At 71.6% G+C, this 57671-nt stretch carries 50 protein-coding genes (2 of these 50 running past the window's edge); 32 read left to right on the top strand and 18 right to left on the bottom strand.

From position 1 onward, the window contains the following. Window positions 1-225, top strand: the final stretch of a protein-coding gene (locus BLW76_RS17825) for an SRPBCC family protein (RefSeq protein WP_091308635.1). It extends 414 nt beyond the left edge of the window; 225 of the gene's 639 nt are visible here — the last part of the coding sequence; its start codon lies beyond the left edge, outside the window; the stop codon is at window positions 223-225. Here the strand turns inward: BLW76_RS17825 and BLW76_RS17830 are convergent. Continuing rightward, on the bottom strand, window positions 222-563 hold the full coding sequence (locus BLW76_RS17830) for a PASTA domain-containing protein (protein WP_091308638.1): 342 nt from the start codon (window positions 561-563) through the stop codon (window positions 222-224). The two genes, BLW76_RS17825 and BLW76_RS17830, sit on opposite strands and share 4 nt — an antisense overlap. 74 nt (window positions 564-637) lie before the next feature. On the opposite strand from BLW76_RS17830, the gene BLW76_RS17835 reads away from it, so the two are divergent. From BLW76_RS17835 to BLW76_RS17855, 5 genes are all read left to right on the top strand, one after another. Next, entirely contained in the window at window positions 638-2200 is a 1563-nt protein-coding gene (locus BLW76_RS17835) for a deoxyguanosinetriphosphate triphosphohydrolase family protein (protein WP_091308641.1), read from the top strand. Between the two features lie 560 nt (window positions 2201-2760). After that, the gene (locus BLW76_RS17840; RefSeq protein WP_091308643.1) at window positions 2761-5634 is read left to right on the top strand and encodes a S8 family serine peptidase; all 2874 of its coding nucleotides are present in this window, start codon (window positions 2761-2763) and stop codon (window positions 5632-5634) included. Between the two features lie 104 nt (window positions 5635-5738). Further along, entirely contained in the window at window positions 5739-6398 is a 660-nt protein-coding gene (locus BLW76_RS17845; RefSeq protein ID WP_091308646.1) for an acVLRF1 family peptidyl-tRNA hydrolase, read from the top strand. 135 nt (window positions 6399-6533) lie between these two features. After that, window positions 6534-8162 carry an ABC-F family ATP-binding cassette domain-containing protein gene (locus BLW76_RS17850; RefSeq protein ID WP_091308648.1) on the top strand — a complete coding sequence of 543 codons (1629 nt, stop codon included), beginning with the start codon at window positions 6534-6536 and terminating at the stop codon, window positions 8160-8162. Between the two features lie 177 nt (window positions 8163-8339). After that, a complete protein-coding gene (locus BLW76_RS17855; RefSeq protein WP_003071237.1) occupies window positions 8340-8549 on the top strand; it encodes a helix-turn-helix domain-containing protein in 210 nt (69 codons plus the stop codon). Here BLW76_RS17855 and BLW76_RS17860 read toward each other — a convergent pair. Further along, window positions 8536-9888, bottom strand: a complete 1353-nt coding sequence (locus BLW76_RS17860; protein WP_091308650.1) for a glycosyltransferase 87 family protein — start codon at window positions 9886-9888, stop codon at window positions 8536-8538. The two genes, BLW76_RS17855 and BLW76_RS17860, sit on opposite strands and share 14 nt — an antisense overlap. A 32-nt stretch (window positions 9889-9920) precedes the next feature. Continuing rightward, window positions 9921-10775: an LLM class flavin-dependent oxidoreductase gene (locus tag BLW76_RS17865; RefSeq protein WP_091308653.1), complete on the bottom strand. Its 855-nt coding sequence runs from the start codon at window positions 10773-10775 to the stop codon at window positions 9921-9923. A gap of 72 nt (window positions 10776-10847) precedes the next feature. Between BLW76_RS17865 and BLW76_RS17870 the strand changes: the two genes are divergently transcribed. Further along, window positions 10848-11279: a MarR family winged helix-turn-helix transcriptional regulator gene (locus BLW76_RS17870; protein ID WP_091308655.1), complete on the top strand. Its 432-nt coding sequence runs from the start codon at window positions 10848-10850 to the stop codon at window positions 11277-11279. Window positions 11280-11377: 98 nt separating this feature from the next. After that, window positions 11378-13249, top strand: a complete 1872-nt coding sequence (locus tag BLW76_RS17875; protein WP_091308657.1) for an ABC transporter ATP-binding protein — start codon at window positions 11378-11380, stop codon at window positions 13247-13249. A gap of 105 nt (window positions 13250-13354) precedes the next feature. Here BLW76_RS17875 and BLW76_RS17880 read toward each other — a convergent pair whose 3' ends face one another. Together BLW76_RS17880 and BLW76_RS17885 are read right to left on the bottom strand one after the other, a co-directional pair. Beyond that, a complete protein-coding gene (locus BLW76_RS17880) occupies window positions 13355-14521 on the bottom strand; it encodes a serine hydrolase domain-containing protein (protein WP_091308660.1) in 1167 nt (388 codons plus the stop codon). A gap of 108 nt (window positions 14522-14629) precedes the next feature. Then, a complete protein-coding gene (locus tag BLW76_RS17885) occupies window positions 14630-15358 on the bottom strand; it encodes an SIS domain-containing protein (RefSeq protein ID WP_167384641.1) in 729 nt (242 codons plus the stop codon). Window positions 15359-15442: 84 nt separating this feature from the next. Here BLW76_RS17885 and BLW76_RS17890 point away from each other — a divergent pair, with 84 nt between their 5' ends. The 4 genes from BLW76_RS17890 to BLW76_RS17905 all read left to right on the top strand — a co-directional run bounded on the left by BLW76_RS17890 (window position 15443) and on the right by BLW76_RS17905 (window position 19364). Continuing rightward, on the top strand, window positions 15443-16135 hold the full coding sequence (locus BLW76_RS17890) for an alpha/beta hydrolase (RefSeq protein WP_091308665.1): 693 nt from the start codon (window positions 15443-15445) through the stop codon (window positions 16133-16135). A 95-nt stretch (window positions 16136-16230) separates the two neighbouring features. Further along, window positions 16231-17472 carry an SAM-dependent methyltransferase gene (locus BLW76_RS17895; protein ID WP_091308666.1) on the top strand — a complete coding sequence of 414 codons (1242 nt, stop codon included), beginning with the start codon at window positions 16231-16233 and terminating at the stop codon, window positions 17470-17472. 88 nt (window positions 17473-17560) lie between these two features. After that, entirely contained in the window at window positions 17561-18772 is a 1212-nt protein-coding gene (locus BLW76_RS17900) for an LCP family protein (protein WP_091308669.1), read from the top strand. A gap of 37 nt (window positions 18773-18809) precedes the next feature. Further along, window positions 18810-19364, top strand: coding sequence for a GNAT family N-acetyltransferase (locus BLW76_RS17905; protein ID WP_208613322.1), 555 nt, complete (start codon window positions 18810-18812; stop codon window positions 19362-19364). Here BLW76_RS17905 and BLW76_RS17910 read toward each other — a convergent pair. The 4 genes from BLW76_RS17910 to BLW76_RS17925 form a co-directional block, all read right to left on the bottom strand. Beyond that, complete coding sequence (locus BLW76_RS17910) at window positions 19330-19791, bottom strand: peroxiredoxin (protein ID WP_091308673.1); 462 nt, start codon at window positions 19789-19791, stop codon at window positions 19330-19332. The genes BLW76_RS17905 and BLW76_RS17910 overlap by 35 nt on opposite strands. Window positions 19792-19980: 189 nt before the next feature. Then, the gene (locus BLW76_RS17915) at window positions 19981-21798 is read right to left on the bottom strand and encodes an EAL domain-containing protein (RefSeq protein WP_091308675.1); all 1818 of its coding nucleotides are present in this window, start codon (window positions 21796-21798) and stop codon (window positions 19981-19983) included. A gap of 236 nt (window positions 21799-22034) precedes the next feature. Next, on the bottom strand, window positions 22035-23492 hold the full coding sequence (locus BLW76_RS17920; RefSeq protein ID WP_091308678.1) for a cytochrome P450: 1458 nt from the start codon (window positions 23490-23492) through the stop codon (window positions 22035-22037). 18 nt (window positions 23493-23510) lie between these two features. Next, the gene (locus tag BLW76_RS17925) at window positions 23511-24485 is read right to left on the bottom strand and encodes an AraC family transcriptional regulator (protein WP_091308681.1); all 975 of its coding nucleotides are present in this window, start codon (window positions 24483-24485) and stop codon (window positions 23511-23513) included. Window positions 24486-24567: 82 nt separating this feature from the next. On the opposite strand from BLW76_RS17925, the gene BLW76_RS17930 reads away from it, so the two are divergent. Then, window positions 24568-24972, top strand: a complete 405-nt coding sequence (locus BLW76_RS17930) for a pyridoxamine 5'-phosphate oxidase family protein (RefSeq protein ID WP_091308682.1) — start codon at window positions 24568-24570, stop codon at window positions 24970-24972. Beyond that, window positions 24972-25256, top strand: coding sequence for a hypothetical protein (locus BLW76_RS17935; protein ID WP_091308685.1), 285 nt, complete (start codon window positions 24972-24974; stop codon window positions 25254-25256). Before BLW76_RS17930 ends, BLW76_RS17935 begins: the two co-directional genes overlap by 1 nt. Before the next feature lie 49 nt (window positions 25257-25305). Here BLW76_RS17935 and BLW76_RS17940 read toward each other — a convergent pair whose 3' ends face one another. From BLW76_RS17940 to BLW76_RS17955, 4 genes are all read right to left on the bottom strand, one after another. After that, window positions 25306-26379 (bottom strand): ribonucleotide-diphosphate reductase subunit beta, encoded by a 1074-nt coding sequence (locus tag BLW76_RS17940; protein WP_086847910.1) that lies wholly within the window; start codon window positions 26377-26379, stop codon window positions 25306-25308. Between the two features lie 13 nt (window positions 26380-26392). Further along, window positions 26393-29290 (bottom strand): ribonucleoside-diphosphate reductase subunit alpha, encoded by a 2898-nt coding sequence (locus BLW76_RS17945; protein WP_091308687.1) that lies wholly within the window; start codon window positions 29288-29290, stop codon window positions 26393-26395. A 225-nt stretch (window positions 29291-29515) separates the two neighbouring features. Next, window positions 29516-30088 carry an acetoacetate decarboxylase family protein gene (locus tag BLW76_RS17950; RefSeq protein ID WP_091308689.1) on the bottom strand — a complete coding sequence of 191 codons (573 nt, stop codon included), beginning with the start codon at window positions 30086-30088 and terminating at the stop codon, window positions 29516-29518. Continuing rightward, on the bottom strand, window positions 30085-30924 hold the full coding sequence (locus BLW76_RS17955; RefSeq protein ID WP_091308691.1) for an enoyl-CoA hydratase-related protein: 840 nt from the start codon (window positions 30922-30924) through the stop codon (window positions 30085-30087). Before BLW76_RS17955 ends, BLW76_RS17950 begins: the two co-directional genes overlap by 4 nt. A 380-nt stretch (window positions 30925-31304) precedes the next feature. Between BLW76_RS17955 and BLW76_RS17960 the strand changes: the two genes are divergently transcribed. The 12 genes from BLW76_RS17960 to BLW76_RS18015 all read left to right on the top strand — a co-directional run bounded on the left by BLW76_RS17960 (window position 31305) and on the right by BLW76_RS18015 (window position 45205). After that, complete coding sequence (locus BLW76_RS17960) at window positions 31305-32096, top strand: TIGR03084 family metal-binding protein (RefSeq protein WP_091308693.1); 792 nt, start codon at window positions 31305-31307, stop codon at window positions 32094-32096. Beyond that, window positions 32093-33781, top strand: coding sequence for an acyclic terpene utilization AtuA family protein (locus tag BLW76_RS17965; protein ID WP_091308696.1), 1689 nt, complete (start codon window positions 32093-32095; stop codon window positions 33779-33781). Before BLW76_RS17960 ends, BLW76_RS17965 begins: the two co-directional genes overlap by 4 nt. Further along, complete coding sequence (locus BLW76_RS17970; protein WP_091308699.1) at window positions 33778-34926, top strand: acyl-CoA dehydrogenase family protein; 1149 nt, start codon at window positions 33778-33780, stop codon at window positions 34924-34926. The genes BLW76_RS17965 and BLW76_RS17970 overlap by 4 nt, the downstream gene beginning before the upstream one ends. Next, the gene (locus BLW76_RS17975) at window positions 34923-36521 is read left to right on the top strand and encodes an acyl-CoA carboxylase subunit beta (protein WP_208613323.1); all 1599 of its coding nucleotides are present in this window, start codon (window positions 34923-34925) and stop codon (window positions 36519-36521) included. The genes BLW76_RS17970 and BLW76_RS17975 overlap by 4 nt, the downstream gene beginning before the upstream one ends. Before the next feature lie 7 nt (window positions 36522-36528). Continuing rightward, the gene (locus BLW76_RS17980; RefSeq protein ID WP_091308703.1) at window positions 36529-38505 is read left to right on the top strand and encodes an acetyl/propionyl/methylcrotonyl-CoA carboxylase subunit alpha; all 1977 of its coding nucleotides are present in this window, start codon (window positions 36529-36531) and stop codon (window positions 38503-38505) included. Next, window positions 38502-39668: an acyl-CoA dehydrogenase family protein gene (locus tag BLW76_RS17985; protein WP_091308706.1), complete on the top strand. Its 1167-nt coding sequence runs from the start codon at window positions 38502-38504 to the stop codon at window positions 39666-39668. The genes BLW76_RS17980 and BLW76_RS17985 overlap by 4 nt, the downstream gene beginning before the upstream one ends. A 145-nt stretch (window positions 39669-39813) precedes the next feature. Next, a protein-coding gene (locus BLW76_RS17990) for an IS5 family transposase (protein WP_425266054.1) occupies window positions 39814-40694 on the top strand; the annotation gives its coding sequence in 2 pieces (ribosomal slippage) (window positions 39814-40207 and window positions 40207-40694; 882 coding nt in all). Window positions 40695-40726: 32 nt separating this feature from the next. After that, on the top strand, window positions 40727-41560 hold the full coding sequence (locus tag BLW76_RS17995) for an SDR family oxidoreductase (protein WP_091308709.1): 834 nt from the start codon (window positions 40727-40729) through the stop codon (window positions 41558-41560). Beyond that, complete coding sequence (locus BLW76_RS18000; protein ID WP_091308712.1) at window positions 41557-42153, top strand: TetR/AcrR family transcriptional regulator; 597 nt, start codon at window positions 41557-41559, stop codon at window positions 42151-42153. The genes BLW76_RS17995 and BLW76_RS18000 overlap by 4 nt, the downstream gene beginning before the upstream one ends. Before the next feature lie 120 nt (window positions 42154-42273). Then, window positions 42274-42531, top strand: coding sequence for a hypothetical protein (locus BLW76_RS18005; protein ID WP_091308716.1), 258 nt, complete (start codon window positions 42274-42276; stop codon window positions 42529-42531). Between the two features lie 85 nt (window positions 42532-42616). After that, window positions 42617-44392: a murein biosynthesis integral membrane protein MurJ gene (gene murJ, locus BLW76_RS18010; protein WP_091308718.1), complete on the top strand. Its 1776-nt coding sequence runs from the start codon at window positions 42617-42619 to the stop codon at window positions 44390-44392. A 333-nt stretch (window positions 44393-44725) separates the two neighbouring features. Continuing rightward, a complete protein-coding gene (locus BLW76_RS18015) occupies window positions 44726-45205 on the top strand; it encodes a hypothetical protein (RefSeq protein ID WP_091308721.1) in 480 nt (159 codons plus the stop codon). Between the two features lie 73 nt (window positions 45206-45278). On the opposite strand, the gene BLW76_RS18020 is transcribed toward BLW76_RS18015, so the two are convergent. After that, complete coding sequence (locus tag BLW76_RS18020) at window positions 45279-46238, bottom strand: chitinase (RefSeq protein WP_208613324.1); 960 nt, start codon at window positions 46236-46238, stop codon at window positions 45279-45281. A gap of 208 nt (window positions 46239-46446) precedes the next feature. Between BLW76_RS18020 and BLW76_RS18025 the strand changes: the two genes are divergently transcribed. Continuing rightward, window positions 46447-47745, top strand: coding sequence for a GGDEF domain-containing protein (locus BLW76_RS18025; protein ID WP_091308725.1), 1299 nt, complete (start codon window positions 46447-46449; stop codon window positions 47743-47745). On the opposite strand, the gene BLW76_RS18030 is transcribed toward BLW76_RS18025, so the two are convergent. Further along, the gene (locus tag BLW76_RS18030; protein WP_091308726.1) at window positions 47732-48694 is read right to left on the bottom strand and encodes an isopenicillin N synthase family dioxygenase; all 963 of its coding nucleotides are present in this window, start codon (window positions 48692-48694) and stop codon (window positions 47732-47734) included. The two genes, BLW76_RS18025 and BLW76_RS18030, sit on opposite strands and share 14 nt — an antisense overlap. 26 nt (window positions 48695-48720) lie before the next feature. Further along, window positions 48721-49191, bottom strand: coding sequence for a nucleoside deaminase (locus BLW76_RS18035; RefSeq protein WP_091308729.1), 471 nt, complete (start codon window positions 49189-49191; stop codon window positions 48721-48723). Between the two features lie 111 nt (window positions 49192-49302). Between BLW76_RS18035 and BLW76_RS18045 the strand changes: the two genes are divergently transcribed. Further along, window positions 49303-50271 carry a helix-turn-helix transcriptional regulator gene (locus BLW76_RS18045; RefSeq protein WP_167384642.1) on the top strand — a complete coding sequence of 323 codons (969 nt, stop codon included), beginning with the start codon at window positions 49303-49305 and terminating at the stop codon, window positions 50269-50271. A gap of 101 nt (window positions 50272-50372) precedes the next feature. On the opposite strand, the gene BLW76_RS18050 is transcribed toward BLW76_RS18045, so the two are convergent. Both BLW76_RS18050 and BLW76_RS18055 read right to left on the bottom strand, forming a co-directional pair. Beyond that, a complete protein-coding gene (locus tag BLW76_RS18050) occupies window positions 50373-51464 on the bottom strand; it encodes a winged helix DNA-binding domain-containing protein (protein ID WP_091308734.1) in 1092 nt (363 codons plus the stop codon). A 25-nt stretch (window positions 51465-51489) separates the two neighbouring features. Then, a complete protein-coding gene (locus BLW76_RS18055) occupies window positions 51490-52107 on the bottom strand; it encodes a TetR/AcrR family transcriptional regulator (RefSeq protein ID WP_091308736.1) in 618 nt (205 codons plus the stop codon). Between the two features lie 135 nt (window positions 52108-52242). Between BLW76_RS18055 and BLW76_RS18060 the strand changes: the two genes are divergently transcribed. The 4 genes from BLW76_RS18060 to BLW76_RS18075 form a co-directional block, all read left to right on the top strand. Beyond that, window positions 52243-52860 (top strand): RNA polymerase sigma factor, encoded by a 618-nt coding sequence (locus tag BLW76_RS18060; protein WP_091308739.1) that lies wholly within the window; start codon window positions 52243-52245, stop codon window positions 52858-52860. Then, window positions 52857-53975 carry a CU044_5270 family protein gene (locus BLW76_RS48535; RefSeq protein ID WP_091308742.1) on the top strand — a complete coding sequence of 373 codons (1119 nt, stop codon included), beginning with the start codon at window positions 52857-52859 and terminating at the stop codon, window positions 53973-53975. The genes BLW76_RS18060 and BLW76_RS48535 overlap by 4 nt, the downstream gene beginning before the upstream one ends. After that, window positions 53972-57253: a S8 family serine peptidase gene (locus tag BLW76_RS18070; protein ID WP_091308744.1), complete on the top strand. Its 3282-nt coding sequence runs from the start codon at window positions 53972-53974 to the stop codon at window positions 57251-57253. Before BLW76_RS48535 ends, BLW76_RS18070 begins: the two co-directional genes overlap by 4 nt. 123 nt (window positions 57254-57376) lie before the next feature. After that, on the top strand, window positions 57377-57671 hold the 5' portion of the coding sequence (locus BLW76_RS18075) for a PadR family transcriptional regulator (RefSeq protein ID WP_091308745.1). 227 nt of this gene lie beyond the right edge of the window; 295 of the gene's 522 nt are visible here — the first part of the coding sequence; the start codon lies at window positions 57377-57379; its stop codon lies beyond the right edge, outside the window.

The following is a 57671-nucleotide window of genomic DNA, read 5'->3' on the forward strand; positions in this document are numbered from 1 at the left end:
ATGGCGCTGACGGCACTGGTCCGGCACCTGGCGGCGGACCCGTCGTACGTCGTCGACCCGGCCGAGGCGATGGCCTGGATGGCGTCCCCGGAGGGCGTCTCGTTCGTCACGGCGGCGGGGGAGGCCTGGTACGCGGCGCACGTCGACGGCGGGGAGGACGAAGCCGTGGCCCGCGCCCAGGCCGACCGCTGCCTGGCCGCCTACACCGCCCAGCCGGAGGCCTAACGGTCGTCGTACTTGACCGCCGTCAGGGTGATCACCGCGTCGGCCGGGACCTCGGTGCCGGGCGGCGGGTCCTGGGCCGTCTGGCGCCAGTTGCGGTCGATCACCAGGGCCCGGCCCTGGCCGGTGCCGTCGACCTCGCGCAGGTTGTAGAGCCCGGCGCGCTGCATCGCGTTCTGGGCGTCCTGGTGGTTCATGCCCGAGACGTCCGGGACCTTGATCAGCTTCGCCGGAGCCGAGGTCGCCGTCGCCGTCGACGTCGACGTCGACGTGCCGGGCTCGCCCGGCGGGGCTCCGCACGAGGCCGTGGCGAGGGCGAGTGCGGCCAGGGTCGTGACCATCCGTCGGGGCATACCTCCGGAGTACCCACGCGCCTGCCCGCCGTTCAGGTGAACCTGCGGATAAGGTCGGGCGCATGGATCAGGAGACCGACCCGCGGGCCGCGCGGCGCGATCCGGTGGCGAACGTCGGCGGGTTCACCGACCTGGCGACCAGCCCGTTCCGGATCGACCGCGACCGGATCGCCGCGTCGCCGTTCTTCGCCCGCCTCGGCGGCGTGACGCAGGTCGTCAGCGCCGGCGGGGCCGGGCTGCTGCACAACCGGCTCACCCACAGCCTCAAGGTGGCGCAGGTCGCGCGCGCCGTCGCCGAGCGCATCGCCACCGGGCCCGACGCCGCGCTGGCCGACAAGCTGGGCGGCTGCGACCCCGACGTCGCCGAGGCCGCGGCGCTCGCCCACGACCTCGGGCACCCGCCGTTCGGGCACCTCGGCGAGCAGACGCTCGACCGCATCGCCCGCCACCGCTTCGGCCTCGCCGACGGCTTCGAGGGCAACGCGCAGACGTTCCGCATCATCACGACGACCGACGTGCGCGGGCCGTCGGCCATCGGGCTCGACCTGACGACGGCGGTGCGCGCCGCCGTCCTCAAGTACCCGTGGCTGCGGCTGCACCACCCCGCGCCGCACCCGTCGGCGATGGCCGTGCCGCCACGCGGCGCCGGCGAGCCGGGCGACCTCCCGGGCACCGGCGCGGCCAAGTTCTCCGCCTACGCCACCGAACTCGACGACTTCGAGCAGGCGCGCGCGGCGTTCGCCGGCCGCGTCGAAGGCTGGCAGCAGACCGTCGAAGCGTCCGTGATGGACACCGCCGACGACATCGCCTACGCCATCCACGACCTGCAGGACTTCCACCGCATCGGCGTGCTGCAGCACGCGCCGGTCGCGGCGGAGCTGGGGGAGTGGCTGGAGCACGCGGTGGAGCTGGCGTCGCTGGACGACGAGACGCTGCACGCGGAACTGCGCCGCCCGGGCCGGTCACTGGAGCGCCTCCGCCGCCGCATGCACGCGAAGGACGCCTGGATCGTCGACGACGACGCGTTCGCCGCGGCGGTCGCGCGGGTGCGCGCGGAGCTGGTCGACGGGCTTCTGGCGGGCGAGTTCGACGGTTCGATCGAGGCAGAGCAGGCGACGGCGGCGTTCTCCGCGAACTGGACGTCCCGCCTGGTCGACGGCGTGTTCGTGCTGCCGTCCCCGTCCACCCGCACCGGCCACGTCTCGCTGCGGCCCGCGCAGTGGCACGAGGTCCAGGTGCTCAAGTTCGTGCACCGCCGGTTCGTGCTGCTGCGCCCGGACCTGGCGTTGCACCAGCGCGGCCAGGCGGGCTTGGTGACGAGCCTGGTCGACGCCCTCGACGCATGGCTGCTCGACCGCGACGAGGTCTCCCGCCTGCCCCGGCGGTTGCACGACCTGGTCGAGCTGGCCCGCGCGGAGTACGCGGGCCTGGCCCGCACGTCACCGGAGCTGCTGGTGGGGGCAACGGGCGAGCCGGTGACGGGCGCGGACGCGGTGCGCGGGCTCGCCCGCGGGCGAGCGGTGGTCGACTTCGTGGCGTCGCTGACGGATAAGCAGGCGGTGACCCTACTGGACGCGCTGTCCGGGCGGGCGTCGCAGCCGTGGTCGGATTCGTTCGTGCTCTGAGTGGCCGGGGCGGGCCGGGCCGGTCGCCGGGGCAGGCGCCGGTCGCCGGGAGTGGCTGGGACTGGATTCGTTGGCCGCGCCTCGCCGCCTACCGCACCTTGCCCCGCCTCCCGCAACACCGCCGATCTCGCGTGATCGCAGGCGGGACTCGCGTGATCCGGGCCGTGACTCGCGTGATCCGGGCCGGGACTCGCGCCGCCCATGCTCCCGCGGCGCGTAACGAACTTTCCCCGTCGCCCCGCCGGTTGCACGGTCCGGTGAGTTGCATGTGGACATCCCAGTCCGTGAGCGCCCTTGCGCTCGAGGGTGGAGCGATCATTTGTCCGCTCCGTGTCCGGTGACCGGTTCACCGCTGCGCTGAACGGCCTACAACATCCGGCCCGTTCGGGAAATTATCTGTCCTTTGTCACTCGAACGGCTGATGTTTACCGAGAACTCGCGGTACTTAGCTGGATCCAGCCGGTGATCACCGGCGTCGGTCAGCGTGAGTCGGGGCACGCGCCTTGGAGATTCGGAGGGCGCCCGTGCGTCGTACCCGTTCCACGAGATCGAGATCCACTGTGTTCACCGCCTCGGCCGCGGCGCTGCTCGCCGCGCTCGGGCTGGTTTCCCCGCCTGTCGCGGGGGCCGCACCCGCGTCCGCGCCGGACGCGTTCAGCGAAACCGCTCAGCAGCAGATCGCCGCCCTGCAGGCGGTCAAGGCGGGCCGCACCGCCACCGAGTCCAAAGTGGACAGCAAGCTGCTCGTCGCCACCAAGGGCGTCGCGAAGCAGCTGAACAGTTTGCAGTCTGGGGCCACCGTTTCCGCGGCCGGGACCGTCCTGGTCGACATCCGCGCGAGCAAGGTCTCGCCCGACCTCCTCACCGGGCTCACCAAGGCCGGGGCCGGCATCCGCGCGGTGTCCGACCGCTACGGCAGCGTCCGCGCCGAAGTGCCGCTCGACAAGGTCGGCGAGATCGCCGCGCGCGGTGACGTCAAGCGCGTCGAACAGGCCGACCAGGCGATGACCGCCCGGGAACTGGCCACGCCGGCGACGGCGCCGGAAAAGACCGAAACCAAGCAGCAGAAGGCCGACCGCATCGCCGGTGAGCTGCAGAAGGCCGTGGCCGCCAAGACCCAGCGCAGCGCCGCCGCGGCCGCTCCGCTGGTCAGCGAAGGCGACCGCGCCCACAACGCCGACCTCGCACGCCAGCAGTTCGGCGTCACCGGCGTCGGCGTCAAGGCCTGCGCACTGTCCGACGGCGTCGACTCCCTCGCCGCTTCGCAGGCCAGGGGCGAACTGCCGGCCGTCGACGTCATCGCCGGCCAGGAGGGCGACGGCGACGAGGGCACCGCAATGCTCGAGATCATCCACGACCTCGCGCCCCGCGCCGCGCTCGGCTTCGCCTCGGCGTTCAACTCCGACGCCAGCTTCGCGGACAACATCCGCAAGCTGCGCTTCGAGTCGCACTGCGACGTCATCGTCGACGACGTCATCTACTTCAAGGAATCGCCGTTCCAGGACTGGATCATCGCCCAGGCCGTGAACGACGTGACCGCCGACGGCGCGCTGTACTTCTCGTCCGCGGGCAACGAAGGCAACGTCGCCAGCGGCACCGCCGCGCACTGGGAAGGCGACTTCGTCGACTCGGGCAAGTCGGTCGGCAAGTTCGCCGGCACCGCGCACAACTTCGCCGGCGCGGCGGGCAACCAGATCTACGAGCCGATCTCGAACGCGTCCTCGGCCAGTGTCCCGGTGACGCTGCACTGGTCGGACCCGCTCGGCGCGTCCGCGAACGACTACGACCTCTACCTGCTCAACTCCGCGGGCGCGGTCGTCAGCTTCAGCCAGGACGTCCAGACCGGCACCCAGGACCCGTACGAGCGCGTCACGACGCCGGCCTTCGGCGGCACCGGGCTGCGGCTGGCCGTCGTGAAGTTCTCGGGCCAGAACCGCTACCTGTCGCTTTCCGCGCTGCGCGGCCGGTTCTCCGACTCGGCCGACGGGCTCAAGGCCTACAACACCCCGGGCGTGACGGTCGGCCACTCGGCCGCGCGGGACGCCTTCAGCGTCGCGGCCGCCCCGGCGGCCAAGGCGTTCGGCCGAGCCCTCGAACCGGGCGACCCGGCCAACCCGGCGGGCCCGTACCCGGGCGCGTTCAGCGGTGCCACCAAGGCCGAGCGGTTCACCTCCGACGGTCCGCGCCGCGTGTTCTACGAGGCGAACGGCACGCCGATCACCCCGGGCAACGTGTCCTCGACCGGTGGTGAGGTCCGGAACAAGCCGGAGATCACCGCGGCCGACGGCGTCACCACCAGCGTCACCGGGTTCAACCCGTTCTTCGGCACCTCGGCCGCCGCACCGCACGCGGCCGCCATCGCCGCGCTCGTGCTGTCCGGCAACCCCGGCCTGCCGCCCGCGGAGGTCCGCGAAGCGCTGATCAACACCGCGATCGACATCGAAACCCCGGGCCGCGACAACTTCACCGGGGCCGGCGTCATCCTCGCGGACAAGGTGCTCGCCTACACCGGCGCCAGCCCGCAGCCCCTCGCGGTGGCCAAGCAGCCGACGGTCACCCCGGCCGACGGCGGCTCGGCGCTCGACCCGGGCGACACCGCCAAGGTGACGCTGCCGGTGACCAACGACGGCGACGGCACCGCGGTGTCCACCAGCGTCGTGCTCACCAGCCCGACCCCGGGCGTCACGGTGGCGCCGCGGTCCAAGTCCTACGGCACCATCAGCCCGGGACAGACCGGCGTCAACGACTTCACCATCACCGTCCCGGCGAGCCAGCAGCTCGGCGCGCCGGTGGTGCTGAACGCCCGGGTCAGCTTCGCCGGCTCGCACTCGCCGACGACGTCGACGTTCTCGCTCCCGGTCGGCACCCCGTCGCCGGTCGCGCAGGACTTCGCCTACACCGGCGCGCCGGTGGCGATCCCGGACAACAGCCCGGTCGGCGCGTCGGTGACCATCCCGGTCACCGGGGTCGGCCGCGCGTCCAAGGTGACGTTCTCCGTGGACGGCACGACCTGCAGCACCGACCCGAACTCGACGACGGTGGGTCTGAACCACTCGTACGTCGGTGACCTGGTCGGCACGCTGACGGCGCCGTCCGGGGCGAAGGCCACGGTGTTCCAGCGCAACGGCAGCTCGGGCAAGAACCTGTGCCAGGTCGTCTTCGCCGACAGCGCGGCGGCCGCGTTCAGCACGGTGACCTCGGCCAACGCGCCGTTCACCGGCACCTGGCGGCCGACGCAGGCCCTGACCGGCAACCTCGCCGGCGCGGCGGTCGACGGCACGTGGACGTTCGCGGTGGTCGACGCGGCCGGCGGCGACGCCGGGTCGATCCGCTCGGTCGCCCTGCACATCAACGGGTTCGTGCAGCCCGCGGCGGCCGGCGCGCCGTCGCACGTGCGGGGCTACACGAACAACGGGCCGGTGCATCCGCTGTAGTCCCCAAACACCCCAATGTGGCGTTCGGTGCGTCAGACGCACCGAACGCCACATTGGGTGCGCTGGACGCAACCAACGCCACATTGGGGCGCTACCTTCTGCCCATGGCGAAGGCACGGCAGGTCTCCGGTGGCGGGCGTGCCGTGGAGGTGCCGCCCGAGCGCCTGGACGGCTTCTTCGTGCGCTTCGCGGAGCGGCACGGCGGCATCACCGCCACCGAAGCCGGGCCGGACGAGGTCCGGGTGATCGCGGCCGACGGCAGCTCCGCGACCGCCACCGTGCCGTTCGGGCCGCTCAGAGAACCGTCTGTGGCCGGGCTCGTCGCCCATGGGCTGGTGCCGCGGCGCATCGCGCTCCTGCTCGTCCGCCTCGGCGGGCACAGCGTCGGCATCGCGCGGGACGGCCGGATCGAGGTCTCGCGCACCGACCGGCACCTCGTGCAGGGCCGCTCGGCCGCGGGCGGCTGGTCGCAGCAGCGCTTCGCCCGGCGTCGCGCGGGGCAGGCCCGGCACGCGCTCCAGGACGCGGCCAAGGACGCCTTCGAAGTGCTCGTCCCGCGGTTGTCCGAAATGGACGCCGTGGACGCCGTGGTCCTCGGCGGCGACCGCCGCGCCCTCGACGAGCTGCGCGGAGACCGTCGATTGGCGCCGCTGTTCGCCCGCGCGGAACCCCGCGTACTGGACGTCGGCCAACCGAGCCGGGCCGTGCTCGAGGAGGCGGCCGTCCGGGCACTGTCCGTGCAGGTCACGCTGCGCGACGGGTGAGTCCGCACACGTCCGGAAAATCCGCTGGACCGCGGCCCGTACACTGAGCTTCGTGGATATCCAGCTGGAGTGACGCCGCGGCCTCGAGCCGCCTGCCGCTGTCCTCCGTACGCCCCCTTTCCACGGGAGTTTCCCTTGATCACGGCCACCGGCCTTGAGCTGCGCGCTGGTTCGCGCATCCTGCTCAACGGCGTCACCCTCCGCATCCAGCCCGGCGACCGCATCGGTCTCGTCGGCCGCAACGGCGCGGGCAAGACCACCTCGCTGAAGGTCCTCGCCGGTGAGGGCGAGCCGCACGCCGGCGACGTCCGCCGCACCGGTGAGCTCGGCTACCTGCCGCAGGACCCGCGCGAAGGCGACCTGTCGGTCACGGCGAAGGACCGCGTGCTCTCCGCCCGTGGTCTGGACAAGCTGATGCGCGACATGGAGAAGGCGCAGGCCTCGATGGCCGAGCTCGTCGACGACGCCGCGCGCGACAAGGCCATCAACCGCTACGCCCGGCTCGAAGAGCGCTTCGCCTCCCTCGGCGGGTACGCCGCGGAGAGCGAAGCCGCGCGGATCTGCTCCAACCTGGGCCTCGCCGACCGCGTCCTCGCGCAGACGCTGCAGACGCTTTCCGGTGGCCAGCGCCGCCGCGTCGAGCTGGCCCGGATCCTGTTCGCCGCGGCCGAAGCGGGCGCCGGCGGCAAGTCCGAGACGATCCTGCTGCTCGACGAGCCGACCAACCACCTGGACGCCGACTCCATCAACTGGCTGCGCGGCTTCCTCAAGCAGCACGACGGCGGCCTGGTCGTGATCAGCCACGACGTCGAGCTGCTGGCCGACGTCGTCAACAAGGTGTGGTTCCTCGACGCCACCCGCGGCGAGCTCGACCTGTACAACATGGGCTGGCAGCGCTATCTCGACGCGCGCGCCACCGACGAGAAGCGCCGCCGCCGCGAGCGCGCCAACGCCGAGAAGAAGGCGTCGGCGCTGCAGCAGCAGGCCGCGAAGCTCGGCGCGAAGGCGACGAAGGCCGTGGCGGCCAAGAACATGGCCCGCCGCGCCGAGCAGATGCTGTCCTCGCTCGAGGACACCCGCCAGGCCGACAAGGTCGCCCGGATCAAGTTCCCGGAGCCCGCGCCCTGCGGCCGCACCCCGCTCACCGCGGAGGGCCTCTCGAAGTCGTACGGCTCGCTGGAAATCTTCACCGGCGTCGATCTCGCCATCGACCGCGGTTCGAAGGTTGTCGTACTCGGGCTGAACGGTGCCGGAAAGACGACTTTGCTCCGGCTGCTCGGCGGAATGGAAACTCCGGACACCGGATCCGTCGTTCCGGGTCACGGATTGCGTTTGGGATATTACGCACAGGAACACGAAACTCTTGATCATGACGCGTCGGTGTGGGAAAACATCCGACATCTCGCTCCGGACACGGGAGCGCAGGAGTTGCGCAACCTGCTGGGCTCGTTCCTCTTCACCGGCGAACAACTCGACCAGCCGGCAGGCACGCTTTCCGGTGGTGAGAAGACCCGCCTCGCGCTGGCGGGCCTGGTCTCCAGTGCTGCCAACGTGTTGCTGCTCGACGAGCCGACGAACAACCTGGACCCGGCCAGCCGGGCCCAGGTCCTGGACGCCTTGCGCAGCTTCGCCGGTGCCGTCGTCCTGGTGACGCACGACCCGGGCGCGGTCGAGGCGCTGGAGCCCGAGCGGGTCATCCTGCTGCCCGACGGAACCGAGGACCACTGGTCGGCGGACTACCTCGAACTTGTCCAGCTTGCGTGACGGTGCGTCCATTCGGGTGCAAGATCACTCGCCGTAGAGCACTGGAATGGCCCAATGTGATCGCAATTTCGGCTGTTTCGCGTCTGTCGTCTGGCATTCCGGCGCTCAGTGTTCGATCATTGCCCCGGCAGGGGCCGATATGTGGCCCAGAACACTCTCGGCGGGAAGGCGATCGACGTGGCTGATCTCAAGAAAGGCGCGCGGATCACCGGCAACACGCGCGACAAGCTGGCCGCTGACCTGAAGAAGAAATACGAGAAGGGCTCGAGCATCCGGGCACTGGCGGAGTCGACGGGGCGGTCCTACGGGTTCGTCCACCGGGTGCTGTCGGAGTCCGGCGTCCAGCTGCGGGGGCGCGGCGGGGCCACCAGGGTCAAGAAGAAGTAGTCGCGGGACGCTGCGCGGGGGGCGCAGCGGGAACTTCGGCCACGCGGAACGCCAGGTGGGCCCCGAGCAGGACCAGCGGGTACACCAGGTAGCCGTACCGGGTGGCCGGGGTGAGCAGGATCAACGCGCCGAGTCCGACGGCGATGCGCAGCAGTGCGGCGGAGCCGTTCGCGGGGGGCCGGCGCACCAGCCAGCCGATCATCGCCACGGCCGCGGCGCCGACGAGCACGAACGCCGCCACCTGGCCGACCGGGCCGGTCTCGGCGATCAGGTGGCCCGGCAGCGGACTGGCCGCGGGCGAGCGCACGACGCCCATACCGAGCGGGAACCGGAACACGTGCTCGACGAAGGCCGCCGGATCCACCAGGTACACCGGCAGGTGCAGGGCGGCCGTCGTCGCCACCAGCGCCGCCGCGAACCGGCCCAGTGCCGCCCAGTCGAGGCCGTTCCCGCGGCGGACCAGCACGAGCACCGCCAGGACGGCGGCCGCGGGCGCGACGATGAGCTTCGCGCTGACCACCAGCGCCAGCGCCAGCCCCGACCAGGCGATCCGCCCGGTGGCCGCGAGCGCGCAGCTGAGCACCAGCAGGCCCACGATGGCCAGGTCCGGCCCGGCCACGGCCCAGGTGAGCGCGGTGAGCGGGCAGGCCAGCGCGAGCTGCGCGGCGCCGACCGGCACCTTCGGCCACTTCAGCAGCTTCAGCGTGCCCAGCACGCACGCGCAGGCGGCCAGGGCGAACATCCACCGCGCGTCGGTGAGCGCGTTCGCCGGCGGGGTGCCGCCGAACAGCGCCCGCGGCAGCCCGAAGACCGCCATCACCGGGCCGTACGGGGTGTAGTCGTTCACCTCGGGGGCCCGGCCGAGCGCGGTGACGTCGACGTACGGGGTTCCGTGGTGCAGCAGCAGATCCGCGGACCGCTCGATCACCCAGACCTCGGGCTGCGCGGCCCACGAGCCCGGCGTGATCAGCCAGTCCCGGCCGGTCAGGCGGCGAATCACGAGAAGCGCCAACGGGAGGATCATTCCCAACAGGGCGACCGCGGCGATGCCGCACCAGCGTGAGCCCGGCAGGCCGCGCGGCGGCCGCCCGCGGCGGGCGGACAGCAGGAGGTAACCGCTGTGCAGCGCACCGAAGCCGTAGGCCGCCGTCGCGAAGTTGCCCCAGACGCGGTAGCCGTAGAACTCCGACACCAGCGCCGTCGGCAGCGCGAAAGCCAGGCAGACCAGGTAGAAGCCCAGGTCCCAGCGCAGGGGGGCGGCCTCTGCGGTGCGCGCCGGTGCCGTGAAGAGCCGGGCCGCGCGCCGCCATGCGGGCGCCTGGCCCACCTCCGTTTCCACGTCGCCAGGCTACCGAGAGGCGTTTGCCGGGTTCAGCCGACGTCGCGCAGGCGGGGCAGCAGCTTCGCGGCCGCTTCGGAGGCCGCGACGACGTCGTCGCGGCTCGCGGGCATCAGGACCAGCTCGGTGAAGCCCGCTTCGACGTAGCTCTCCGCGAGACGGAGGGCGCTGTCCGCATCGGACGGCAGCCGGAACTGCACGGCCCGCCGTACGGCGGCCGGATCCCGGCCCACGGCGGCGCAATGCGCGTCGAGCACCCGGGAAAGCCGGTGCAGCTCGGCGATTTCCGCGCCCGGGAGGGCGGCGTTCAGCCAGACGTCGGCGTGCTCGGCGACCACGCGCAGGCCGCGCTTTTCGCCGCTGCTGCCCAGCCACAGCGGGGGTTTCGGCCGTTGCACCGGCTTCGGGTCGCTGATCGCGCCGGTCAGGGTGTAGTGGCGGCCCGCGTAGGTGACTTCGTCCCGCGTCCACAGCAGACGGAGGATTTCGCAGGTTTCGGCCAGTCTTTCCACGCGTTCCTTCGCGGACGGCGTCGGCGTGCCCATCATCGCGTCGGTCATCGCATCGCCGCCCGCGCCGAGGCCGACGTCGAGCCGGCCGCCGGAGAGGTGGTCGACGGTCGCGGCGATCTTGGCGAACGTGCCCGGGTGCCGGTGGGTGTTGCCGGAGACCAGGCAGCCGATGCGCACCCGCCGCGTCGCTTCGGCCATCGCGGCCAGGAGGCTCCAGCCGTCGAAGACGTCGCCGGTGCGCTCGGGGCCCATCGGGGCGAGGTGGTCGAACACCCAGCAGCCGTCGAAGCCGGCGTCGTCGGCGATCACCCAGATCTCGCGGAGCGCGGTGATGCCGATGTGCTGCTGGGGTGGTTTGAGCCCGACGGTGGTCATGGGGACTCCTGATCGTCAGCTATAAAAATCATCAGTGAAACTGACGATCAGCGTAGGGGGTAGAGTTCTCCCATGTCCAGCGCGCCCCTCGCCGTCACCCAGCGGCTCGGTTACCTGCTCAAGCACGCCCAGCTGCGGCTGGCGGAGCTGGCCGAGCCGCTGTATGCGCCCCTCGGCGTCACGGGGCGGCAGCTCGCGCTGCTCACGCTCTTCGCCGACGGCCCGGCGCAGTCGCAGCAGGACGGCGCGGCACGGCTCGGCGTCGACCGGACGACGATGGTCGCGCTGGTCGACGAGCTCGAGGCCAAGGGCCTGGTCCGGCGCGAGGTGGCGCCGGGCGACCGCCGCAAGCGCCTCGTGGTGCTGACGGCCGAGGGGGAGCGGGTCCGCGAGGCGGGGGCGGAGGTCACGCGGCAGGCCGAGGCGCTGCTGCTGGAACCGCTTACCGCCGAGGACGCCGAACGGCTGCGCACCGCCCTGCACCGGGTTGTTCGCGCCGAGTGAACGACATCGGGAAGGAAACGGACAGCAGGGGCGTTGTCCAGGTCATATCCGGCGAAAACCTCGGCTTATCTAGAGGTTTCTGATCCTGGGGGTTTCCCGTGGACAACATGTGGGGGCTGTGGAGCTCGGCGATGCGTGCCGACGACGCCCCGAAGGCGCTGACGCGCGGCACGCTCAAACGCGTCGCGCGTTTCGCCCGGCCGCACTGGCGGCGCCTGCTGGCCTTCCTCATCCTGACGGTCGTCTCGGCCGTCCTCGCCGTGTCGACGCCGGTGCTGGCGGGCAAGGTGGTCGACGCGATCGTCGGCGGCCACGACGTCTCGCTGGTCGTCTGGCTCGCCGTCGTCATCGCCGCGCTGGCGATCGCCGACGCCGGCTTCGGCCTGATCGAGCGGTGGCAGTCCGCGCGCATCGGCGAAGGCATCATCTACGACCTGCGGCGCGCGGTCTTCGAGCACGTCCAGCGCATGCCGATCGCCTTCTTCACGCGCACCCGCACGGGCGCGCTCGTCTCGCGGCTCAACAACGACGTCATCGGCGCGCAGCGGACGTTCACCGCGACGTTGTCCGGGCTCGTCACCAACGTCATCCAGCTGGCGCTGTCGCTGGCCGTCATGCTGACGCTGTCCTGGCAGGTCACGCTGCTCGCGCTGGTGCTGCTGCCGATCTTCGTCATCCCCGCGCGCCGGCTCGGCCGCCGGATGGCCGGGCTGCAGCGGGAAGCCGCGAACCTCAACGCCGGGATGACCACGCAGATGACCGAGCGGTTCTCCGCGCCGGGCGCGACGCTGGTGAAGCTCTTCGGCCGTCCGGTGCAGGAGGCGGACGACTTCGGCGTGCGCGCCGGGCGCGTGCGGGACATCGGCGTCCGGACCGCGATGCTGACCCGCTGGTTCATGACCAGCCTGACCCTGGTTTCGGCGCTGGCGCAGGCGCTCGTCTACGGCCTCGGCGGGTACCTGGCCCTGACCGGCGCCTTGGCGCCGGGCACGGTGGTCGCGCTGGCACTGCTGCTGACCCGGCTCTACGCGCCGCTGACCGCGCTGGCCAACGTCCGCGTCGACGTCATGACGGCGCTGGTGTCGTTCGAGCGGGTCTTCGAGGTGCTGGACCTGGAGCCGATGATCAAGGAGAAGCCCTCCGCGCGTGCTCTTTCTTCGTCCGGCGGGGTTTCGGTGGAGTTCTCCGACGTCCGGTTCGGGTACCCGGCCGCGGATCGGTATTCGCTGGCGTCGCTGGAAGACGTCGCGACTTTGGACCACCGCGGTGGGGAAGAGGTGCTGCACGGGATCTCGTTCCGCGCCGAGCCGGGGCAGATGGTCGCGCTGGTCGGGTCTTCGGGGGCGGGGAAGTCGACGATCGCGTCGCTGCTGCCGCGGCTCTACGACGTCGACGCGGGTGCGGTCCGGTTGTCCGATGTGGACGTCCGGGACCTGACTTTCGCTTCGCTGCGGGAAACCGTCGGCGTCGTGACCCAGGACGGGCACCTCTTCCACGACACGATCCGCGCGAACCTGGCGTACGCACGCCCCGGCGTCACCGACGACGAGATCTGGGAAGCCCTGGAGCGGGCCCGGCTCGGCGAGCTGGTGCATTCGCTGCCCGACGGCCTCGACACGACGGTCGGCGAGCGCGGCTACCGCCTCTCCGGCGGCGAGCGTCAGCGGCTGACGATCGCGCGTCTCCTGCTGGCCCAGCCCAAGGTCGTCATCCTCGACGAGGCGACCGCCCACCTGGACTCGGAGTCCGAGGCCGCCGTCGGCGAGGCCCTGACCCACGCGTTGGCCGGCCGCACGGCCCTGGTCATCGCCCACCGCCTGTCGACGGTCCGCGCGGCCGACCAGATCCTGGTCCTGGAACACGGCGAGATCGTCGAGCGCGGAACCCACGAGGAACTCCTCGCCGCCGGCGGCCGCTACGCAACCCTCCACGCAACCCAGTTCGCCGACGAGGAACCCGCCGTGGCGTGATCGAAGAGTCATCACGCGTGATTGGAGGGTCAACTCACGTGATTGAAGGGTCGACACGGTGCCAGTGCCGTGTCGACCCTCCAATCACGCGTGTCGACCTTTGAATCACGCGTGTCGACCCTCCAAGCACGTGTAGAGGGCCTGGACCAGGGCCATTTTGCGGGGGTCGTCGCGGATCAGGGGGCCCAGCTGGTTGAGGGTGTAGCCGAAGGCGATGCCGTTTTCGGGGTCGGCGGCGCCGGTGGAGCCGCCGAGGCCGTCGTGGCCGAAGGCCGTGGGGTTGGGGCCGAAGCCGCGGGCGTCGCTGCCGAGGTAGAAGCCGAGGCCCCACTCGTTGGGGAGGCCGAGGACCGCGTCGATCTCCTTGCCCTGGCTCTCGCGAGCCCGGGCCAGGGCCGTGGGGGACAGGAGGGTGCCGTCGGCGATCGCCGCGTAGATCGTCGCGATGGCGCGGGCCGTGCCGTGGCCGTTCAACGCCGGCATGACCGCCTGGCGCCACGCCGGATCATTGGCGTCGTGGCCCTGGACTCGGGGGTTCATCAACGCCGCCAGCGCGACCGGGCCGGCCGCCGCGAACGCCGTGGCCAGCGCGTTTGCCATCTCCTCCGTCACGACCGGGTCCACCAGGGTCGCGCAGCGGTCGAGGTCGGCCGGAGACGCGAGGCCGATCGAGAAGTCCGCGTCCAGCGGCCCGGCGACCTGCTCGGCGAAGAACTCCCGGATGCCCTGCCCGGCGACCCGCTGCACGACCTCGCCGACGAGCCAGCCGTAGGCCAGCGCGTGGTAGCCGCCCGCCGCGCCGGGCTCGGCCAGCGGTTCCTGCGCCGCGTACAGCGACGTCATCAGGTCCCAGTCGTACAGCTCCTCGACCCGCACCGGCCGGTCCAGGCCGATCCCGGGCACGCCGGAGCGGTGCGACAGCAGCCACCGCACCGGAATCCCCGACTTCCCGGCCGCGGCGAACTCCGGCCAGTACTTCGCGACCGGCGCGTCGACGTCGAGCTCGCCCGCGTCCGCCAGCCGGTGCGCGCAGAGCGCGGTCATGCCCTTGGTCGTCGACCAGACGTTGGCCAGGGTGTCCGGCTGCCACGGCCGCGTGCGGTCGGGACCGGACCAGCCGCCCCACAGGTCCACCACCACTGCACCGTGGCGGACGGCGGTGAACGCGGCGCCCAGCTCACCGCGGGAGCGGAAGTTCTCCTCGAAGGCCTCGCGCACCGGTTCGAAGCCGGGCGCGCACCGGCCGTGCACGGTCGCCGTGGCAGTGTCCATCGGACCTCCTCCGGGAGCGACCGGTCCACACCGACCAGTCGGTATGTCGACGCTAGAACCGCCGGGCACGTGACGTCAAGACGTGCCCGGGCGGTGCTTGTTCACCAACTAGCGCAGGCGCGGGACAATTTCGCCGTACTTCGCCAGCAGCCCGGCGTTCGCCTCGTCGCCACCCTCCACATTGGAGCTTCGCCACAGCGGGACGTCGAGGCCTTCGGCCGTCCCGCGGTCGTAGACCTGGGTCAGCACCAGGTTCCACAGGAACGCACCGACCACAGTGGACAGCGGCGCGGTGCGCGGGGCGCCCGGCGGGTAGCTCGCGTCGCCCGGGACGACCAGCGAGTCCAGCACGACGGTGCCCTCCTCGACCAGCGTGCTCGACGACCGCCGCGGCGCCGCCGCCACGCACGCCCGCGACGTCACCGCGATGACGGCCGCCCCCCGCTTGCGCGCCTCGAGGCACAGCTCGACGGGGTAGGGGTTGACGCCGGACGTCGAGAACACCACCAGCACGTCGTCCGGCCCCGGCGGGCGCTCGGCCAGCACCTCCGCGGCCAGGCCGCTGCGCCGCTCGGTCCGCGTGCTCGACACCGCGCCGTGCAGGGGGAGCAGGTCCGGGTGGTAGAGCGGGTAGACGCAGGCCAGCCCGCCGGCCCGGTAGAACGTCTCGGCGACCGCGGCCAGCGAGTGCCCGGCCCCCGCGGTGTAGACCAGTGCGTCGGCCCGGATCACCCCCAGCACCAGGTCCGCCGCGGCCCGCACCGCTTCGGCGTTGGCCTGCTCGACGTCCGCCAGTTGCTCGGCGACGCTGCCTGCGATGTCCGTGGCGCTCACCACACCCACCCTTCCGTTGGGGACCGGGCGCCGAATCTATCGCGAATATGGTGGTAGGCGGGGGAACGGCAGGCGAGGAGGACGCGGGTGGGCGAAGCAGATCCGGCGGTGTCCGTGTGGCCGGCCCGCGGGCGGACACGGGCGGTCGTGCTCGTGCTCCACGGCGGTGCCGAACACAGCACGGGCAGTGTCCAGCCCTGGAAACTGGCCTACCTGCGGATGGTGCCGATCGCGCGCGCCCTGCACCGGGCCGGGCGCAAGGACGGCGTCGAGGTGCGGCTGCTGCGCAACCGGCGTTACGGCTGGAACGCCCCCGCCGAAGACCCGGTCGACGACGCCCGCTGGGCCCTCGAACGCCTCCGCGCCGACCACCCCGGCCTGCCGGTCGTGCTCGTCGGTCACTCGATGGGGGCACGGGTGGCGCTGCGCGTGGCCGACGACCCGGCCGTGCGCGGGGTCTGCGCGCTGGCGCCGTGGACGCCGCGGGGCGAGCCGGTCGACGCCGTCGCCGGGCGGTCGGTGCTGATCGTGCACGGGACCCGCGACCGGATGACCAGCCCGGCGGAGTCCCACGCCTTCGCCGAACGGGCCGCGAAAGTGGCCGCGCGCCTCGCCCGTTTCGAGATGGCGAACGAAGGGCACGCGATGGTGCGCCGCGCCCGGGTCTGGACCCGGCTGACGGTGGCGTTCACCCTGGATCTGCTGACCGGGGACGACGGCCGGACGCTGCGCGGGGCGTGGGCCGCGCCGGCGCCGCAACGGCTGCGGATCCCGGTGTGAAAGTGCCCCGAACAGGGCATTCGGCGAAACGTGCCGCGGGGGTGCGGCGACTACGATCGATCACCGGTGAACCTGGCCGGCCGGAGGGAGAACCCGTGACCACCACGAGCGCTGCCCGGGACGTCCCGGACGAAGACCGCTGGCCGGGCCTGGCCACCCCGCCGCACTCCGCGCTGCGTGCGCGGATCGCCGCCGCGCTGTTCCGCCACGCGGTCCGCCCGCTCGACGTGCGGGCGGTGTTCCCGGACGGCACCGTGCTCGGCGCCGGCGGCCCGGAATCGCCCGAAATGCGGATCCTGCGGCCCGAGGCGTTCTTCCACCGCCTCGGCGTCGACGCCAAGATCGGCTTCGGCGAGTCCTACATGGCCGGTGACTGGACCGCGTCCGACCTGGCCGACGTGCTGACGCCGTTCGCCGAGCGGATGGCCACGCTCGTCCCGCCGGTGCTGCAGAAGTTCCGCCGGATCGCCGAGCGCACGCAGCCGCCGTCGGAGGAGAACACCCTCGAGGGCGCGCGGGCCAACATCCACCGGCACTACGACCTGTCCAACGACCTGTTCGGCGCCTTCCTCGACGAGTCGATGACGTACTCCTCGGCGCTGTTCGGGCTCGACGACGACCTGACGGCCGCGCAGCACCGCAAGATCGACAGCGTGCTCGACTACGCGGGCGTCCGCGAAGGCAGCGAGGTGCTCGAAATCGGCACCGGATGGGGTGAACTCGCCATCCGCGCCGCGGCCCGCGGCGCGCACGTGACGTCACTGACCATTTCGGAGCAGCAGCGCGCGCTGGCCACCGAACGCATCGCCGCGGCCGGGTTCGCCGATCGCGTCGAAGTGAAGCTGTGCGACTACCGCGAGTCGAGCGGCAAGTACGACGCCGTGGTCAGCGTCGAGATGATCGAGGCCGTCGGCGCGTCCTACTGGCCCGAGTTCTACCGGGTGATCGGCGAGCGGCTGCGCCCGGGCGGGCGGTTCGGCCTGCAGGCCATCACCATGGACCACGACCGGATGCTGGCGGCGTCGCGGGCCTACGGCTGGGTGCACAAGTACATCTTCCCGGGCGGGCTCATCCCGTCGGTGCGCTCGATCGAGGAGGGCGTCAAGGCGAACACCCGGCTCAAGCTGGCCGGGATGCGCGAGTTCGGCCAGGACTACGCGCGCACGCTACGGTGGTGGCGCGAACGGTTCCTGCACCGCTGGGCCGACATCGCCGGGTTCGGGTTCGACGACGTCTTCCGCCGGATGTGGGAGTTCTACCTGGCCTATTCCGAGGCCGGGTTCCGGTCCGGGTACCTCAAGGTCCACCAGTTCGGCTACGAGGCAACCGGCCGGTAACCGCAACCCGACCCCGGTACCGGACGTCCTCCTTCCGAGGACGTGCGGTGTACTGACGACGACAGTTTGTCCGGATCGGGATTGGGTGATGGTGATGACGTACCGTGGCGACGACGGCGGGCGCCGGATGCCACCGCCCCGGCCGCCGGCCGGCCGCCCCCGTGACCACCAGCGCGCGCAGATGATGCCGCTGCCCGGGCGGGGCCGCAGCCCGTACGACGAGCGCACCCGCCCGATGGGCACCCGCGAGCCGGAGTACGCGCCGCCCCCGCCGCCGCGCCAGGACCCGCCGCGCCGCCCGGTGGACGACGAGTACCCGCCGTCCCGCCCGCCACGCCGTCGCCGCCGGTGGAGCTTCGGCAAGGTGCTGGGCGCCCTGGTGCTGGTGTTCGTCGTGTTCCTCGCCGGCATCTGGGTCTACCTCGAGTTCTCGATCAAGCGGGTCGACGCGCTGGCCGACTACTCCGGGCGCCCGGTGGCCGCGTCCGGTACCAACTGGCTGATCGTCGGCTCGGACAGCCGCGAAGGCCTGACCGCGGAGGACGAGGAGCGGCTCGCCACCGGCGACGTCGCCGCGGCGGGTGGCGGGCAGCGCACCGACACGATCATGGTCGCGCACATCCCGGACAACAGCACCAAGCCGACGCTGCTGTCGTTGCCGCGCGACTCGCAGGTGTCGATTCCCGGGCACGGCAAGAACAAGATCAACGCGGCGTTCTCGATCGGCGGGCCGAAGCTGCTGGCCCAGACCGTCGAAGGCGCGACCGGGCTGCACATCGACCACTACGCGGAGATCGGCTTCGGCGGGTTCGCCAAGATCGTCGACGCGATCGGCGGCGTCGACATGTGCATCGACAAGGACATGAACGACACCATGACCGGCATCAGCATCAAGGCCGGCTGCCAGTCGCTCGACGGGCGCTCGGCGCTCGGCTTCGTCCGCATGCGCCACAGCGCGGCGACCCCGCGTTCGGACCTCGACCGCGTCGCCAACCAGCGCAAGTTCATCGGCGCGCTGGTCAGCCAGATCGCCAGCCCCGGCACCCTGCTCAACCCGTTCGACTTCTTCCCGCTGCTGTCCTCGGCGCCGGACGCGCTGACCATGGACTCGGGCGACCACGTGCACAACCTCGCCGGCCTGGCGATGGCGATGCGCGGCATCTCCTCCGGCGGCGTGGTGACGACGACGGTGCCGGTGACCAGCGGCTCGGCGGAGAACTGGGACAAGGCCAAGTCGAAGCAGCTGTTCGACGCGCTGAAGAACGACACCGAGGTCCCGGACAGCGTGATCGTGAATTGATTCGCGCCTGACGTCTCGGCCGGGGACCATGAACCGCATGGAAACCCCGGCCGAGACCTACCGCGACGGTGACCTGACGCTGACCCGCTGGCACCCCGGCGACCGCACGGTGCTGACGGCCGCCGTCAGCGGGTCGCTGGCGCACCTGGGCGAGTTCCTGAACTGGGCCACCGGCGGGTACACCGACGACGACTCGGCCGAGTTCCTCCGGCGCACGTCGAACAGCTGGGAGAACGGCGAAGCGTACGAATACGCTGTGCGGCTGGACTCCGAAGTGGCCGGCGGCATCGGCGTGATGCAGCGCGACGGCGGCGTCGAGATCGGCTACTGGCTCGCGCTCGGGTTCGTCGGCCGCGGCCTGATGACCCGGTCGGTCACCCTGCTGACCGAGGAGGCGTTCCGCCTCGGCGCCGGGTACGTCGAGATCAAGCACGACGAGCGCAACGTCCGAAGTGGAGCGGTCCCGGCGCGCCTCGGCTTCACCAAGGTGGGCACGGAACCGGCGGAGAAGCCGCTGGCGCCCGCGTGCACCGGCACCAACCACGTGTGGCGGCTCGTCAGGAGACCTTGTTCCGCTCCCGCAGCACCTTGAGCGCCTCGTCGGCGTGGACGGTGAAGTTCAGCTCGCTCTTGATCTTCGCGAGCACCTTCCGGTCCTCGCCGATCACGAAGGTGGCCCGCTTGGTGTGCAGCGGGATGAGCTTCCGCCACACGCCGAACTGCTTCGCGACCGCACCCTCCACATCGGACAGCAGCGGGTAGTCGAAGCCGTTGGCATCGGAGAAGGCACGCTGCTTGGTGACGGCGTCGGGGCTGATCCCGACGCGGTGCGCGCCGACCGCCGCGAACTCGGCTGCCAGGTCGCGGAAGTGGCAGCTTTCGGCGGTGCAGCCCCCGGTCATCGCGGCGGGGTAGAAGAACAGGACCACGGGCCCGGTGGCGAGGAAGTCCGAGAGCGTCCGCTCCCGGCCCTCGTCATCGGGCAGCGTGAAGTCGGGGGCGAGGTCTCCGGCGTCCATGGACGTCCTTTCGCGTCGGCGGGCAGAACCCAGTCTGCCGGGTGTTCGGAACCGACGGGACACCGGCTTGGTCGGTGATCGCCGTTGCCCGGCTGCCGGCGCCCCAATGTGGCGTTGGTTGCGTCCAACGCACCGAACGCCACATTGGGTGCGTCTGACGCACCGAACGCCACATTGGGGCGTTTGGGCTCAGCGCCGCGGGTGCCGGGCGATCATCTCGTCGACCTCGTCACCCGTGGCCGAGTCCGCGACGAACGGGCCACGGGCCGCGATCACCCCGAGCTGGCGCAGCCGGGCCGCCTGCTCGTGCGTCCGGACGCCCTCCGCCCCGACCCGCAGGTGCAGCTCGCGGGCCCGGGTGATCAGCTGCGTCAGGTGCCGCAGGTCGGATTCCGCCGGCTCGTCGGTGTCCAGCGCGTCGACCACCGGGCCCGACAGGATCACGTGCCGCACCGGGAGGCGGTGCTGGGGGATCAGCTCCAGGTCGGCCGAGCCCGAGATCGTCAGCACCAGCTGGGTGCCCAGGTCGGCCAGGACCGCGAGCGAGTCGAGGACCTCGCCGCGCGGGTCGAGCATCGAATCGCGGTCGGTGCACAGGCGCAGGGCCCGCGCCGGGAGCTCGTGCTTGTCCAGCTGCTCCTTCACCAGCAGCACCAGGTCCGGGTCGATCGCCAGCCGGGCCGGCAGCCGCACGCAGACGTCCGGGGCGGCCTCGCCCAGCTGCGTGCGCCAGCGAGCCGTTGCCGCCAGGGATTCGGCCAGCAGCCAGCGCCCGAGCGGGACCGTCATGCCCGTGGTCTGGGCCAGCGGGTAGAACTCCTCGGAGCCGAGCTCGCCCTTCTCCGGGTGGTTCCAGCGCAGCCCGGCGTTGACGGCGGCGAGCTCGTCGGTCCGGGCCAGCTTCACCGTGGGCTGGTAGACCAGCGAGAACTCGCCGTTCTCCAGCGCGCCGGCGATCACCGCGCCGAGCTGGTAGCGGCCGCGGTCGCGGGCGTCGAGTTCCGGGTCGAACAGCATCCACTGCGCCTTGCCGGCCTCCTTGGCCCGGTGCAGCGCGATCTCCGCCGCCCGCAGCAGTTCCGCGGCGCCGCCCTCGACGGCCGCGCGCACGACGATGCCCGCGCTCGCGCTGACGCCGATGCCGTGCCCGCCCAGGTAGATCGGCTCGTTGAGGTCTTCCAGGGCGCGCTCGACCAGCCGGACGACCTCGGTCGCCGCCAGCTCGCCGCGCAGCAGCACCGCGAAGCCGTCGCCGGACAGCCGGGCGACGAACCCGTCGTGGTGGCCGGTGAACACCGCCGACAGCTTGTTCGCGACCCCGCGCAGCACCTGGTCGCCGACCCCGGCGCCGAGGCCGTCGTTGATCACCTTGAAACCGTCGACGTCGAGGTAGATCAGCGCGATGTCGTCGCGCGCGCCGGCGCCGAGCGCGGCCTCCAGCTTGGTGGTGAACGACGACGCGTTGGGCAGCCCGGTCAGCGGGTCGTGCACGTTCTGGTGCAGCAGCTGTTCCTGCAGCAGGTGCAGCTCGTTGGCGTCGGACACCATCAGCACCGGGTAGATCGAACCGGGCCGGTCGCCGGGCAGCCGGGCGAGGGTGACGTCGGTCCAGAGCTGCCCGTCCTCGATGTGGTCGAGCAGCATCCGCTCCTGGTAGCGGTCGCGGCCCGCGCGCACCTGCTCCAGGCCGGCGGCGAGCCGGGAGACGTCGTGGTCGGTGGAGCCGAGTTCGCTGATGTGCCTGCCGCGCAAGCGTTCCGGCGAGCAGCCGAGCAGCTGGCCGAGGGCGAGGTTGGCCTCCACGATGGCGCCGTCCGGGTCGGCCAGCGCGATTCCCATCGGCGACGCGGCGTACAGCGCGGTGAACCGCAGCAGGGCGCCGTCGTGCTGGGAGCCGGCTTGGTCGACCGCGTCGTGGGCGACCTCCAGCAGGAGCGCTTCGAGCTCTTCCGGGGGAAGCGTTACTCCTTTGGTGTCGGCCAACGTCGCCGCCCACCGCCGCGCCACGTCCAGTAGCCCCGACGCGGCACCGGGTTCAGGCACACTCCACCTCTTCACGCACAGGTATGGCCAGGTCGGACACGGTGTCGAGGATCATGAAGCCACACCAGGCAGCCTTCGCCCACGATCGATGCCACGCCATCATGTGCGTGACAGGGTGTCTACCGGCTGAACGAGTGAACAGATCTCCACAAACGGTAACTTTTCGTTACCTAGTGTATGCGGTGGTGGACAGGTATGGGTCAGCGCGGGGTCAGGCGGACCGGCAGGCCGTCCGCGGGCACCGGCAGCGAGACGTAGTCCCAGCGCGCGGTGTAACTGTCCGGAACCGTCCAGCGGTACGCCCGCAGCAGTTCGTGCATCAGCAACTTCACCTCGAGACCGCCGAAGTGCAGCCCGATGCACTTGTGCGCGCCGCCGCCGAACGGCATCCACGCCATCCGGTGCGACTTGTCCTCGCGCCGCGGCTCGGCGAAGCGCTCCGGGTCGAACGCGAAGGGGTTCCTCCAGCACTCGGGCGTGAAGTGGTTGATCGTCGGCGAGACGCCGACCAGGGTGCCCGCCGGGATGTAGTGGCCGAGCACCTCGGTGTCCTTGACGGTCTGCCGGGTCAGCGACGGCACCGGCGCGACCAGCCGCAGCGCCTCTTTCATGACCAGGTCGAGGGTTTCGAGCTTTTCGACGGCGGCGATGTCGAGCACGTCGTCGCCGAGGGCGAGGGACTCGGCGCGGGCGCGTTCCTGCCACTCCGGGTGCTTCGCCAGGTAGTACGCCATGGCGCTGCTGGTGATGGTCGTCGTGTCGTGCGCGGCCATCATCAGGAAGATCATGTGGTTGACGATGTCGGTGTCGGAGAACCGGTCGCCGTCCTCGGTGGTGGCCTGGCACAGCGCGGCGAAGAGGTCTTCGCCGCCGGAACGCCGTTTGGCGGGCAGGGTTTCGCCGAAGTAGCGCTCGAGGACGCGGCGCCCGTGCAGCCCGGCCGACCAGCGTCCGCCCGGTACCGGGAAGCGCACGAAGGCGGTGCCGGCGCGCACGCAGCTGACGAACGCGCGGTTGATCCGGGCGGCGTCGTCCCCGCTGGGCATGCCCATGAACACGCGGGTGGCGACGTCGAGGGTGAGCTGCTTGAGCGCCCAGTACAGCCGCGGCCGCTCGCCGCCGCCCCACCCGGCGACGCCCTCGCGCAGCGCCGGGCCCATCTCGCCGACGTAGCCGGCCAGCCGCGGGCGCGTGAAGGCCTCCTGCATGATCCGGCGGTGCAGGTGGTGCTCGCCGAAGTCCATCAGCATCAGGCCGCGCTCGAAGAACTTCTCGATGAAGAACTTCCAGCCCTCCTGGGAGAACGCCTTGTCCTTGTTGACGAGCGCGATCTGCGTGGCCTCGGGCCCGGACAGCGCGACGATCCGGCGGCCGAACCCGCCGGTCCACGACACCGGGCCGTAGAGCTCGTGGCGGCGGAGCCCGAACGCGGGCCCGAACCGCATCATCTCGAGCATGTGCCCGACCACGGGCGGGCCTTCGTCGCCCAGCACGGGCTTGAGGCCGCTGCCCGCGGGCGGCGGCGCCAGCTCCTTGACCGGCCACCGCGAGTGCAGCCAGCGTTCGTCGACCCCCCGGGGAAGCGGAAACGCGGTCAACGGCGGCACGCGTTCGCGCAGTGCTTCGGCGGCTCGGCTCACGGTGCCCGGCATGACCATCTCCTGCGTCGAGATCGGCTACCCCTCCACGATGCACCCTTGTTGACGACCTGACAACACCTCGGCGCCCCTCTCTTCGGGTGGACTGCCGTGTTTCCGGTACTCGCTCGGCGTGACGCCCCGGATCCGCTTGAAGGCGGCGCTGAACCCGAAGGCGTCGGCGTACCCGACCAGGCGGGCGACTTCCGAGACGGTGACGGCGGGCCGCTCGGCCAGCAGGTCGGCCGCGAGCGCCATGCGGCGGCGGGTGAGGTAGGTCAGCGGCGGTTCGCCCACCAGGTCGGTGAACCGCTTGGCCAGCGTCGAGCGCGAGACCCCGGCCCGCTCGGCCAGCGCGGCGACCGTCCACGGCGTCGCGGGGTCGTCGTGCAGCAGCCGCAGCGCGGGGCCCGCCACCGGGTCGCGCTGGGCCGTCCACCACGCCGGGGGCTCGCCGCCGGGCCGGTCGAACCACGCGCGCAGGGTGCAGACGAGCATCCAGTCGAGCAGCCGGTCGAGCACGACCTGCTGCCCGGGCGTGTCGGCGGCGACCTCGGCGGCGAGGTGGTCGAGCACGGCGTCCCCGCTGCCGCCGCCGGCGACCCGCAGCACGACGGGCAGGGCGTCCAGCAGCGGACGGCTGACCTCGCCGCCGGCCGGGTAGGCGCCGACGATCAGCGTGGTCGGGCCCGCGCCGTCGTCCCGCCAGCCGCGCCGGTGCCGCGTCCCGCCCAGTTCGGGCGCGGCGCAGTACTCACCGCAGGCGACCGGCTCGGCGCCGGTGCCGAGTTCGTCGACGAAGCGGAAGGAGCGGGGCCCGCGCACGACGACGGTGTCGTAGGCGATCAGCGGCTCGGGTTCGCCGAGTTCGGGGACGATCCAGCCGCCACCGGAGAGGACGGTGCACAGGGTCAGCGGCGCGCCGTCGACGAAGTGCAGGGAGAACGGCGGGGTGAGGGCCGAGCTGCCGAAGAGGGAGCCGTGGGCCCGCACGCCGCGGAAGAGGTCGTCCACGCTCCCGACGTTAGACGATCGGACAGGGATTCCGGCGTTTCACCCATGGGATCGTCCGCACCGAGCCGGTTGAATCGGGGACATGACCGCACTGACTTCCGATGACCTCGAGTTCCTCCGCCGTCCCCTGCACGGGTTCTTGACGGTGGCCGGCGGCCAGCCCCGCCCCGTGTGGTTCGAGGCGGCCGATGACGGCACGATCCAGCTGTTCTCGGAACCGGACGCGCCCAAGGTGCGCCGCGTGCGCCGCGACCCCCGCGCGTCGATGGTGGTCGCGGCCCCGGTGGGGGAGCGGGAGCGCTGGGTGTCGGTCGAGGGCCGGATGGCGGTGGAACCCGACGGCGCGCAGGAGCTGGCCCAGCGCCTCTCGGCCCGGTACTGGGACCTCGACGACCCGGCCCGCGCGGCCGATGCGAAGGCGATCCGGGACATGGACCAGATCAGGCTCGTGCTCCACCCGGAAACCGTGCGCCGCTACGCGTTCTGATGGCCGAGCTCCCGCTCCGGGACCGGGCGGGGAACATGCTGCTCGCGGTGCGGCAGGTCGCCGAAAGCGAACTGCCGCCCGTGTCCGCCTCGTTGGTCGTGGCCCTGGCCTTCGCCGCGGTGGCCGAGTTCGACCTGGCCGAGCCCCGGCGGCGGGAGTTCCTCGCCGTCTACCGGGTCGAGCTCGCCGCGGCGCGGCTCGTCCTGAGCGTGGAGGGACTCGGCTTCCGGTGGTGGCCGCCCCGCGAGCCCGTCGCGGAGCTGGCTGCGCGAGCGACGACGTGAAACGGCCCCGCCCTGGATCGCCAGGGCGGGGCCGGACTTCACCGGGAACTCAGTCCCAGTCGAGGGCGCCGCCCGACTGGTACTCGATCACGCGGGTCTCGAAGAAGTTCTTCTCCTTCTTCAGGTCCATCGCCTCGGACATCCACGGGAACGGGTTCTCGGTCTCGCCGAAGATCGGCTGGAGGCCGATCTGCTGCGCGCGGCGGTCGGTGATGAAGTGCATGTACTGCTCGCACAGCTGCGCCGACAGGCCGAGCATGCCGCGCGGCATCGTGTCGCGCGCGTACTTGACCTCCAGCTCGCACGCCTCCTGCAGCATCCCGCGCACCTCGGCCTGGAACTCCTCGGTCCACAGGTGCGGGTTCTCGATCTTGATCTGGTTGATGCAGTCGATGCCGAAGTTCAGGTGGATCGACTCGTCGCGCAGGATGTACTGGTACTGCTCGGCGATGCCGACCATCTTGTTCCGGCGGCCCAGCGACAGGATCTGCGCGAAGCCGGTGTAGAACCACATGCCCTCGAAGATCACGTAGAACGCCACGAGGTCACGCAGGAACGCCTGGTCGGCCTCCGGCGTGCCGGTCTCGAAGTCCGGGTTCTCCAGGTTCTGCGTGTACTTCAGCGCCCACGCGTCCTTGTCCGAAATGGACGGAACCTCGCGGTACATGTTGAACAGCTCGCCCTCGACCAGGCCGAGGCTCTCGCAGATGTACTGGAAGGTGTGCGTGTGCACGGCCTCCTCGAACGCCTGGCGCAGCAGGTACTGGCGGCACTCGGGGTTGGTGATCTGCCGGTACACCGCGAGCACGATGTTGTTGGCCACCAACGACTCCGCGGTCGCGAAGAAGCCCAGGTTGCGCTTGAGCATCTGCCGCTCGTCCTCGGTGAGGCCGTCCGGCGACTTCCACAGCGCGATGTCGGCCTGCATGGCGACCTCGGTCGGCATCCAGTGGTTGTTGCAGCCGGCCAGGTACTTCTCCCACGCCCACTTGTACTTCATGGGCAGCAGCTGGTTGACGTCGGCGCGCGCGTTGATCATGCGCTTGTCGTCGACGTTGATCCGGGCGGCGCCGACCTCGATCTCCCCGAGGCCGGTCGCGTCCGTCGTCTCCACGTTGGTCATGTTCCAGGGTTCCTTACTGGCAGGCTTCGCAGTCGGGGTCGTCGATGCGGCAGGCGGCGCCTTCGGTGGCCACGAAGTCGACGTCCGGCTCGGGTTTGGGGGCCGGAGCGGGCGTCGGCGCGGGCGCCGGGGCCGGAGCCGGGGCGGCCGCGGCGGGAGCAGGCGTGGCCGAGACGGCGTTCAGCTTGCCGTCGGTGCCGCGCAGGGTGCTCTTCTCCACGTGCGTCGCGGACTGCGCGCGCAGGTAGTACGTGGTCTTGAGGCCCTTGTGCCACGCGTAGCGGTACAGCTGGTCGAGCTTGCGGCCGCTCGGCGCCGCGATGTAGAGGTTCAGCGACTGCGCTTGGTCGATCCACTTCTGGCGCCGCGAACCCGCGTCCACCAGCCACTTCGACTCGATCTCGAACGCCGTCGCGTACAGCGCCTTCAGGTCGTCCGGGACACGGTCGATCTGGCCGAGGCTGCCGTCGAAGTACTTGAGGTCGCTGACCATGACCTCGTCCCACAGCCCGCGCGCCTTGAGCGAACGGACCAGGTGCGGGTTCACCACGGTGAAGTCGCCGGACATGTTCGACTTGACGTACAGGTTCTGGAACAGCGGCTCGATCGACTGGCCGACGCCGCAGATGTTGGAGATCGTCGCGGTCGGCGCGATCGCCATCACGTTGGAGTTGCGCATGCCGACGGTCTTGACCCGCTCGCGCAGCGGCGCCCAGTCCAGCGTGGTCGAAAGGTCGACGTCGAGGTTGTCACCCTGGCGCGCGTCGATGAGCAGCTGCATCGAGTCGATCGGCAGGATGCCCTTGCTCCACAGCGAACCCTCGAACGACTGGTACTGGCCGCGCTCCTCGGCGAGGTCGGTCGACGCCGAGATCGCGTAGTAGGAGATGTGCTCCATGCTCGTGTCGGCGAACTGCACGGCGGCTTCCGACGACAGCGGCAGGCCGAGCTCGAACAGCGCGTCCTGGAAGCCCATCAGCCCCAGCCCGACCGGCCGGTGGCGCAGGTTGGAGCGGCGCGCCTCCGGGATCGTGTAGAAGTTGATGTCGATCACGTTGTCCAGCATGCGGACGGCGGTGCGCACGGTCTTCTCGAGGCGCTTCGTGTCCAGGCCCTCGGGGGTGACGTGCTTGAGCAGGTTGACCGAGCCGAGGTTGCAGACCGCGACCTCTTCGCTGTTGGTGTTCAGCGTGATCTCGGTGCACAGGTTCGACGAGTGCACGACGCCGACGTGCTGCTGCGGCGAGCGCAGGTTGCACGGGTCCTTGAAGGTGATCCACGGGTGGCCGGTCTCGAACAGCATGGTCAGCATGCGGCGCCACAGGTCGACCGCGCGGACGCGGCGGAACACCTTGATCTCGCCGCGCTCGGCCTTCGCCTCGTACTCGCGGTAGCGGGCGGCGAACTCGTTGCCGTACAGGTCGTGCAGGTCCGGCGTCTCGTTCGGCGAGAACAGCGTCCACTGCGCGTCGGCCTCGACGCGGCGGAGGAACTCGTCCGGCACCCAGTTCGCGGTGTTCATGTCGTGGGTGCGGCGGCGGTCGTCACCGGTGTTCTTGCGCAGGTCGAGGAACTCCTCGATGTCGACGTGCCACGTCTCGAGGTACGCGCACGCCGCGCCCTTGCGCTTGCCGCCCTGGTTGACGGCGACGGCGGTGTCGTTGGCGATCTTGAGGAACGGCACGACGCCCTGCGACTGGCCGTTGGTGCCCTTGATGTGCGCGCCGAGGCCGCGGACCGGGGTCCAGTCGTTGCCGAGGCCGCCCGAGTACTTCGCCAGCAGCGCGTTGTTCTTGTAGGCCTGGAAGATGGAGTCCAGGTCGTCGTCCACCGTGGTCAGGAAGCAGGAGGACAGCTGCGGGCGCGTGGTGCCCGAGTTGAACAGCGTCGGCGTCGAGGCCATGAAGTGGAAGCTCGACAGCAGCTCATAAAACTCAATGGCACGAGATTCCCTATTGTCCTCGCGGATGGCGAGACCCATCGCGACACGCATGAAGAACGCCTGCGGCAGCTCGAAGCGGGTGCCGTCGTGGTGCTGGAAGTACCGGTCGTACAGCGTCTGCAGGCCGAGGAAGCCGAAGTCGAGGTCGCGCTCGGGGCGGATCGCGGCGGTGATCTTGTCCAGGTCGAAGCGCTGCAGCTCGCCGTCGACCAGCTCCAGCTCGATCGCGCGGCGCAGGTAGGCGCGGAAGTACGCGGGGTACTCGGCCGCCATCTCGTCCTGGCTGGCCTGACGCGGCTTCTGCGCGAGGTAGCTCAGCGCCTCGCCGCGCAGCTTGTCCAGCAGCAGCCGGGCGGAGACGTAGGAGTAGTTCGGCTCCTGCTCGACCAGCACGCGGGCGGCCATGATCTGGGCCAGGGCGAGCTCGTCGGCGCTGATGCCGTCGTAGAGGTTGCGCTTGGTCTCGGCCAAGACCGGCTCGGCGGTGACGTCGTCCAGGCCGGCGACGGCCTCGCCCACGACGTGGGAAACGCGGGCCCAGTCGAGCGGGCGCAGGACGCCGTCGGTGCCCTTGACGTTCAGCGCGACCTCGGCCGCGGCCGGCTTGGCGGCCTCGCGGGCCTTCGCGCGCTCCTCGCGGTAGAGGACGTAGGCGCGGGCGACCTTGTGGTGCTCGCCGCGCATGAGGGCGAGCTCGACCAGGTCCTGGATCTGCTCGATGTGCAGGGCGGTCTCGGGGCCGGCGTGGCGCAGCAGGGACGCCTCGACCTGCTCGGTCAGCTCGGCGACGACGTGGTGCACGCGGGAGGACGCGGCGGCGTCGCCGCCCTCGACCGCGAGGAACGCCTTGGTCAGCGCGACCGAGATCTTCCCGGCGTCGAACGGCGACACGCTGCCGTCCCGCCGGATGACCCGGATCGCGGTGGGTGAGTCGGCAGCGGAGGGCCGCTGACCGGTTTCGACTGACATGCGTGTCTCCAAGTTTTCGGGCGCGTTCGATCGCCACACGGCCGCATGAGGCCGTGCGCTGCGGTTTCTCCGATGCTGCCCGGCGACCCTCCGCAGCGGTCTCCCCGTCGCTGGGGGCTGCCGGTGTTGAGAGACTACATGTTGGGGTCGGGGTGCGCGCGGGACCCCAGATGGCGTGTCGTGAGTTCACTCTGGCGAGGTGACGTGATCACCCAGAGGTGCTGCTCAGGCCCCGAACCGCAGCTCGGCGCCGGGCAGGGCGAGGCTCAGGAACGGCCGCCGGCCGGCCAGGTAGCCGAGCGGGCCGTGGGCGTTGACCGACCAGTCGGCCGTCGCGAGCCGGGGCCGGATCTTCGCGCCGACGGGCGTCCGGACGTGGCCTTGACGGACGTCGAACCGGGTGGGGAGCGCCAGTGGCGAGCCCGGCCGCGGGGTGAAGGCCGCGGTGGCGATCCAGTCGTCCCCGGTGGCCGCGGTGTAGGTGCGGTCGGTGAACTGCAGGGCGGCGAGGTCCTTCGGGATGGCCCACAGCTCGCGCCCGCCTCTGAGGGAGACCTCGGAGTCGACCCAGATCTGGGTGATCGTGCAGGTGGTCCGCTTCCCGCGCACCGGGACGGCGGCGAGCAGCTCGTGGTAGCTGAGCTGCCCGGGCTCGCGGTAGGCGATCCAGGCGGTGAAGACGGTGGTGTACCCGGCGACGGACAGCGCGCCCGGGTGCACGTCCCGCGCGGGGACCCGCCAGAGCGACAGGTGCGCGTCGGCGACCAGGTGCCAGGGCTGCGGGGGATAGGCGGTCATTTCTCCAGCCAGGGCAGGTAGCCGGGCAGGTCCTTCTCGACGCGCATGCCGAACGACGGCGGCCGCTTCTGCAGGAACGACATGACCCCTTCGACGGCGTCCGGGTTCGCGCCGAGCCCGCCGATCAGCTTCGAGTCCAGTTCGTGCACGGGGAACGGCGACTCGGCGCTCGCCATCCGGTAGAGCAGCTGCCGCGTGACGGCGACCGACACCGGCGCGGTCGTCTCGACGATCTCCCGCGCGAGCTTCCGTGCTTCGCCCACCACGGTTCCGGTGGGAAAAACCTTGTGCACCAGGCCTTTTTCGCGTGCTTCGGCGACATCGAAGACACGCCCGCTGATCATCCAGTCGAGCGCGGTGCCCATCCCGACGAGCCGCGGCAGGAACCAGGCGGACGCGCCTTCGGGGTAGATCCCGCGGCGGGTGAAGACCAGGCCGAACCGCGAGTCTTCGGAGGCGAGCCGGTAGTCACAGGAGAGCGTGATGGTGAGCCCACCGCCGACCGCGGCGCCGTGAAGGGCGGCGATGACGGGCTTGTTCATGGTGAAGATCCGCTTCGAGCACCGCCCGGCGGGCTCCTGCCAGGCCGCGTCCGGGCCGGTCGCCGGATCGAAGTCGAAGCCGCCCTGCGACAGGTCGGCGCCGACGCAGAAGTCCTTGCCGGCCCCGGTCAGGATGACGACGCGGACATCCTCGTCCCGGTCGGCGCGGTCCATCGCGGCCCCGAGCTCGTCGGCCATCCGGATCGTGTAGCCGTTGCGCGCCTCGGGACGGTTCAGGGTCACGGTGGCAACCCGGTCCTCGACGGCGTAGGTGATCTCGGCGTAGTCGGCCATGCGACGAAGCTATTGCAGGCAGGCGCTACTGGCAAGATGTCAATAGTGTGGCCGCGGGGTCGGACGAGCGCCGGGCCGCCGTGGTGCACCGCCGCGACGAGTGCCCGTCCCTCCCGGGCGTAGTTCTTGATGATCTCCATGATCCGGTCTGTCGTCGTTCCGCTATTCGACGATCGCGGCCAGTGCGCGGGAGGGTGGGTCGGAAGTCGCCACGGCCGTCTCGGTGTATTCATCTCGGCCTCGTGCCGCTCCCTTCTCCCTTGTGTCGGCGCTCGAACCTGGCAGGCGTGTGGCCGCAGCGTCGAGGGCGAAACAATCAGGCGTGCTTGATTTTTCTCCGGACCGGTGCCACGCTGGCCACGGACGCAAGGAGGCGGGCGATGGCGGACCTCGGCGTGATCCTCGGGGATCTCGACGCGGAGACACGGACGATCGACGACGTGGTGGCGGCACTGCCCCCGGCCGACTGGGCGCGCGCGACACCCGCCGAAGGGTGGACGATCGCGCACCAGGTCGCCCACCTGGCCTGGACCGACCGCAAGGCGCTGATCGCGGCCGCGCACCCGGAAAACTGGCAGGCCGAGGTCGAAGAGCTCCTCAAAGCCGGCGAGACCTACGTCGACGACGGGGCCGCGGAAGGCGCGCAGCGGCCGCCGCAGGAGATCCTCGAAGACTGGCGGGAGGGCCGTACGCAGCTGGCCGAGGCCCTGAAAGCCGTGCCGGACGGGCAGAAGCTGCCCTGGTACGGGCCGCCGATGAGCGCCGCCTCCATGGCCACCGCGCGGATGATGGAGACCTGGGCGCACGGCCAGGACATCTTCGACGCGCTCGGCCTGACCCGCGAACCCACCGCGCGGCTGTGGCACATTGCCCGCTTCGGCACGCGGACGCGCGACTTCGCCTACAAGGTCAACTCCCTCGCGCCGCCGGCCGAGGAGTTCCGCGTCGAACTCACCGCGCCGGACGGTGAGACCTGGGCGTTCGGGCCCGAGGACGCCGCGCAGAAACTCACCGGCAGCGCGCTCGGCTTCTGCCTCGTCGTCACCCAGCGGCGGCATCCCGCCGACACCGATCTGGTCGCCGACGGCGCCGACGTCGAGGAGTGGCTCAGCGTCGCGCAGGCCTTCGCCGGGCCGCCCGGGAACGGGCGGAAGCCGGGGCAGTTCGCATGACGTATCGCATCGGCAATGCGTCCGGATTTTACGGCGACCGGTTCTCCGCCGTCCGGGAGATGCTCACCGGCGGCCCGCTCGACGTCCTGACTGGCGACTACCTGGCCGAACTGACCATGCTCATCCTCGGCCGCGACCGGATGAAGGACGCTACCCGCGGCTACGCCAAGACCTTCCTCCGCCAGATGGAAGAAAACCTCGGGCTGGCGCAGGAAAAGGGCGTCAAGATCGTCGTCAACGCGGGCGGGCTGAATCCCGCCGGGCTCGCCGATGCGCTCCGGGAGCTCGCCAACAAACTGAGCCTCGACGTCAAGATCGCGCACGTCGAGGGCGATGACCTCGTCCGACGGGCCGACGAGCTGGACCTCGGGAAACCGTTGACCGCCAACGCCTACCTCGGCGCCTGGGGCATCGCCGAATGCCTGAACGCGGGCGCCGACGTCGTCGTCACCGGCCGTGTCACCGACGCCTCCGTCATCGTCGGCCCGGCCGCCGCGCACTACGGCTGGGCCCGCGACGACTTCGGCGCGCTCGCCGGCGCGGTCGCCGCCGGGCACGTCATCGAGTGCGGTGCCCAGGCCACCGGCGGCAACTACGCCTTCTTCACCGAGCACGGCATCGGCGTGCCCGGCTTCCCGATCGCCGAGATCGAGGCCGACGGGTCCAGCGTGATCACCAAGCACCCGGGCACCGGGGGTGTGGTGACCGTCGGCACCGTCACCGCCCAGCTGCTCTACGAAATCACCGGCGCGCGGTACGCCGGACCCGACGTCACCACGCGGTTCGACACGCTGACTCTGACCGAGGACGGGCCGGACCGCGTCCGCATCTCCGGCGTCCGCGGGGAGGCACCGCCGCCGACGCTGAAGGTCGCGCTCAACCGCCTCGGCGGGTTCCGCAACGAAACGACGTTCGTCCTCACCGGACTCGACATCGAGGCGAAAGCCGCCCTCGTGAAAGAACAGCTCGAAGCCTCCCTCAAGGACCGGCCGCCCGCCGACGTCCGCTGGACCCTCGCGCGCACCGACCACGCCGACGCCGACACCGAGCAGACCGCCAGCGCCCTGCTGCACGTCGCCGTCAAGGACGCCGACCCGAAGGTCGCCGGGCGGGCGTTCACCGGCGCCGCCGTCGAACTCGCGCTGGCCAGCTACCCCGGGTTCCACGTCACCGCCCCGCCGTCGGACGCCTCGCCCTACGGCGTCTACACCGCGGCCTATGTGGACGCCGGCCAGGTGCCGCACGTGGCCGTGCTGCCGGACGGTATGCGTGTCGACATAGCGCCCTCGGCGTCCACTCAGGACTTGTCCGAAGTGGATGAACCGGCGCTGCCCGAGCCGCTCGACCACGGCCCGGTGCGGCGGGTCCCGCTGGGGACGATCGCCGGTGCGCGCAGCGGCGACAAGGGCGGCAACGCCAACGTCGGCGTCTGGGTGCGCTCCGAAGAAGCCTGGCGGTGGCTGGTGCACCGGCTGACCGTCGCCGAGTTCAAGCTGCTGCTGCCCGAGACCGCGGGCCTGCCGGTGACGCGTTACCTGCTGCCGAACCTGCGCGCGATGAACTTCGTCGTCGAGGGCATCCTCGGCGAGGGCGTCGCGTCGCAGGCGCGGTTCGACCCGCAGGCCAAGGCCCTCGGCGAGTGGCTGCGGTCGCGGGAGATCGACGTGCCGGAGGTCCTGCTGTGACCGATCCCTTCCGGACGCCCGAACGGGCCGAGCTGCGCAAGACCGTGCGCCGGTTCGTCGAGCAGGAGGTCCTGCCGCACCTCGACGAGTGGGAGCGCGCCGGCGAGCTGCCCCGCGACCTGCACCGGAAGGCCGGTGACCTCGGCCTGCTCGGCGTGGCCTTCCCCGAGGAGATCGGCGGGGGCGACGGCAACTACCTCGACGCGCTGGTCGTCGCCGAGGAGATGCACTACGCGGGCGGCTCCGGCGGGCTGTTCGCCTCGCTGTTCACCTGCGGCATCGCCGTCCCGCACATCGCCGAGGCGGGCGACCCGGTCCAGGTCGAACGCTGGGTGCGGCCCACCCTCGCCGGGGCCAAGATCGGCTCCCTCGCCGTCACCGAACCGGACGGCGGCTCCGACGTCGCCGGGATCCGGACCACCGCCGTCCGCGAGGGCGACGAATACGTCATCAACGGCGCCAAGACGTTCATCACCTCCGGCTGCCGCGCCGACTTCGTGACGACGGTGGTGCGCACCGGCGGCGACGGCGCCCACGGGCTCTCGCTGATCGTCGTCGAACGCGGGACGCCGGGGTTCACCGTGAGCCGCAAGCTCGACAAGATGGGCTGGCTCTGCTCCGACACCGCCGAACTGTCCTACGTGGACGTCCGGGTACCGGTGGAGAACCTGGTGGGCGCCGAGAACAGCGGGTTCGCGCAGGTGGCCACCCAGTTCGTCACCGAACGGCTGTCGCTGGCCGTGCAGGCGTACGCGCACGCCCAGCGGGCCCTCGACCTGACGCTGGACTGGTGCCGGCTGCGCGAGACGTTCGGCCGCCCGCTCATCTCGCGGCAGGTCGTGCAGCACAAGCTCACCGAGATGGCGCGGAAGGTCGACGTCGCCCGCACCTACACCCGGCACGCCGCGATCCGGCACGTCTCGGGCGAGGAAGTCATCGCCGAAGCCTGTTTCGCCAAGAACACCGCCGTCGAGGCCGCCGAATGGGTGGTCAACGAGGCCGTCCAGCTGCACGGCGGCCTCGGCTACATGCGCGAGTCCGAAGTGGAGCGCCACTACCGCGACGTCCGGATCCTCGGCATCGGCGGCGGCACCACCGAGATCCTCACCGGCCTGGCCGCGAAGCGATTGGGATACACGTCGTGACTGCTCTGAGGTCCACAGTGGACACGCGGGCCGCCGAGTTCGGCGCGAACCGCGAGGCGATGCTGGAGAAGCTCGCCGAAATCGACGCCGAGCACGCCAAAGCCGTGGCCGGCGGCGGGGAGAAGTACGTCGAGCGTCACCGCAAGCGCGGCAAGCTGCTTGCCCGCGAGCGGATCGAGCTGCTGCTCGACGAGGACTCGCCGTTCCTGGAGCTGTCGCCGCTGGCGGCCTGGGGAACCGACTACCGCGTCGGCGCCAGCCTGGTGACCGGGATCGGCGTCGTCGAAGGCGTCGAGTGCCTGATCTCGGCCAGCGACCCGACGGTCAAGGGTGGCGCGAGCAACCCGTGGACGACGAAGAAGAGCTTCCGGGCCGCGGACATCGCCGCGCAGAACCGGCTGCCGTCGATCAACCTCGTCGAATCCGGCGGCGCGGACCTGCCCACGCAGAAGGAGATCTTCATCCCGGGCGGCCGGATCTTCCGCGACATCACGCGGGCGTCGGCCGCGGGCTGCCCGACGATCGCGCTGGTCTTCGGCAACTCCACCGCGGGCGGCGCGTACCTGCCGGGCATGTCGGACTACGTCGTGATGGTCAAGGAACGCGCCAAGGTGTTCCTCGGCGGGCCGCCGCTGGTCAAGATGGCGACCGGCGAGGAGTCCGACGACGAGTCGCTCGGCGGCGCCGAGATGCACGCGCGCACCTCGGGCCTGGCCGACTACCTGGCCGTCGACGAGCAGGACGCGATCCGCCTCGGCCGCAACATCGTCAAGCGGCTGAACTGGACCAAGCAGGGGCCGACGCCGAAGCCGGACTACGCCGAGCCGCTGTACGACGCCGAGGACCTGCTCGGCATCGTCCCGACCGACCTGAAGGTGCCGTTCGACCCGCGCGAGGTCATCGCCCGGGTCGTCGACGGCTCCGACTTCGACGAGTTCAAGCCGCTCTACGGGTCGTCGCTCGTCACCGGCTGGGCGAGCATCCACGGCTACCCGGTCGGTGTGCTGGCCAACGCGCAGGGCGTGCTGTTCGGCGAGGAGTCGCAGAAGGCCGCGCAGTTCATCCAGCTGGCCAACCAGATCCACACGCCGCTGGTGTTCCTGCACAACACGACCGGCTACATGGTCGGCAAGGAGTACGAGCAGAGCGGCATCATCAAGCACGGCGCGATGATGATCAACGCCGTGTCGAACTCGAAGGTGCCGCACCTGTCCGTCCTCATGGGAGCTTCCTACGGCGCCGGGCACTACGGGATGTGCGGCCGCGCCTACGATCCCCGGTTCCTGTTCGCGTGGCCGAGCGCGAAGTCCGCGGTGATGGGCCCGGCGCAGCTGGCCGGCGTGCTGTCCATCGTGGCCCGCGCGGCCGCCGAAAGCCGTGGCCAGGAGTACAACGAGGAGCACGACAAGGCCATGCGGGCCATGGTCGAGGGCCAGATCGAGGCCGAGTCGATGCCGATGTTCCTCTCCGGCATGCTCTACGACGACGGCATCATCGACCCGCGCGACACCCGCACCGTGCTGGGGCTGAGCCTGTCCGCGATCCACAATGGACCAGTGAAGGGCGCCGAGGGCTTCGGCGTCTTCCGGATGTGAGCGAGCGATGATCCAGAACCTGCTGGTCGCCAACCGCGGCGAGATCGCCCGCCGCGTCTTCCGCACCTGCCGCGACGCCGGCATCGGCACGGTCGCGGTGTTCTCCGACGCCGATGCCGCTGCGCCGCACGTCCTCGAGGCCGACGCGGCCGTCCGGCTGCCCGGCAACGCGCCGAGCGAGACGTACCTGCGGGCCGGGCTGCTGGTCAAGGCGGCGGCCGAGACCGGCGCCGACGCCGTCCACCCCGGCTACGGCTTCCTGTCCGAGAACGCCGCGTTCGCCCGTGCCGTCCTCGACGCCGGGTTGACGTGGGTCGGGCCACCGCCGGAAGCCATCGAGACCATGGGCTCCAAAGTGGAGTCCAAGCGGCTGATGGCCGCGGCCGGGGTGCCCGTGCTGTCCGAACTGGACCCGGACTCGGTCACCGAAGCCGACCTGCCGCTGCTGGTCAAGGCGTCCGCCGGCGGGGGCGGCCGCGGGATGCGCGTGGTCCGCTCGCTCGGCGAGCTGGCCGAGGCGGTGGAAGGCGCGAGCGCCGAGGCCGGGTCCGCGTTCGGCGACCCGACCGTCTTCTGCGAGCGGTACCTGGAGACCGGGCGGCACATCGAGGTGCAGGTGCTCGCCGATGCCCACGGCACGGTGTGGGCGGTGGGGGAGCGGGAGTGCTCGATCCAGCGCCGGCACCAGAAGGTCGTCGAGGAAGCGCCGTCGCCGTTCGTCGACGCGGCCATGCGCGAGGAGCTGTTCGACGCCGCGCGCAAGGCCGCGAAGGCGATCGACTACGTCGGTGCGGGCACGGTCGAGTTCCTCGCCGGGCCCGACGGCCGCTTCTACTTCCTCGAGATGAACACCCGGCTGCAGGTCGAGCACCCGGTCACCGAGAACGTCACCGGCCTCGACCTCGTCGCCCTGCAGCTGCGGGTCGCCGAGGGCGAGCGGCTCCCGGCCGACCCGCCGCCGACCGTCGGCCACTCCATCGAGGTCCGGCTCTACGCCGAAGACCCGGCAGCCGGGTGGCAGCCGCAGAGCGGGACGCTGCACACGTTCGAAGTGCCCGACGTCGACCGGACGTTCACCGAAGGCGCCGGGCTGAGGCTCGACTCCGGGTTCGAGACCGGCTCGGTGGTGGGCGTCCACTACGACCCGATGCTCGCCAAGGTGATCACCTGGGCCCCGACCCGCGCCGAGGCGGCCCGGCGGCTCGCGAAAGCGCTGGCGGCGGCGAAGATCCACGGTGTCGTCACCAACCGCGACCTCCTGGTGAACATCCTGCGCCACGAGGCGTTCCTGGCCGGGGAGACTGACACGGCGTTCTTCGACCGCCACGGCCTCGACACCCTCGCCGCGCCGCTGGCCACACCCGACACCGAACGGCTCTCCGCCCTCGCCGCGGCCCTCTCCGACGCGGCGGGCAACCGTGCGCGCGCCACTACGCAGGGCCGGTTGCCCAGCGGCTGGCGCAACGTCCGCTCGGCCGGGCAGCGCAAGGTCTTCACCGTCGCCGACCGCGAGTACGAGGTCGTCTACTCGCTGACCCGGGACGGCCTGCGCGCCGATGGCTTCGAGACCGGGTTGGTCAGCGCCGAGCCGGGCCGGGTGGTCCTGGACGTGGCCGGTGTGCGGCGCGCGTTCGACGTCGCCCGCCACGATGGCGTGTCCTATGTGGACTCCACGCTCGGGTCGGTCGCGCTCACGGCGGCGCCGCGGTTCGCCGACCCGGACGCTGCGCTGGCTGCCGGGTCGCTGGTCGCGCCGATGCCGGGCACGGTCGTGCGGCTCGCCGTGCAGGCCGGGGACCCGGTCAAGGCGGGCGACCCGCTGTTGTGGCTCGAAGCGATGAAGATGGAACACCGGATCGCCGCGCCCGCCGACGGCGTGGTGGCGGAACTGCCGGTGACAGTGGGACAGCAGGTCGAAGTGGGCACGATCCTCGCCGTCGTCGGAGACGCGCAATCGGACACCGTGGTGGGAGAAGCAGAATGAACGCGATGAACTTCGTCGAGCCGGAGGAGCGGATCGCGCTTCGCAAGGCCGTCGCCGAGCTGGGCGCCAAGTACGGGCACGAGTACTACGCCCGCAAAGCTCGTGCGGACGAGAAGACGCACGAACTCTGGGACGAGGCCGGGCGCCTGGGCTACCTCGGGGTCAACATCCCCGAGGAGTACGGCGGCGGGGGCGCGGGCATCGCCGACCTCGCCGCGGTGCTCGAAGAACTCGCCGCCGCGGGGTCGCCGTTGCTGCTCATGGTCGTTTCGCCGGCCATCTGCGGCACCGTGATCTCCCGGTTCGGCACCGACGAGCAGAAGAAGCAGTGGCTGCCGGGCATCGCCGACGGCACCAAGCGGATGGTCTTCGCGATCACCGAGCCGGACGCCGGGTCGAACTCGCACAAGATCACCACCACCGCGCGCCGCGACGCCGGCGGGTGGGTCCTCAACGGACGCAAGGTCTACATCTCCGGGGTGGACGAGGCGGACGCCGTGCTCGTCGTCGGCCGCACCGAGGACTCGAAGACCGGTCGGCTCAAGCCCGCGCTGTTCATCCTCCCGACCGGCACCGCGGGCTTCGAGTACACGAAGATCCCGATGGACATCGTCGCGCCGGAGAACCAGTTCTCGCTGTTCCTCGACGACGTCCACCTGCCCGCCGAGGCGCTGGTCGGCGAGGAGGACGCGGCGATCGCGCAGCTGTTCGCCGGTCTCAACCCGGAACGCATCATGGGCGCGTCGTTCTCCCTCGGCATCGCCAGGTACGCGCTGGCCAAGGCCGTCGGCTACGCCAACGAGCGGCAGGTCTGGGGCGCCTCGATCGGCACCCACCAGGGCCTCGCGCACCCGCTGGCCGAGATCAAGATCGAGCTGGAGCTCGCGAAGCTGATGACGCAGAAGGCGGCGTCGCTCTACGACTCCGGCGACGACTTCGGCGCGGGGGAGTCGGCCAACATGGCGAAGTACGCCGCCGCCGAGGTCGCCATCCGGGCCACCGACCAGGCCGTGCAGACCCACGGCGGCAACGGCCTGGCGACCGAGTACGGTCTCGGCACGCTGGTGACGGCGGTGCGGCTGGGCCGGATCGCGCCGGTCAGCCGCGAGATGGTGCTCAACTTCGTCGGCCAGCACAGTCTCGGCCTCCCGAAGTCCTACTAGGGCCTGTATCGAAGTTGTCTTCGGCAGGTTGAGCTGGAGTTGACCGTGTTGGGCGTGTCGGCGGCTGAAATGGGTGAGGTCTCCGGTATTTGGTTCGTCGACCAAGAAGAACCTGAACACCGGAGACCTCGTGGACACCCTAGCGGTGGCGGGGCGGTTCGACCTGACCGACGCTCAGTGGGCAGCGCTGGAGCCGTTGCTGCCCGAGCCGAAGCGGCCTGGGCGACCGTCGTTGTGGAGCAGACGGCAGCTGATCGACGGGATCCGGTGGCGGGGACGCACCGGGGCGCCGTGGCGGGACGTGCCTGAGAGATATGGGTCCTGGTCAGCGGCGTATGGGCTGTTCCGGCGGTGGCAGCGGGCTGGTGTCTGGCAGCGGATTCTGACCGCGTTGCAGGCTCTGGCCGAAGCCAAGGGGCGGATCACGTGGGATGTCAGTGTGGATTCCACGATCGCGCGGGCTCATCAGCATGCCGCGGGTGCGCGGAAAAGGGGGATCTGCAGGCCGAGCCGCCGGGCGGGGTCACCGTCGAGCCAGCGGATCACGCGTTGGGGCGGTCCCGGGGTGGGTGGACCACGAAGCTGCATCTGGGCTGTGAGCAGGGGCAGAAGCCGTTGTCGATCGTGCTGACCGCCGGGCAGCGTGGCGATAGCCCGCAGTTCATTCCCGTCTTGGCCGGGATCCGGGTGCCCCGGCTGTCCGGTGGTGGGCGGCCGCGGACGCGTCCGGACCGGGTGCTGGCGGACAAGGCCTACACCTCCAAGGCCAACCGGGCCCACCTGCGCAAACGTGGGATCAAAGCGACGATCCCGAGCAAGGCCGACCAGGATGCGCATCGCAAGGCCAAGGGGTCCAAGGGCGGCCGGCCACCGTCCTTCGACCCCGAAACCTACAAACAGCGTCACGCTGTGGAGTGCGGCATCAACCGGCTCAAACGCCACCGTGGGGTAGCTACCCGATACGACAAGCTCGCTGTCCGCTACGAAGCCACCGTCCACATCGCCGCCATCGACGAATGGCTCTGACCGACTTCGATACAGGCCCTAGGAGGGTCGCTGTGTCCACTTTGGCGGGAAAGACGATCCTGATGTCCGGCGGCAGCCGCGGTATCGGCGAGGCGATCGCGCTGCGGGCGGCCGCCGACGGCGCGAACGTCGCACTGCTGGCCAAGACCGCCGAACCGCACCCGAAGCTGCCCGGCACGATCTACACGGCCGCGGAGGCGATCGAGAAGGCGGGCGGGCACGCGCTGCCGATCCTCGGCGACGTCCGCGACGACGACGGCGTGGCCGCGGCGGTGGCGAAGACCGTCGAGCAGTTCGGCGGGATCGATGTCGTGGTGAACAACGCGAGCGCGATCGACCTGACGCCGACCGAGCAGGTCAGCATGAAGCGCTACGACCTGATGCAGGACATCAACGCCCGCGGCACGTTCCTGCTGTCCAAGCTGGCCATTCCGCACCTGCGCGCGGCGGCGAACCCGCACGTCCTGACGCTGTCGCCGCCGATCAGCCTCGACGAGAAGTGGTTCACCGCCGGCCACCTCGCCTACAGCATCGCCAAGTACTCGATGAGCCTGGTGACCGTCGGGCTCGCGGCGGAGCTCCGCGGCGACGGGATCGCGGCGAACTCGCTGTGGCCGCGCACGACGATCGACACCGCGGCGATCCGCAACGTCGTCGGCGCGGAACTGGCTTCGCGCAGCCGGACGCCGGAGATCATGGCCGACGCGGCCCACGTGATCCTGACCAGGCCGAGCCGGGAAACCACCGGCAACTTCTTCCTCGACGATGAGGTCCTGCGCGCGGCCGGCGTCACGGACTTCGCGAAGTACCGCGTCGGCGGCACCGAGGAGGACCTCCAGCTCGACTTCTGGGTGGACCCGGCTTGACCGGCATCCGCGAACCCCAGCAGGAACGCAGCCGCACCACGCGGCGGCGGCTGGTCGAGGCCGCGCTCGACAGCTTCGGCGAGCGCGGCTGGCACGGCGTCACGGTGGCCGGGATCGCCGAGCGCGCCGGCGTCTCCCGCGGCGCGGCCCAGCACCACTTCCCGGCCCGCGAGGACCTCGTGGTGGCGGCGGTCGACCTGCTCGGCGAGGCCCAGATCGACGAGCTGCGAGCCCAGGCGGCCGGCCTCCCGGACGGCGCGTCCCGCATCGAGCGCGTCGTGGAGATGGTGCTGAACCTCTACACGGGCCCGCTGTTCCGCGCGGCCCTCCAGCTGTGGTCGGTGGCGGCGACCGACGACGCCCTCCGCGACGTGCTGGTGCCCCTGGAGGCCAGGGTCGGCCGCGAGGCGCACCGCGTGACGGTGGAGCTCCTCGGCGTCGACGAGTCCCGGCCGGGGGTCCGCGAGCTGGTCCAGGCCACCCTGGACCTGGCCCGGGGCCTGGGCTTGGCGAACCTCCTGACGGACGACACCCGACGGCGGCGCCAGATCGTGCGCGAGTGGGCGCGGACCCTGGAGCTGCGGCTGGCCTGAGTCAGGTTCCGAGACCGGACGGAACCTCACCCGCGTCCCAAGCGTCATAGTGCCGTAAGTAACACAATCGGCCCAACGGGCGAATAACCCGTTGTAGTGGCGAAGAGAAAGGCAAGTCCGGTGTCCGGTTCAGGAGTCGAGCTCACCCACCGCGCGATGGCCATGCTGAAGGCGGTGGCCGCGGGTCGTGCGCAGATGTCGTGCAGCTGCGAGCCCGACCTCTTCATCGACGGATTCGCCTGTTGCGATCAGATGACCGCGCACGCGCTCGCCCACGGCGGCTACCTCCGTCCCGCCGTCGAAGGCGCCACCGGCCGGGTCGACGCCGAGCTGACCGAGGCAGGCCGCGCCGCGCTGGCGATCACCGTCGCCGCCTGAGCTGCCCGGGCGGCGTCACGCACGGTCGTGAAGTCGCTCACCTGTTCGATATCTTCGGGGTCGGGGGACCTGGCAGGCTTACCCCATGCACCCACCACCGGCGGACGACGAGGCCACGGTCTTCCTCCCGAGCGAGCTGCGGGGGCCGCACTGGCCGACCCGTGACCTCGACGTCTCCCGGCGGCCCTACGACGAGTTCGCGGGCCAGATCGTCGCGCGGCCGCCCGCTTCGCCGGTCAGCGCCGGGCGCGGGGAAGGCGCCGGCTCGTCGCTGGCCCGCTCCAGCGGCCGGATGGCCGTTGCCTCGGCCGTCAGCCGGGTCACCGGGTTCGTCGCGAAGCTGCTGCTCGCCGCCGTGGTCGGGGCCGGGGTCGTCAACGACTCCTTCACCGTCGCGAACACGTTGCCCAACATCGTGTTCGAACTGCTCTTCGGCGGCGTCCTGGCCAGTGTCGTGGTGCCGCTGCTGGTCCGCTCCCACGACGACCCGGACGGCGGCCGCGCCTACACGCAGCGGCTGATCACGATGGCGCTGGTGCTGCTCGTGGTCGGCACGGCCGTCGCGGTGGCGATCGCCCCGCTGTTCACCGCGCTCTACGTCGACAAATCGTCTCCGACGGCGAACCCGGCGCTGACCACCGCGCTGGCGTACCTGCTGCTGCCGCAGATCCTGTTCTACGGCCTGTTCGCGCTGCTCTCGGCCATCCTCAACGCGCAGAACGTCTTCGGCCCGCCGGCCTGGGCGCCGGTGCTGAACAACGTCGTCGTCACCGGCACGCTCGTCGTGTTCGCCGTCGTGCCGGGGGAGCTGACCCTCGACCCGGTCCGCATGAGCGACCCGAAGCTGCTCGTGCTCGGCCTCGGTACCACGCTCGGCATCGTCGCGCAGGCCGTCGTGCTCATCCCGGCGTTGCTGCGCACCGGGTTCCGGTTCCGCTGGCGCTGGGGCTTCGACCCGCGGATCAAGGAGTTCGGCGGGCTCGCCGCGTGGATCCTCGGCTACGTCGTCGTCAGCCACGTCGGCTTCGTCGTCACGACGAGGGTGCTGACCGGCGGCAACAGCGGCGGCGTCACGGCGTACAGCTACGCGTCCCTGCTTTTCCAGCTCCCGTACGGCATCCTCGGCGTTTCGCTGCTGACGGCGCTGATGCCGCGGATGAGCCGCGCCGCCGCGGACGGCGACACGGTCTCGCTCGTCGGCGACCTTTCGCTCGCTTCCCGCATGTCCACGGTGCTGTTCGTGCCGATTTCGGCGGTGCTGGCCGTGGTCGGCACGCCGATCGGCATCGCGATCTTCACCTGGGGCCGCGGCACCCTCGACGACGCCGAGCGGCTCGGCCAGACCCTGGCCGTTTCGGCGGTCGGGCTGCTGCCGTTCGCGCTGGTGATGCTGCAGTTGCGGGTGTTCTACGCGATGAAGGACGCCCGCACGCCGACGCTGATCATGCTCGTGATGACGGCGGTGAAGATCCCGCTGCTGCTGGCCTGCCGCGGCCTGCTCGACGGCGAGCACGTGGTCTACGGCGTCATGCTGGTCAACGGCGCCGGCTTCGTGGTCGGCGCCGTCCTCGGCCAGGTCTGGCTGTGGGTCCGGCTCGGGCACCTGCGCAGCAAGCGGTCCCTGCGGGTCGGCCTGATCACGCTGTCGGTGAGCGCACTCGGCGTGGTGGCGGCGGTGCTGGCGGGCCACGCGGTCCCGTCGTCCCTCGGCGTGATCCCGGCAGCGTGGATCAAGCTGCCGGTGCAGGGGCTGCTCGGGATGGCCGTGCCGTTCGGGTTGCTGGCGCTGCTGAAGCTGCCGGAGTTCACCCCGGTGACGCGGCGGGTGGCCGGCCTGCGGAGGCGGTTCGCGGCTCGTTGAGGTTGGGGGCTGTGGTCTGGTTGCGGGTTGGCGGGCGGTTGCCGGGGCGGGGGCTGGCGTTGCTGAGGCTGCCGGAGTTCGCGGCGGGTTGCGGCGGCTGGCGCTGCTGAAGCTGCCGGAGTTCGCCCCGGTGACGCGGCGGGTGGCCGGCCTGCGGAGGCGGTTCGCGGCTCGTTGACGGCTACGGCCGGGAACGCGATCCGGTTGTCTCGAAACGATAACGAGACCGCTGCGATCAGCGCGTTTACAATTGCCGCAAGGGTTTCTACTATCCACCGGGATCATGCGGCCGCGGGCGAGCGCGGTGGCGGGGGTATCAGGTGGAGGTCGTGCATGACGCGCAGTGCGCGCAGGCGACGGGACCGGGTCACGGTCGACGAACTGCTCAGACAGACCGGCGCGCGGCCGCGCAAGCCCGGGTCGCGCGCCGCCGAACTGGCCGCGCGTCGCGACGTCGAGCCGGCAGCCGGGCCGAGCGGGGCGGCGCGGATGGCGCTCGCCTCCGCGGTGATCGTCGTGCTGGGCGGGCTCGTGCTCGTGCTGGCGACGCGGCCGGATCCCGTGCCCGGTTCCACGCAGTTCCCGCAGCTGCAGCCGGCGACCGCCGTGCCGTCGTCGACCGTGGTGGCCGCGCCGACGCAGACCAGCACGCCGTCGCCGGTGGTGATGCACGCCCGCAAGACGCCGACACCCACCCCGACGGTGACGATCGAACTGCCGCCGCCGCCCCCGCCGCCGTCGACCACGAAGCCGTCCTACGACTGGAACCCGTACCAGTGCAACCCCTACTACTGCGGTGGCTGGCGGCGCTGACCCGCGAAGGCCCCCTCACCGACCCCGATGCCGGTGAGAGGGCCCCCGACAGCTCCACTACGGGTTCGTGGCGTCAGCCGGTGTAACCGGCGACGATCTTGGTGAACGCGTACTTGTCCTGGGTGATGCCGCTGCACTCACCGCCACCGCTGCAGTCGCGGTTGGTGGCCCAGAACGTCAAGCGGGCCAGGTGGTGGCTCGCCGCGTAGCTGCGGATGGAGTTGAAGTTCGCCACCGTGACGGTCTCGCCCGCGTTGTCGGTCTTGCCGTTCATCGAGGAGAGGCCGCTGTGCCGGTAGGCGGTGTCGTCGTTCCAGCCGAACGTGGTCTTGAGCTGGTTCTTCAGGCCGTCGACCGCCGACTTCGTCATGGCGGCCATGTCACCGCCGTTCGAGAAGTCGAACGGCATGACCGACCAGACGTCGACGCCCGCGCCGATCGCCTTGGCCTGGTTGATCAGGCGCTTGCCCCACGTGTCCGGGCCGGTCGTGGTGGTGCCGATCGTGATCACCACGCGCAGGTTCGGGTTCTTCTGCTTGGTCAGCTTGACCGCGTTGAGGATGCGGTCCTGGACCGTGGCGTTCTGGAACTCGTCGGTGTTCTCGATGTCGAGGTCGATCGCCTTGAGCGCGTAGGCGTCGATCACCTTCTGGTACGCGCCCGCCAGCGCCGAGGCCGACGTGCACTTCGAGCCCAGCTTCGTGCCGGACCAGCCGCCGAAGGACGGGATCACGTCCCCGCCGGCGTTGCGGATGTTCTGGATCATCGTCTTGTCGGAGCCGGTCAGCGACCGGCTGCCGTCCCACTTGGGGTTGCAGGTCCCGTCGGACAGGACGAAGGCCAGGGTAAACGCTTTCACGCCGGTGGCGGACATCGCCGCGGTCGGGCTGGTCTGCCCGCCCCACTGGTACAGGTAGGGCGAGGCGAGCACGGGGTCGACCGCGGCCATGGCCTGCGGGGCGAGGCCGACGGCGGTGGCCAGGGCGGCCGAAGCCGCGGCCGCGAGGGTGAGGAGACGGCGCACTGTTTGCATGGAAGTCCTCCGGAAACGCAGGGTGGAGCACCTCCGGTTTGAGGCGGCGGGATCAACCCGGGAGGAGCGCGGTGTGCCATCACACAGTGGACTGGACCAATGTTGTGTGTCAACCCTCCGGCGGTCGGAAAATGACCCACGGGCCGCCGATGTGAAATTCCCCTGAAGGCGGATCGACACGGGCCCGCATTCCGGCTACTTTGCCGAAATGGTGGGGGATTCCACGGTCGCCGCCGGCGGGGGACGCCGCCCGGGCCGGTTCCTGTCCGCCCTCGTCCTGCAGCACCGGTCCCCGCGGCAGTGGGCGCTGTGGCGGCTGCCGCGCCGCGGCCAGGTCTGGTACTTCGTCGGGGTCGACGTCCTCGCCGTCACCGCCGTCGTGCTCGCCGCCGTCCGCTTCCCGCCGCTGGCCGCGATGCTGACCCCGTTCGCGCTGCTCGCGGCCGGGATGCTGGTGTCGGCGGAACTCGCGCGGCCGGTCGAACGCCACCGCGAGGACACCCTCCTCGGCCCCGGCGTCGACACGCCGTGGATCTTCGCCGGGGTGCTCGTGCTCCGGCCGGGGCTCGCCGTCGCGCTGGTCGTGCTCTCCGCACTGCACCAGTGGTTCCGGGTCCGCAGAAAACCCGTGCACCGGCAGGTGTTCGGCGCCGCGGCGACGGCGCTGGCCGGTCTCTCCGCCGGCGCGTTCCTCACCGCGACCGGTGTCCGCCCGCTCGGCGACGTCCTCGGCGCCCGGACCGTCCTCCTGCTCACCGCCGCCGGGCTGGTGTTCCTCGCGGTGAACGCCGCGCTCGTGACCGGCGCCGACGGGCCCCGCCGTCCGCGCGAAGCCGCGCCGGGGCACGCCTTCGACGCCGCGATGACGGCGTTCGGCCTCCCGCTGGCCTGGGCCGTCGTCGCCGCGCCGCTGCTGGTCCCGCTGCTGGCCGGGGCCACGGTCGTCTTGCACCGCGGCGGGCTGGGCGCCGGCCGCCGCGACCACGTCACCCTCGATCCCGGCACCGGCGTGCTGACGGCCGCGTCCTGGCGCGGCGCCGCCGAAGCCCGCCTGGACCGGCTCGGCGGCCACGGCCCCGGCCCGGCGGTGCTGCTGCTCGACCTCGACCACTTCCGCCTGCTCAACGACCGCTACGGCGGCCGCATCGGCGACGCCGTCCTGCGCGCGGTCGCCGGCACCCTGCGCGACGAGGTCCGCGCCGCCGACCTGGTGGGCCGTTCGGGCGGCGAGGAGTTCGCGGTGCTGCTGCCCGGCACGGGCCGGTTCGACGCGATGGCGATCGCCGAGCGCATCCGGCTCCGCATCGGCTCGACGCTGGTCGCGCTGAAGGCCTCGGGCGACGGCCCGCAGTTCGTCGGGGTGACGGTGTCGATCGGCGTGGCGGACTGCGCGGCCGACGGCGTGCTCGCGGACGCGCTGCTGGCCGCGGAACAGGCGTTGCTGCGGGCGAAGGCGGCGGGCCGGAACCGGACGGTCTGCGCCGAACCGGACGTCAGCTCATCGTGATCGCGTCGAGCTTTTCCTTGAGGTACTGCGAAGCGATCACCTCGGGGTAGGTCCGCGTCCCCAGCGGCGGCGCCAGTGACGTGATCCGCGCGTCGTGGTCGGTTTCGTAGAAGAAGATCAACGACACCAGGTCCTCGTCCGGGGCCGTCGCCGGCGGGGGCAGGACGCGGTGACGGGTGGACCGCCAGCGGTCGCCCGTCCAGCGGGCCATCAGGTCGCCGATGTTCACCGTGAACGCCTCCGGGTGGAACGGGGCGTCCTCCCACTCGCCGTCCGCCGTGCAGACCTGCAGGCCGCCGAGCCCGGCCTGGCGGTCGAGGACCGTCACCGTGCCGAAGTCGGTGTGCGGGCCGATCCGGTACTGGTCCGGCGCCGGCGGGCCGACGTGCGTCATCGGCGGGTACCAGTTGATGTTGAACGTGTACGTCGGGTGGCCGGTGTGCCGGGTGAAGTGGCTCTGGGCGAGGCCGAGCGCCGCGGCGAAGATCTCCAGCAGGTGGTCCGAGAGCGCCCGCATCCGGCGCATGTACTCCGTCGCCGTCTCGGCGAGGCCGGGCACCTCGTGCGGCCAGACGTTGGGCTGGAACCAGAACCCGTCGACCTCGGCGACGCCGGTCCGGGTGTCCGCGCCCGCCGAGTACGACTCCTTGAGGTCCGGTGGCGTCTCGGTGCCCTCGGCGTAGCCGTTGGCCTCGACGCCCGGCGGCAGCCAGCCGCGGCCGCCGACCGTGACGGCGTAGCGCTGCTTGACGTCCTCGGGCAGCGCGAAGAACTCCCGCGCCAGCTCGCGCGTCCGGTGGCGCAGGTCGTCCGGGACGCCGTGCCCGGTGACCAGCAGGAAGCCGGACTCCCGCAGCGCGCGGTCGATCCGGCCCGCCACTTCGGCCCGGCCCTCGGAAGTGCCCGCGAACCACGGCGAAAGGTCCACGAGCGGAACGGATGACGGCATACCGGCTCCTGAAGGCTGCTTTTCGGTCAAACACTGTCCTGTTCGGACTTCTCGACCCCGATGTCCTCGAACCACAGGTCCGGGCGCGCGGCGATGAACTCCGTCATCAGCGCGGTGCAGCCGGGATCGCCGAGCAGGGTGATCTCCACGCCGAGCCCGGCGAGCCAGTCGTGACCGCCGTGGAACGTCTCGGCCTCACCGATGACGACGCGCCCGATACCGAACTGACGGACGAGCCCGGAGCAGTACCAGCACGGCGAGAGCGTGGTGACCATGATGGTGTCGCGGTAGTGCGGGCGGCGGCCGGCGTTGCGGAACGCCGCGGTCTCGGCGTGCATCGACGGGTCGCCGTCCTGCACCCGCCGGTTGTGCCCGCGGCCCAGCAGCGTGCCCGCGGTGTCGAACAGCGCGGCGCCGATCGGCACGCCCCCTTCGGCCTTGCCCAGTTCGGCTTCTTCGCGGGCGACGGCGAGCAGCGCGTGCGGATCGATCGGCATGCGTCACTCTTTCCGCCCGGGGCGGTGCCTGGCAAGTGTTTGACCACCCGGCTGCCCGATCCGGCGGATCGCGGACTGTTTCTGTCCTCGATGTCTGGCACACTGCGTGCCATGTACGGCACCGCGGAACGCCTGCTCAGGCTGCTCTCGCTCCTGCAGGCACGCCGGGACTGGCCGGGCGCCGACCTCGCGACGCGGCTCGAGGTCGACGTCCGCACGATCCGCCGCGACGTCGAGCGGCTGCGGTCACTGGGCTACCCGGTGCACGCGACCCCGGGCGTGGCCGGCGGCTACCGGCTCGGCGCGGGGGCGGCGCTGCCCCCGCTGCTGCTGGACGACGACGAAGCCGTGGCCGTCGCGGTCGGCCTGCGCACGGCGGCGAGCGGCACGGTCGGCGGCATGGTCGGTGGTATCGAGGAGACGTCGGTGCGCGCGCTGGCGAAGCTGGAGCAGGTGCTGCCGGCCCGCCTGCGCTCCCGGGTCGGCGCCCTCCAGGCGGCGACGGTGGCCCTGCCCGGCGCCGGCCCGACGGTGGACGCCGAGGTGCTGACGGTGCTCGCCACGGCCTGCCGCGACCAGGAGCGGCTGCGGTTCGGCTACGCCGGCTCCTCCGGCGCGGCGACGGACCGGTCGGTCGAGCCGCTGCGGCTGGTGTGCACGGGACGCCGCTGGTACCTGGTCGCCTTCGACCTCGACCGCGCGGCCTGGCGCACGTTCCGGGCCGACCGGATCGACGGAGTGCCGGTGCCGGGCTTCCGGTTCACCCCGCGCGAACCACCGGCGGCGGACCTCGCGGAGTACGTCGCCCGCCAGATCTCGACCGAGGTGTACCCACACCGGCTGGTGCTGCGGGTGGCCGCCCCGGCCACCGCGCTGGCCCACCGCATCCCGCCGACGGCGGGGGTGGTGGAGGAGGTGGACGAGCACAGCTGCCTGCTGCGCACGGGTGCGAGCAACCTGGATGCGGTGCCGTATTACCTGGCCCAGCTGGGGTACGACTTCGTGGTCGAGGAGGCGCCGCCGGGTCTGGTCGAGCGGTTGCGGGAGGTGGCGGAGCGGTTCGCCCGCGCGGTCGGCTGACCTGGCTCAAGCGCCCCAATGTGGCGTTGGTTGCGTCAGACGCACCGAACGCCACATTGGGTGCGTTGGATGCACCGAACGCCACATTGGGGCGCTGGGAGCTAGCTCGATTTGAGCCGCACCCGGTCGCTCTCGCCGTCGCTCAGGAAGGCGGCCAGCGCACTTCCTTCGGTGGTCACCTCGCCGCGTTCGGCCTTCGTGAGGGGGCGCAGCGGCCGCACTGTCACGGCGTTCTCCTCGACCGTCCACGTCGCCGCCACCCGGCCGTCGAGCAGGAGCACGCGCTCGCCCGCCACGGACAGCCCGCGGTGGGCGTCGTCGATGATGCGGGACCGGTCGTCGTAGCCGAGGATCGCGTTGTCGAACGCGGGCAGGAACCGGGCCGGCGCCGGGGTGTCCGGGTCGGGGCGCGGCGCGTCGGGCAGGTCGAGCAGCTCGCGGCCGCGCTCGTCGCGGAAGACCACCAGCTCGTCGCGCACGGCCTTGACCGCGGCCGGCAGCCCGGTCAGGCCGGACCACGCGCGCAGGTCCGCCGTGGCCGCCGGGCCGAACGCCGCCAGGTAGCGGCGGACCAGCGTCCGGCCGACGCCGTCGTCCGGGTCGAGCGGGTCGGCGTCGCGGCCCAGCCACGCGGCCAGGGGTAGGTTCTTCACCCCCGCCTTGGTGCGCCACAGCCCGCGCGGCGGCAGCTGCACCGACGGGATCAGCGCCGCGACCAGCAGCTCGCCGAGCGGGCGCGGGCCCGCGTCGGGCCACCGGTCGGCGACCGCCCGCGCGAGCTCGCCCATCGAGCGGGGCTCGCCGTCGGCCAGCACCGCCCGGCCGGCCGCGGCGAGCTCGGCCGGGTCCACCGCTGCCAGCTCGCGCCGGTAGGTGGTGACCACCCGCTGCCGCAGCATCCCGTCGAACCGGCTCCGCCACGCCAGGACGTCGTCGGCGGCGAGCAGGTGGACGGTGCGGCGCATGAGGTGGGTCCGCACGACCCGCCGTCCGGTCAGCAGCGTGTCCAGCGCGGCCGGGTCGAACGCGCGCAGCCGCGACCACAGCCCGGTGAACGGCTCCTGCGGCTCTTGCGCCTGCAGGCCGCCGAGGTGGGTGACGGCGTCGAGCACGGGCAGCTCGGCGCGGTCGAGCAGCAGCTGCCGGGCGAGGGCGGCGCGGTTGAGGGCCCGCGAGTCCAGGACGGGGTGCACCAGGCCACCTTGCCGCAGATAGCGGTCAGGGTGTGTCCGCTACTCCGAGCATGCGCAGGACAAGGCCGCCGTACTCCTTGCCGAGGGCGGCCGGCGTCTGGCGGCTGCGCTCGCTGTACCACCGGGCGACGTCGACACCGAGCGAGAGCACCGCCCGCGCGGCGACGTGCGGATCGGACACGGTGAACACGCCGCCGTCGACGCCCTCGGCGATGACTTCCCGCACGATCCGCTCGATCCGGCGCCGCAGCGCGGCGACCACCTCGAACTCCTGCTCGGGCAGCGCCTGCAGCTCGTACTGGACAACCCGCGCCACGGTGTGGCGCCGCGCGTGCCAGGCCACGAAGTCCTCGACGATCAGCCGGATCCGCTCGACGGGGTCGGCTTCCTTGGCGACGACGTTCTCGACCAGCGCGAGGGTCTGCTCGTGGCCGTACCGGCTGATGGCGAACAGCAGCGCGGCCTTCGAGGGAAAGTGCACGTAGAGCGCGGCGGGCGACATCCCCGCGGCGCCGGCGATGTCCCGCGTGGTGGTGGCGTGGTAGCCGCGCTGGGCAAAGGCTTCGACACCGGCCAGCATGAGCCGTCGCGCGGTCTCCGGCTGCACGTCCGGCCAGAGTTCGGCCGACAGCGACATCGACATCCGGTGGTCCCTCCCAGCTCCGCCGCCCGGCCGGCAGGCACGGACTGGTCCATTGTAAGCGGCCGCTTTGTCCGGCCGGCTCCGTCTCCCGCGGGGTCGGGGAACTCGCGAGGGGGATAGTGGCAAAGAGGGGGCATGACTTCGTTGCGTTCTGTGGGAGACAGCGATCCGCCGGTGGTGGGGTTGCCGGAGTCGGATGCGGAGCTCGTGGCCGGGGACGCCGAGCAGTTCGGGGTGTTGTTCGACCGGTATGCGGGCGTGTTGCACCGGTACTGCGCCGGCCGGGTCGGGGCCGGGGTGGCGGAGGACGTGGTCGCCGATGTGTTCTGCCTGGCCTTCAAGCAGCGGGATCGGTACGACGCCGGCCGGGTGAACGCCCTGCCGTGGTTGTACGGGATCGCCACCAACCTGCTGCGGCGGCGCTGGCGGCAGGAGGTTGCGCGGTATCGCGCCATGGCGAAGGTGGTGCCGCCTCTTGCCACGAGTGATGAGCCTGCGCAGCGGGCTGTCGAGCGCACCGACGCCACCGAGTACGTGCGGTTGATCAGTTCGGCTCTCGAACAGATGCCGCGCCGGCAGCGGGACGTGCTCCTGCTCTTCGCGTTGGCGGACCTGGACTACGCCGAGATCGCCACCGCGCTCGGGATCCCGGTCGGGACCGTGCGTTCCGCGCTGCACCGGGCCAGGAAACGGCTGCGTGACGTCCTGCCCGCCCATGCCAACGTATCCGCCTCCCCGGAGATGACCCCATGAACACCCGGCAAGCACCGGACGAGCAGCACGAGATCACCCTGCTCCGGTCCGTCCTCCACACCCCCGCCCCGGACCACGGCAGCCTCGCCAGGATGCGCGCCAAGGCCCTCCGGTCGATGCAGGCTCCGCCGGCACCCCGCCACCGGGGGCGCGTGGTGCTCGTCGCCGCGTCGGTCACGCTGGTCGCGGGCCTGGGCATCGCCATCGCGGTGCAGCCGGGCGACGGCGGCTCTCCCTCGGCCGCGCTTCCGACCAGTGGCGGCCCGGCCCGGCCCGGCACCCCCACACCGCTCGTCGGCGCGGACACCCCGGCTCGCGAAGCGCTGATCACGCTCGCGGCTCACACCAGTGCCCTCCGGCCGCTGGCGGTCCGGCCCGGCCAGTTCGTGTACTCGCACATGCGCGGTCAGGGTGTGCACGGGATCCCGGTGGGCGCGGACGGCGAGGCCCAGGTGGTCTGGGGGGACGAGACCAAGGCGTGGTTCGCGGCGGACGGGCTGCGGACGGTGCGCATGGAGATGACGACCAACCTCAACGCACGCCCGTCGACGGACGCCGACGCGCGCAAGCTCGCCGACAACGGCAAGTCCCTGCCGAAGCCGCGCACCCAGGTGTACCCGAACCCGAACGGCAATCCGAAGGAACAACTGCCGGTCGCCGAGCCGAAGGAACCGGGCGTCAGCAACCCCACGTTGTCCTGGGTGGCGAGTCTGCCGACCGACCCGGAGCAGCTGCTGGCGGTGTTCCGGGAGGCCGCGGGCAAGAGCACCAAGCACGACGCCGACTACCTGACCTTCAAGACGGCCGCGAGCTTCGCCGCCCGCGCCGACGCGCTGCTCACGCCGGCGGTCCGCACGGCGTTGTACCAGGCCATCGCTCTGCTGCCGGGCATCGAGCGGGTGCCGGGCCAGGTCGACCTGAGCGGCCGCGCCGGCGTGGCCATCGGCCGGGACGGGGAAGGCTTCCGCAGCGAAATCATCCTCGACCCGGTGACCTCCCGGGTGCTCGGCACCAGGATGGTCGCGACGGCCGGGGCCGACGTGCCTGCCGGAACCGTGATCGCCTGGTCCAGCACCGACCAGGTGGTCGTCGACTCGGTGGGGGCGACCTCGTGACGCGCCTGACCGGACGACGCCTCGGCCACGCGGCGCTGGCCGTCGTCGCGCTCGCCGCCGTGCTCTCCCCACCGGCCGCGTCCGCGAACACCATCGCCGCCGCCGCACCGGCCCGGCCGGCCGGGAAGACCGTCACCCTCGTCACCGGCGACCGGGTGACGCTGACCGGCCGCGACGACGTCCGGGTGAGACCCGCGCCGGGCCGCGAGCACGTCGGTTTCGAGCAGCGGATCGACGAGAACGGGCACAGCGTCGTGGTCCCTCGCGACGTCGCGGCGCTCGTCGCGGGCGGACAGCTCGACCCGCGGCTGTTCGACATCTCGGCACTGGTCGAGGCCGGCTACCACGACGAAGCCCGGCGGGACCTGCCGCTGGTGGTGACCCACGCCGGCCGCGGCCTGCGCGCCGGGCTCGCGGCCGTCGCCGGCGGCCGCGAGCTGCCCAGCGTCGGAGCCACCGCCATCCGCCCGGCCAAGGACGCGATGTCCGCGGTGTGGACGGCGCTGGACGCCGGGGGCCAGACGACGCTGTCGCCCGGTGTCCAGCGGGTGGCGCTCGACGGTCCGGTGCACGTCGACCTGGACCACAGCGTGCCGCAGATCGGTGCGCCGCAGGCCTGGCAGGCCGGGTACACCGGCGGGGGCACGACCGTCGCCGTCCTCGACACCGGCATCGACACCACCCACCCGGACCTCGCCGATGCGGTGGCCGGGACCCGGGACTTCACCGGAAGTCCCAGCGGCACCGACGACCGGGTCGGCCACGGCACGCACGTCGCGTCGATCATCACCGGCAGCGGCGCGGCCTCGGCCGGCCGGTTCCGGGGCGTCGCTCCCGACACCCGGCTCCTGGTGGGGAAGGTGCTCGACGACAACGGCGACGGCACCGAGTCCTCGGTCGTCGCGGGCATGGAGTGGGCGGCCGCGCAGGGGGCCGACGTCATCGCGATGAGCCTGAGCGGGCCGGTGGGCGGTGGCAAGGACCCGAGCGTGGACGTCCTGTCGGAGGCGGTGAACCGGCTCACCGCGCAGTCGGGCGCGCTGTTCGTGGTCTCCGCCGGGAACAAGGGCCCGCGCGGCGGGTCGATCGGCAGCCCCGGCGTCGCGGACGCCGCGCTGACGGTCGGGGCGGTGGACGGCGACGACGCGCTGGCCGAGTTCTCCAGCCGTGGCCCGCGCGCCGGCGACGGCGCGATCAAGCCGGACCTCACCGCGCCGGGGGTGGGCATCGTCGCCGCCCGCGCGAAGAACGGGAGCATCGGGACGCCGGTCGACGACGCCTACACGGCCCTGTCCGGCACGTCGATGGCGGCACCGCACGTGGCCGGCGCGGCGGCGATCCTCGCCGGGATGCACCCGGACTGGGACCCGGCGCGGCTGAAGTCCGCGCTGATGGGCAGTGCCGCGCCCCGCGACGGGCTGTCGGTGTACGAACAGGGCGCTGGCCGGGTCGACGTCGCACGGGCGGTCAGCCAGCCCGTGTCGGCCACCCCGGCGAGCGTGTCCCTCGGACAGGCGCGGTGGCCGCACGGGGACGACCAGCCGATCCCGACGGTTCTCACCTACCGGAACACCGGCCCCACCCCGGTCACCCTGGACCTGGCCGTGGCCGTGCGTGACGAGGCGGGGAAACCGGCGCCCGCCGGGATGTTCACCGTGGCGCCGCGCACGCTCGAGGTGCCCGCGGGCGGGCAGGCCACTGCCACGCTGACCGCGGACACGTCGGTCGACGGTCCGGACGGCACCTACGGCGGCACGGTCGTCGCCACCGGTGGCGGGAACGTGGTCCGCACCCCGCTCGGCCTCCAGCGGGAGGCCGAGAACCACGACGTCAAGCTCGACTTCCGCGACTGGCAGGGAAAACCCGCACAGATCGCCGACTACCGCTTCGTCGGCCTCGACCGGCCCGCGGCGTACCTGGCCACCGTGCGGACCGGGTCGGCCGTCGTCCGGCTGCCACCCGGCCGGTACTTCTTCCACGCCACCGTCCTCGGCCGGAACGACGGCAACGAGCTGATCAGGGCGCTGTTCGCCGAGCCGGAGATCACCGTCACCGGGGACACCGGGATGGCCATCGACGCCCGGGACGCCAAACCCGTCGGCATGAAGGTGGACCGGCCGGACCCCGGCGACTCCGAGACGATCCAGTCGTTCCTGCGCACCACATCCTTCGGCGAGACGGGGTTCCGCGACTTCGGATCGTTCGACAAGGTGTGGGTGCGTCCCTCGGCCACGAGCGCGCCGGAGTTCACCTACACCGCGGAAGGGCTGCTCGCCCGGCGCGACGGGCAGGGCGGCTTCACCGGAAGTCCGTACCTGTACCACCTCCGGTGGGCGGAGCAGGGCCGCGTACCGGCCGAGCTCGTGCGGCACTTCGCCGATCGCGACCTCGCCACCGTCCGGTCCACGCACGCCGCGAGCGGCAGCGGGGAGATCGGCGAACGCGACTTCACGGTGCGGACGCCGCTTCCGTTCACGCTCCAGGAGTACTACACCCCCGACACGCCCTGGGACCGTTTCTTCGGCAAGCCCGCGGAAAAGCCGCTGTACTACTGGTCCACGCAGAGCGTGCCGAGGACGTTCCGGCGGGGCGAGTCCGTGGCCGAACACTGGAACACCGGGGTGTTCGGGCCGGCCTTCCCGCCGTATCCCGGGTCCCCGGCGGAGTGGGCGGGCCGGACCGGTGACACGGTGTACTTCGACCTGTGGCCGTTCGGCGACTCGTCGTCCGGCCACTATGGACAGTCGGTGACGGACTCCGCCGAAACCGTGCTGTACCGGGGAACCGAGCGGATCGGCAGCCAGCCGTGGGTGGGCTACCACGAGTTCGACGTGCCGCCGGGGGAGAGCCCGTACCGCTTGCACAGCGAGGCGGTGCGGAGCGGCTCGGCCGAGCTGTCGACGAAGGTCACCGCGGACTGGACGTTCCGGTCGGGCACCGTGCCGGGAGCCGAGGTGCGGCCCATCCCCCTGATGGCGGTGCGGTTCACGCCGTGGCTGGACGACCACAACCGTGCGCCGGGTGGTGTCCCGTTCGTCGTTCCGGTGCGGGTGGAGCACACCGACCAGCAAGCCCGAATCACTTCGTTGACGGTCCGGGTGTCCTACGACGACGGCGGCACCTGGCAGGCCGTGCCCGTGTGGCGCGGCGACGGACAGTGGCTCGCCGGCCTGCGGCACCCCGCCGGGGCCGCCTTCGTGTCGTTGCGGGCCACCGCGACCGACAGTGCGGGCAACACCGTCGACCAGACGATCATCCGGGGGTATCGGCTGAGGTAGCCGGGGAAGGCGGCCCTGAACTGCGAAGATCTACTATTCCCTGATGGTATACATGCGAGGTATACACCTCCGGTATAGTGATCCGCGGCCTCGGCGTACCGGGGTCAAGGAGGGATCAGGGGAATGTCGATTTCGCATACCCTGCTCGGACTGCTCGAGTCCGGCCCGCGGCACGGTTACGACCTGAAGCGGGCGTACGACGAGCAGTTCGGGCAGGACCGCCCGCTGGCTTACGGCCAGGTCTATTCGACGTTGTCGCGGCTGTTGCGCAACGGCATGGTCGAGGTGGCGGGCGTCGAGAGCGGTGAAGGTCCGGAGCGGAAGCGCTACACGATCACCGACGCCGGGGTCACCGACGTCGAGACGTGGCTGCGGACTCCGGAGAACCCGCAGCCGTACCTGCAGAACACGCTCTACA

This window comes from Amycolatopsis tolypomycina, from assembly GCF_900105945.1.
Classification (GTDB): domain Bacteria; phylum Actinomycetota; class Actinomycetes; order Mycobacteriales; family Pseudonocardiaceae; genus Amycolatopsis; species Amycolatopsis tolypomycina.

Excerpts from the sequence above, each read along its gene's own strand:
- BLW76_RS17940 (WP_086847910.1), bottom strand. The coding sequence starts at position 26,379 with ATGACCAACGTGGAGACGACGGACGCGACCGGCCTCGGGGAGATCGAG.
- BLW76_RS17980 (WP_091308703.1), top strand. The coding sequence starts at position 36,529 with ATGATCCAGAACCTGCTGGTCGCCAACCGCGGCGAGATCGCCCGCCGC.
- BLW76_RS18060 (WP_091308739.1), top strand. The coding sequence starts at position 52,243 with ATGACTTCGTTGCGTTCTGTGGGAGACAGCGATCCGCCGGTGGTGGGG.
- BLW76_RS17880 (WP_091308660.1), bottom strand. The coding sequence starts at position 14,521 with ATGGACACTGCCACGGCGACCGTGCACGGCCGGTGCGCGCCCGGCTTC.
- BLW76_RS17830 (WP_091308638.1), bottom strand. The coding sequence starts at position 563 with ATGGTCACGACCCTGGCCGCACTCGCCCTCGCCACGGCCTCGTGCGGA.
- BLW76_RS18015 (WP_091308721.1), top strand. The coding sequence starts at position 44,726 with ATGACGCGCAGTGCGCGCAGGCGACGGGACCGGGTCACGGTCGACGAA.
- BLW76_RS17985 (WP_091308706.1), top strand. The coding sequence starts at position 38,502 with ATGAACGCGATGAACTTCGTCGAGCCGGAGGAGCGGATCGCGCTTCGC.
- BLW76_RS17870 (WP_091308655.1), top strand. The coding sequence starts at position 10,848 with ATGTCCAGCGCGCCCCTCGCCGTCACCCAGCGGCTCGGTTACCTGCTC.
- BLW76_RS17845 (WP_091308646.1), top strand. The coding sequence starts at position 5,739 with ATGGCGAAGGCACGGCAGGTCTCCGGTGGCGGGCGTGCCGTGGAGGTG.
- BLW76_RS17920 (WP_091308678.1), bottom strand. The coding sequence starts at position 23,492 with ATGGTCATGCCGGGCACCGTGAGCCGAGCCGCCGAAGCACTGCGCGAA.
- BLW76_RS18030 (WP_091308726.1), bottom strand. The coding sequence starts at position 48,694 with ATGCCGTCATCCGTTCCGCTCGTGGACCTTTCGCCGTGGTTCGCGGGC.
- BLW76_RS17950 (WP_091308689.1), bottom strand. The coding sequence starts at position 30,088 with ATGACCGCCTATCCCCCGCAGCCCTGGCACCTGGTCGCCGACGCGCAC.
- BLW76_RS17900 (WP_091308669.1), top strand. The coding sequence starts at position 17,561 with ATGGTGATGACGTACCGTGGCGACGACGGCGGGCGCCGGATGCCACCG.
- BLW76_RS48535 (WP_091308742.1), top strand. The coding sequence starts at position 52,857 with ATGAACACCCGGCAAGCACCGGACGAGCAGCACGAGATCACCCTGCTC.
- BLW76_RS17865 (WP_091308653.1), bottom strand. The coding sequence starts at position 10,775 with ATGACCACCGTCGGGCTCAAACCACCCCAGCAGCACATCGGCATCACC.
- BLW76_RS17930 (WP_091308682.1), top strand. The coding sequence starts at position 24,568 with ATGACCGCACTGACTTCCGATGACCTCGAGTTCCTCCGCCGTCCCCTG.
- BLW76_RS18045 (WP_167384642.1), top strand. The coding sequence starts at position 49,303 with ATGTACGGCACCGCGGAACGCCTGCTCAGGCTGCTCTCGCTCCTGCAG.
- BLW76_RS17835 (WP_091308641.1), top strand. The coding sequence starts at position 638 with ATGGATCAGGAGACCGACCCGCGGGCCGCGCGGCGCGATCCGGTGGCG.
- BLW76_RS17945 (WP_091308687.1), bottom strand. The coding sequence starts at position 29,290 with ATGTCAGTCGAAACCGGTCAGCGGCCCTCCGCTGCCGACTCACCCACC.
- BLW76_RS18020 (WP_208613324.1), bottom strand. The coding sequence starts at position 46,238 with ATGCAAACAGTGCGCCGTCTCCTCACCCTCGCGGCCGCGGCTTCGGCC.
- BLW76_RS18035 (WP_091308729.1), bottom strand. The coding sequence starts at position 49,191 with ATGCCGATCGATCCGCACGCGCTGCTCGCCGTCGCCCGCGAAGAAGCC.
- BLW76_RS17935 (WP_091308685.1), top strand. The coding sequence starts at position 24,972 with ATGGCCGAGCTCCCGCTCCGGGACCGGGCGGGGAACATGCTGCTCGCG.
- BLW76_RS17910 (WP_091308673.1), bottom strand. The coding sequence starts at position 19,791 with ATGGACGCCGGAGACCTCGCCCCCGACTTCACGCTGCCCGATGACGAG.
- BLW76_RS18025 (WP_091308725.1), top strand. The coding sequence starts at position 46,447 with ATGGTGGGGGATTCCACGGTCGCCGCCGGCGGGGGACGCCGCCCGGGC.
- BLW76_RS17905 (WP_208613322.1), top strand. The coding sequence starts at position 18,810 with ATGGAAACCCCGGCCGAGACCTACCGCGACGGTGACCTGACGCTGACC.
- BLW76_RS17960 (WP_091308693.1), top strand. The coding sequence starts at position 31,305 with ATGGCGGACCTCGGCGTGATCCTCGGGGATCTCGACGCGGAGACACGG.
- BLW76_RS17955 (WP_091308691.1), bottom strand. The coding sequence starts at position 30,924 with ATGGCCGACTACGCCGAGATCACCTACGCCGTCGAGGACCGGGTTGCC.
- BLW76_RS17965 (WP_091308696.1), top strand. The coding sequence starts at position 32,093 with ATGACGTATCGCATCGGCAATGCGTCCGGATTTTACGGCGACCGGTTC.
- BLW76_RS18055 (WP_091308736.1), bottom strand. The coding sequence starts at position 52,107 with ATGTCGATGTCGCTGTCGGCCGAACTCTGGCCGGACGTGCAGCCGGAG.
- murJ (WP_091308718.1), top strand. The coding sequence starts at position 42,617 with ATGCACCCACCACCGGCGGACGACGAGGCCACGGTCTTCCTCCCGAGC.